We start from the raw sequence: 57,671 nt of genomic DNA, 5'->3' as shown, positions 1-57,671 counted from the left end.
AATGGCGCAAACGCGTAAAATACGATCTGCTCAACTTGGAAACCGCGAGTGGCAAGTCTACCGACAGTGCGAAGACCAAACAGGTGGAAACACTAAAGAAACGCTATGTCAATTTGATCTCACAGGCCAAGAAAACAAATGCAAACGATGCCTTTCAGGTGGTCATGCAAGCATTGACAGATGCTGTTGACCCGCATACCTCTTATTTTAATCCATCCTTTGCACAGGCATTCAATGAAGGAATGGCCAATACGTTTGAAGGAATTGGCGCTCGGCTCATGATAGACAATGAAGCCATAAGTATCAATGAAATTATCCCTGGTGGACCAATATTCAAAGACAAAAGCATTCATGTCAACGACAAAATCATTGCGGTAGCCCAAGGAAAAGATGGTGAATTTGAAGATATTATTGGCTGGAGACTCGATGCTGCTGTAGCAAAAATCAAAGGGCCAAAAGGAACCATTGTTCGCCTTAAAATTATACCTGCTGGTCAGCCCATGAACTCTCATCCGCGCATTGTATCTTTAGTACGTGAGAAAATCGTCGTTGAAGAAGAATCTGCGAAGAAAGAGATCATGAACGTCAAAGGTGCCGATGGAAAAATGTACAAAGTGGGTATCATCAATATTCCGAAGTTCTACATGGATTTTGACGCTTACAGAAGACGCGATCCAAACTATAAGAGCACAACAAGGGACGTTAGGTTAATCTTAGATACCTTGAAACAAGAAAAAGTAGATGCTGTGGTCATCGACTTGCGATTCAATGGTGGTGGATCCTTACCGGAAGCTATTGATTTAACAGGTTTATTTATCGATAAAGGTCCTGTTGTACAAGTAAGAGACACAAAAAATAACATCGATGTCGAAGAAGATAAAAACGCAGGCGTATCCTGGGATGGTCCATTGGGCATCATGATCAACCGTTTCTCGGCTTCGGCTTCTGAAATCTTTGCCGGTGCTATCCAAGATTATGGCAGAGGTATCATTTTAGGCTCTCAAAGTTATGGTAAAGGAACCGTGCAATCGGCAATTGATATGTCACGTGTTATCAGTCCGACCAGCCGCCTGTTGTTAAAAGCGTCAGGAGAAAAAGATCCGGATACCCCAGAAGGTGCACCGCAATATGGACAGATCAACATCACATTGGGTAAATTCTACCGTGTAAATGGCAGCAGCACGCAACATAAAGGTGTTACACCTGATATCGTATTCCCGTCTCAATTCTCTGCAGAGAAATTTGGCGAGAGCTCCGAAAAATCAGCACTTCCTTGGGATCAAATCAAATCGAGCAACTTCAAGAAAGTAGCAGATTTAAGTGCTGTTGACAAAAAATTAGAAACACTGCATGAGGCACGCATTAAAAACTCGCTTGAATATAAATATCTGAAAGAGGATATCGAAGAAGCTCAAAAAGATGAGGATGTGAAAATTTCATTGGAGCTAAACAAATTCAAGAAAGAGAAAGATGACAACCTCAAGAAAAATAGAGACCGCATCAACGCTTTGTTGAAATTGCAGGGCAAACCGGCTTGGGAAGAAGGAAAATCCCAACCTAAAATTGACCTGGACTTTGTGAAAGATGAAAGTGCCAAAGTGATGACCGACTATATCATCAACTTTGGAACAAAAAAACCGTTGTAATTTCAACGTTTCAAAAGCTAGAAAATGAAAGGCAACCGTAACTGCGGTTGCCTTTTTTTTTCTGAAAGTGTCTGATCTTATTGGCCAGAAAGAACCTTCAGTTCGCTTTTATCGCTGTTCGTGCCTTACGAAGTCATGAAGGTTTTATGACCCTCATCACAATAGGGAGAGTTTAACATTAAATTCACGTTTTCTTTGTAACTTATTGCTACATTCATTGTTTTAGTAATATACCGGTACTGCTTGAAGTCCGAATGATCCCCTTAGCTCATACGCTAAAGATTTGGCAGGACAGAATGCACCAACCAGGTTATAGAAGTTAAACGTATAAAAAAGAACATCATGAAACGTATCCTCCTGTTAACTGACTTTTCAGAAAATGCTCTTCTGGCAGCACAACAAGTAGCCCTATGCACAGAAGCCTGGAAAACGCAAAAGGTTATTATCTACCATACGTACAACAGTGTTACCCTTGTCGATAACGAACCGATTGTTGTTGTCAATGATGAGGTAAAAGAGGCCAAAGAGAAAGAACTGACAGCATGGTTTGACCAAATTAGATTATTGTTCCCTCCACAAGTGGAACTTACACATCAGATGGAAGATGTTGATCTGCCATTGGGAGTCAACGACATGTGCAAATCGCACGACATTGACCTTGTCGCATTGGGTATCACCGGACAAACAGGTTTTGCTAAGATCCTGGTCGGAAGTAATGCTATTACACTGATGGACATCTGCATTAAGCCCATGCTTATCGTTTCCCATAAGGTAAATCCTGCCATCCCCAAAAATGTGTTGGCGACAACCGATCTGAAGGAGGTAGACAGAAAGCTGGATTTATTCAATTTAGATCAGGTGTTAGATACGTTCAATGCACAATTGTATGTGTTGAATGTTGCTAAAAAAGAAGGTTCAGCCGCAGACTTGGCACAGGAATTAAAGCACCTCCATGAACGCCTAGATAAATATCATCCGATTTACGACTACATCAGCCATGATGATATTGCACTAGGTATTGAAGAATATGCCAAAGAGAAACATATTGATCTCATACTTTCATTCCATAAAGAGCAAGGACTATTAGCGAGCCTATTCAAAACAAGCATTTCTAAAAAAATAGCCTGGAATGGCGCGGCCAACTTACTGGTTATTCCCATGGATAGATCGTAGAAATCTGTACTTTGTACATATCCACAGCGATGGACTCGTCGTCCAATAGAAACAAATTATACGACAAAAACGCCGCAATTTAGAATACATTGCGGCGTTTTTGTCGTATCGTTGTTCCTCCGGGAAATCTCTTCCCGAGAAATCTCTTATTTCTTGTCAACCGAATGTTTACCCGGCCCAATAAGGATAAGTCCTAAAAACACAAAGCAAAGCTCAATCGCATGTGATGCACCAGCGATACCATCTCCTTTAGAAAGATGCATTAATCCAGCGATGACCATCGTAAATGCAAGCAATAATGCCGCTGGTCGGAAAAAGAGCCCCAGCAGTAAAAATAGCCCTCCAACAGTTTCGGTAGCAGCTGCCATAAAGCCCCAAAAAGTAGGCATAAAATGAATACCAATATTACCCATTGATTTTCCGACACCTGCCCAGAGCTCAGGACCGCCCTGCAATTTGGGCAGACCATGCATGATCATCATCACCCCAAGTCCAACACGCAAGACCAAAAGTCCCGTATCCCTATATTTACCCAATGAATTCCAAATTGCCATAAAAAACGTTTAATTTATTAAAACTTGAATTACCGATCTCCCTAAATTAATGAAATTATTTAAATTGAACAGCTCACCGTACTTACCATAATAAATAAAGCTATTGCATTTATAATACTTAATGCGTAATTTGATGACGATAGACCCGATTATAATGCTTTGGAACGGCTAAGACAGCGTAAAGGACCTTAGCCACGGATTATGGATCAACAAATAACTAAAGGATGAAAAACCTACTCTTGTTAACAGACTTTTCGGACAATGCCTATGCTGCTGCTCGATATGCCGCACAATTAGCTCCACTTTGGGGCATTGAAAAGGTTGTCCTATACCACACGTACGAAGTAATCCCTACCGTAGGTACTGAACCTGTTGTCATCAGCAATTCAGAAATCTTGGAAGAAAAGCAAAAGGACCTCAATACCTGGCAACAGGAACTGATGTTGCTTTTTCCTGAGGGCATTGCCTGGAAATCAGTTCTTGAAGAATATGAACTTAGCTATGGTGTAAACCGTACCTGTGCTGAGGAGGACATTGACCTTGTTATCGTCGGAACTGCAGGTAAAAGCGGCCTAAAGAAACTGCTTCTTGGAAGCAATACCCTCAAGCTAATCGAAAATTGTCACACACCATTACTGGTGGTCCCCGCACGGGCAGAATTTCGGGTACCCAAAAAGATGTTGATCGCCACCAATCTCAAAGAGGTAAAACTAAAATTAAACCGTCTTTTGGTGAATGCGTCCGAAGTATTACGGAAAAGTGAGGTCTATGTCGTCCATGTGACTAAAGAAGATCCTGCAAATAAGGCGGTAAATGCCGAAATAAAAACCATGCAGGATTTACTTGCTCCTTATCATCCCATCTATAGTTATATCCTCAACGCAGACATTGCTGCAGGGATCAACCAATACATCAACGAAAATCATATCGACATGATGGTCACTTTCCATCGGGACAAGGGCTTATTAAGTCGAATTTTCAATACGAGCATTGCGCAAAAGATGGCCTGGAAGAGTCAGGCTGCCATGATGGTCATCCCTGTACATTCGGGATAATCAATAAACGGGATAATCAATAAATAAAACAACGAGATTCTGTTCAGCTTCCCCTACAAATAGGTTAACTGAACAGAATCAGCTGTAGTCTGCAATTTTACTTTTCGCCCAAATACCAGGGCGTGATTATCATCAATATGCCCGGCAGGATAGCCAAATGCTACCGGAAAATCATATTCTTTAACTATATCCCACACAATTTCCTCCACACGCTGCCCAAAAGCAGGATCATTGTCTTTCATCGCAGAAAAGCCACCTACAATTAGACCATTCAATTTTTTTAATTTCCCCGCGCGTTTCAACGCCCTTAGCATTCTGTCTACGGAGTAATAGGCTTCACCGACATCTTCAATAAATAGAATTTTATTCTTGTAATTGACATCCGAATTAGAAGCAAGTACAGATAGTAAGATTGCTAAATTTCCGCCGACCAATTTTCCTTCGCCTTTACCCGCACGATTGGGGAATAACGTTTGCTCGTAGTCAAAATCCATAGTATGGCCAAACAATGCATTTTTTAACGTTTCCAACGATGCTTTTGTGCCCGTTTCAAAAGACTTTGGCATCTGTCCATGTATTGTTGCAATTTTATAGTTCCGTTGAATATGACTATGCAATACGGTTATATCGCTAAAACCCACCAACCATTTGGGATCTTTTTCAAAGCTCGAAAAATCTATCTGATCGACAATACGAACACAACCGTAACCTCCGCGCGCAGCAAAAACCGCTTTAATCGACGGATCATCCAATGCCCACTGCAGATCGGCAGCGCGTAAATTGTCATCTCCGGCAAACTGATGGAACGATGTCCCAACAGTCTTCCCAACCACAACTTCCAGCCCCCAGTTCTCCAATGTTTTTATGCCAACATCAATAGAGCCTCGTATAAAACTCGCAGGACAAACAATAGCTACTTTATCGCCTTCTTTCAGAAAATCAGGTATTTTGGACATCTTTTTTATCGCTAATGATCAAACAAAACCTTCATGGCTTCGAAGACAGCAACAGCTATGCAAGCGAACTGAAGAATCTTTCTGGCCAATAACATCAAACACTTTCAAAAAAAAGGACCGCTACATTGCAAAGTCCGATTAGAAATATACTTGATATATGGTGCTTATATGTACAAATAAACGTAAATTTATCTAAGTTTTCTACCGCTATGTTGAATAATATTTCTACGATAACAAGCTGTTAAATGGAAGCGCATTTTAATCAAGTTGAAATAATCGTAGAAATAAGTCAAAACAAGAATTCAAGAATAAATTGTTCGATATGACACGCATTTATATTGCATATAAACAGCAATTTATCTAAGTTTGCCAAAGAAAACAAGTACACACTTTAATATACTTTCAAGCATTGAGTATTCTAGATAAAAAACGTTATACCATCACATCGGCATTACCTTATGCCAATGGTCCTTTACATATTGGACACCTCGCCGGAGCTTATATCCCAGGGGATATCTTTGTCCGCTATTTGCGTCTGAATCAAAAAGATGTAGTCTATGTATGTGGTTCAGATGAGCATGGTGCGGCGATTACCATCCGTGCAAAAAAAGAGGGCATCACCCCGCAACAAATCATTGACAAATACAATAAACAAATCAAAGAAAGCTTTGAGGAATTTGGTATCTCTTTCGATATCTATCACCGTACGTCGGAGCCCATACATCACCAGTTATCCCAGGATTTCTTCTTGAACCTTTACAACAAAGGCGAATTTGTGGAGAAATTTTCCGAGCAGTACTACGATGAGGAATACCATCAGTTTTTGGCCGACCGTTACATTACGGGAACTTGTCCAAATTGTAAGTCCGAAGGCGCCTATGGTGACCAATGTGAAAAGTGTGGGACATCACTTAGCCCAACAGATTTGATCAACCCGATTTCAACGTTAAGCGGAAAAACGCCAGTTTTGAAAGAAACGAAACATTGGTATCTACCTTTGGATAAATACCAGCCTTGGCTTGAAAAATGGCTGATCGAAGGAAAGAAAAATATCCTGAAGTCCAACGTTTTTGGCCAATGTCAATCTTGGCTTAAATCCGGTTTACAGCCGCGTTCAATGACAAGAGATCTGGATTGGGGCGTCGATGTACCTTTGGCTGAAGCAGCGGGTAAAAAACTATATGTTTGGTTAGATGCACCTATCGGGTATATCTCAGCAACAAAACAGTGGGCTTTAGACCATGGTAAAAACTGGGAAGACTATTGGAAAACCCATGAAAACCCCGCAGACGATTCTACGCTGATCCATTTTATTGGAAAAGATAATATTGTTTTCCACTGTATTATTTTCCCAGCGATTCTTCATGCACACGGCGACTATATTTTACCAGAAAATATTCCCGCCAACGAATTCCTGAACCTGGAGGGCGATAAGCTGTCCACGTCCAGAAACCATGCGGTTTGGTTACATGAATACCTACAGGAATTTCCTGATAAGCAGGATGAATTGCGCTATGTATTGACAGCCATATTACCGGAAACTTCGGATGCCGAGTTTACCTGGAAAGATTTCCAAGCTCGGATCAACAATGAGCTCGTTGCTATTTTTGGAAACTTTGTCAACCGTGTCTTGGTACTTTCCCACAAATATTTTGATGGCAAGGTATTGAAAGGTTCGCCACTAACAGCTGTAGATCAAGCGGTATTGGATGAACTGAAATCATACCCTGCTTCGATCAAATCTTCTTTGGAGCAATTCCGTTTCCGTGAGGCTTTGGCAGAATTTATGAATGTCGCTCGTCTCGGCAACAAATATCTTGCAGATGAAGAACCATGGAAAATCATCAAAACAGATGAGGAACGTGTCAAAACAATCTTACATGTAGCTGCTCAGATCGTGGCCAATCTTGCTGTTCTTGCACAGCCGTTCTTGCCAAAAACAGCGATCAAATTATTTGAAATGCTTAATTTTCCACAAGGGAACTGGAACGACGCAGGTTCAGATGCTTTGATCCAAGCTGGACACCAATTGGGTGAAGTGCAATTGTTATTCGACAAAATAACCGATGAACAAGTCGACTTCCAATTGAATAAGCTTGCCGAAGCAAAAGCAAAAAACCTAGCCGATAATGCCAAGGTTGCTCCAGCAAAAGAAAATATTAGCTTCGATGATTTTGTTAAAATGGATATCCGTGTCGGAACCATTACAGCCGCTGAAAAAGTTGCCAAAACCAAGAAGTTGTTAAAATTGACAATAGACACTGGCTTAGATACACGCACGGTCGTTTCGGGTATCGCAGAGTTCTTCAGTCCTGAGGAAATCGTAGGCCGTCAGGTATCCATCTTAGTCAATCTTGAGCCTCGTGAAATAAAAGGAATTATGTCACAAGGAATGATCCTGATGGCAGAAGACGCTGATGGTCGATTGGATTTTGTCAAACCAGATACAGCAATTAAAGTCGGAAGTACGGTACGTTAATTTAAAACGTACATTCCTTTTATATTAAACGGGACTATCAAACTTTCTTGGATAGTCCCGTTTTTATGCCATTTTATGCATCGCGCCCTCAACAGCATTTCAGCTATTCATTCTCGAAGGGTTTGACCAGACTTTTAGCCCCTTCACTTTTTTCTGTTATTACTTTCGCTAGAACAGTATACTCTGCAAACGCTTCTTAAACGCCTTCTCATCCATATAGTCATAGACGGTATATTTCAGCTTCTTTATGATCTCCGTTCTGGATTCCGCAACCACCTTTTTCTTTTTGGTCAGCACATTGGAAAATGCTGTATTGGTAATCTCCACCTTTGTGGCAAACATATTGACATTCATGCTCGGTATAGATATCCCCATTACCAGCCCAGGGAGCCCATGGATAAGCTCAGGCCCACCAGAGATTGGTATTTGTCCCGCAAAAAAGGCTACTACATAGACAGAATCTTGAATAATTCCATTGGCTCTCCGACAATCATATCCCGCAATATTTCGGTATTCATCCGTATATTTCCATTTAACCGCAGGCAATGAATCTTTAAGCAAGAGCTGATCATCTCCAAAGGGGAGCAATTTTAAGAATTCCTGATTCTGGAAATTAATGTACGTTTTTGAATCCGGAAGAATAGAATTATAGTGAGTCACATGACGATAATTTGCAGGATAATCTTCCTGCACCGTTTCAAACAGGGTTTCATTATCGTAAAATTTCAGAATATGGTGGGTCACCACCTCTGCAGGCCCATTCTTTACCGCATTGTCGACCATCAGCTTATCCCAGGTATCTAAATCGGGTTTGCTGAGATAATTACGTTTTAAGAAATTCTGCACATGAAACTTCCGTTCATAAGTCACCGTTCCGCTGCTCGGAAAATACGCATGTTGTGCATGGGCTGCTCCTGAGCTCAGCAATAATACCCAGACCATCAACTTGATATACTTACTCATTTGGCATCTCCTTTCATCTGTAAATAATTTAATTTTTCCATCGGCCAGATGGAGCTTACCATGATTAAATTCATGGAAATCATTGAAAACAAAATCGTTAATTTAATCATGGACGGTTCATTGTTGTAAAATTGTAGATTACTTTTAGCATTCCATAACGACGCAGTACATCGTTGCTGGTCTGGATAAATGAAGTTCCATTTTGATAACGGTACACCCCATTATTTTTGTTTAAAATATCGTTGACAAATACCTGTACTTCCAAAGACTTATCTTTCAATAATTTTTTGGAAACATAGCCATTCATATTAATGATATTAATGGATTGCAATGTTTTCGTCGCTGCCTGATAATTCTGGTTTGTCGACAGGGAAATTTTGAAGTCTTTTGGTAAATAATACGTAATCTCCGAGAACGTCCTAAATTTAAAAGTCATGCGATTTAACTCAGGTTGCAAATAGGAATTCATCTGCTCCACACCAGGGCTCATGGAGATGTAAAAATCCATTTTATTTGCCTTGTACCGACTGAAGCCAAGGCTCGGCGCCACACTCCATGTTTGATTTCTATTGAGCTCAGGATCTTCGTTGTAAGTAGATAAATAGCTAAACTGGCTGTTGTACTGCGCGTTCATACCCAAGTTCATTTTTAATCCCCATTTTTTCTTCAATACAAAACTGTATCCTCCACCGCCATACATACGCCAATTGTCTTTATCAATATTCACGTAGGAAATTTGCTGCGTACCTTTATCTAGATCATAGCGTACGCTATTGTTGATACTTTTCTTTCCTTGATCTGCACTCACATAAAAATAGATACTCTGATCCTTTAACTGCTTGTAGTTATTGAAATTAACTGAATAGGAGTTATCAAAGCCCGCTTTCAGATCTGGATTATCCAAATACTCAACGAGTGGCTGGGAATTTTGTTTCAACGGCTCTATTTGTGTCAACGAAGGCTGACTCGTGCGGCCGCTGTAGCGGAAGCTTACATTTTTGCTTTTCGAGATTTTGTAGTTGATGGAAAGATTTGGAGCAACAGATGTCTGGTTCCGCTGCAGTATTGTATTCAGGTTGTTATAGGTTCTCTTGACCTGCTCAAAATCAACTCGATTGCTCAAATTTACTGTTAATGTATTCGACTTGTAATTCAAGGAGGCGTTGACACCATTTTTTAAACTGTTAAAATCAAAATCGTTGAGCAGGTTTTGGTCCAATACCGTATATTTTCCTGTAGCCGGATCTTTATCAAATGACTGATTGAGTGTTTCCGATTTATTTTGATTGAATGCATAGCCTATTGCAGCGGTCAGCCTTTTAGAAAGCGGCTCCGAATAGGTTACTGAAGCACCGTAGGTATTGTTCGCCAGCTTATCATTTTTATATTGATCGATCAAGGTTGTATCTCCGGAACTTTGGAAGAAGTTTTCCGAAAAATACTGTGTTTTGTTGCGATTTTGATCTGCATTCGCATTGACATTGAAAGTAATGGAACGGCGGTCCTTTTTGAAACGACGTGTAAGCATCGCATTTATATTAAATCGATCCTGATCGTTATTTAAATCTGTCCTGGATGAAGTCCGTGTAATCAATGTGCCATCCAATTTACGTTGATCTGCTTCGGAATTGGATAAATTGTCACGGCTAGATTTGGTAAAGCCCATGGTGACAGTAAGGTCAGCAAGCGAATCAAGCTTATAGTCATACCGTAGATTTGCAATATTTGCCTGTGTTTCAGTTTCAGATGTGGTCACATTGTTATCCACCTGCGCACGCTCAGGAAGGTTATTCTGTGCGTTGTATGTACTTGTATTGTTGACATTGATCTGATTCCGCTTGAAGTTGACATTGATCTTATGCTTATCATCTTTGGACTTATCCGAATAGCTTGCTCCCATGTTGACAGCCTTAGGTACGCCACCACCATAGTATTTACCGTCCCATCCCCCATCAGAACCATCACCGCCAGAGGAAATCATAATGCCTCCGCCCTCCATCATCTGCACATTGCTACTTCCGCCCACACCATATTTTTGGCTATCTTCAAACCCCAATCCGACCATTCCATCATTGGCCAGAATACCATAAGCAGCAATTTTCTGCGAGCCCTTAAACTTATTGAGCATGACTTTTCCGCCATAATATTTATCGGTACCAGCTCCCGCAACAGCCTGACCAAACATCCCCTTTTTCTTATCTTCTTTGAGCTTGATATCAATTGTCTGTGTACGTTCTCCGTCATCCACGCCGGTACGTACGGCAAGATCCGATTTCTTTTCATAGACCTGTACTTTGCTGACCATATCTGACCGAATATTCTTAGTGATTAGCGTTGGGTCATCGCCAAAAAACTCTTCACCATCAAGCAACACCTTTTTCACTTCCTTCCCCTGCGCGATGATCTTGCCTGATCCATCCATTGTAATACCCGGTAATACCTTTAGCAGGTCTTCCACTTTAGCATCCTTCTCTACTTTAAAACTACCTGCATCATATTCTATCGTATCGCCTTTGATCACCACCGGAATTTTACCATTTACCTGAACCTCTTCCAGCAGTAGAGCTGCCTTGGATAGCTTTACAATACCAATATCTAAGTCTTGGGCAGCCACATGGATATCCTTTACCAAGTCAGCATACTGTGGATAGGAAACCACCATTTTATAGGTACCTGTGTCTAGATTAGCAATTTGGAATGTTCCATTTTCCTTCGTCCGGCCAAATTTAACCAAAATCGAATCTTTGGGACTGAGCAGCGCGATTGAAGCTTGATGTAGTTTTGCAAGATCTTTGATATCTGCCACCGATCCCACAAGTTTATGTTGTGCATAGGACTTGGAACCCAGGACAGAAAATAAAAGAAACAAAACTAGGGAATAGGTTAGTTTCATAAATTTTCGTTTATATATTGTCGGGGTAAATATATACATGTTGCTACGGAAAATTCGTAAAATAATGTTAAATAATTATGCAATTAATAAAATAGACTTGTATCGTTCAAACAAAATACATTAATTCGCTCTATGCCAATTATTTACTACACAAAAAAAGAGGCGTAACTTATTTGTTACGCCTCCAGTATAAATAGAAAAATATATTTTATTTCCTTTAATCTACATTCAGGTTCAATTCTTTTTCCTTATTGATTAAATGGGCAATACTGGTATCGTTTAAAATCTGCAACATGGCATTTCTCACCTCTACGAAGGTATCGCGTATGCCACAGGCATGCTCCTGTGTACACTCTTCGCACGAACGGTAGAAGTTTAAGCTCACGCAGGGCAGCAAGGCTATGGGCCCATCGATCAGGCGCATCACCTGGGATAAGAAAACATCTTCAGGAGCCTTATTGAGGCTGTAACCGCCACCAGCTCCTTTTTTGCTATAAAGAATTCCGGCATTTCGCATTTCAAGCAGAATTTGTTCCAAGAATTTTTTTGGAATATTCTCCTCCTGCGCAATCTTCACGATTTGCATAGGCTCATTACCGTAATTACGACCAAGCACCATCAGTGCCTTTATTGCATATTTTGTCTTTTTGGAAAGCATAGTTTGTTTACCCCCTGTTGAATTGCAAATTTACGTTTTTTATTCAATAGAATAAAACCTGCCAGATTTAGCAGGTACCAACAGTCTCCTTATTGACCCAATACCGCTGTGATCGGTTTGCCGATACTACCATTGGGCTCGGTAATGTGCAATAACGACGAAATTGTCGGTGCAATATCCACAATATGTACCTCCGTATTAGATACACCGGGTTTAATTCCCCAACCCATAAAGACCAAAGGAATATGGGAATCATAGCCAGACCAGGTACCATGTGTTGTACCAGTCGAGCGCGGCGTACCGTCATACCATTGCGGTTCACAAACAATCTGAATTGCACCACTACGTTTAAAGTTGTAACCATTGATCATTTTTTCGCGAATAGGCGCCGGAATCATCAGACTTTCGCCTTTTTCCATATCAGCCACATATGCGACACCTTCTGTATGGCGAAGCTCACGAATGATAGTCTCTTTTATTTTATCGCGATCCAAATTCAACGAATCAATCAATTGATTGTTTAAATGTACCTGATAGTTCATCATGCTTTTCACTAGCTTCTCTTGTCCAAATTTCTCTTTAAGGGTTTTGTTAAGTCCTGTGATAATCTGACGGGAATAGAAATAACCGCCATTTCCTTTCATGTCCATAAAGAACCGAGAGTTATAAGAAGCCCCATGATCTGCAGTCAGGAAGAAGGTATAGTTTCCTTTACCCACGGTCTTGTCCAAATAGTTGAAGAAATCGGCAAGTTGTTTATCAAGCTGCAGGTAGATATCTTCAATCTCCACTGCTGTCAATGAATAGCGGTGTCCGACGTAATCTGTTGCTGAAAGGCTCACACAAAGGAAGTCGGTATTTTTAGTTGGGTTATTTCCCATCTGCTCATTTTTGATTGCTTCCATTGCCAGATCCAAGGTAAACTGATTTCCCATTGGTGTGGTTTTGATCAGCTCATAGCCTTCGTCTTTCATTAGCTTAGAAGTTGCGCGCGGCAAAGTCGGTTTTTCTTCGCCAGGGTATTTACCTTCGTAGATATTATCATCTGCAATACTGTTGGCAGCATAGGTGCTGATATCATACATGGGCTTCCAGTCGCCTTTCAGGTATTTTTCGGCCAATTTTCTCTTGTTGAAGTCTACCACCCATTTTGGCAGTTTATCCATGTAGAAATTAGAGGTGATCCAATCACCTGATTTTGCTTCGAACCAATACGCTGCATCAGCAAAATGCCCCGCAGGCAGAATACCACCACGGTCTTTAATCGCGATACCGATCACTTTCGATTTAAAGTTAGAAGCGAGTTTCAATTGATCCGTTACAGTCGACGCAAGCAAATTACGTGGGGACTGCTGCCCTTCCTTGGCGGTAGTCCCTACACCGACAACATTATCGTCCTGCGTACAGTACATATTCTTTCCCGTCTGTTCTTCGATCCAGTCATTGCCCGCAATACCATGTATGGAGGGAACTGAGCCTGTATATACCGAACTGTGCCCAATGGCCGTGTATGTCGGAATATAATTAATCAATGTATTTTCACAGGAAAATCCTTCTTTCAAAAGTCGTTTGAAACCATCATTTCCATATCGATCCGCAAAACGATATAAATAATCCCAACGCATTTGGTCCACCATCAGGCCGACAACCAATTTTGGTCTTTCCGGTTGCTGCGCCATGGACGAAAGCGCTGCTATTCCAAGGACGACACTTAAAAAAAATCTTTTAATCATAATCGTATTAAGTATTAAAATATTAGTTTTTTATTTCTTACAAAGTATCCCATCAGGCCTTAAAAAAAGGAACAATAAAGCGCAACTTATGGGCAGCCCAGTTACCCTGATAAAGATACTTCACTTCGCTAAAGTAGGGTTTAATCTTTTAAATGTGCTTTTAAAAATTGACCTGTATAAGAATCTTTACAATGGATAAGTTCTTCCGGAAGACCCGCAAAGACTAGCTTTCCGCCTTTATTTCCACCTTCTGGACCAATATCGATCACCCAATCTGCCGATTTGATCATATCCATATTGTGCTCGATCACCAATATACTGTTCCCTAGGGCAATCAGTGCATCGAATGATTTCAATAGCTTTTTAATATCCTGAAAGTGTAAGCCTGTTGTTGGCTCATCAAAGATAAAGAGTGTCTTCTTACTGTTATTACCCTTAATCAGGAAAGAGGCCAGTTTAATGCGCTGTGCTTCACCGCCAGACAAGGTACTCGAAGATTGTCCGAGCTTCACGTAGCCCAGCCCAACGTCCTGTAAAGGCTGTAACTTAGCCAATATCTTCGGCTGGTCTGCAAAAAATGTGATCGCTTCATCCACACTCAGCTCAAGCACATCCGCTACTGACTTATTTTTGTAATGTACATCAAGTACAAATTGCTTAAATCTCTTTCCTCCACAGGCTTCACATGGCAAAATTATATCGGCCATAAATTGCATTTCAATTTTAACTTCACCTTCACCCTGACAGATATCACAACGTCCGCCTTCCACATTAAATGAAAAGGCTGCCGGCTTCAATCCTGCCGCTTTGGCCGGCGCCTGGCTGGCATATAAAGCCCTGATCTCATCCCAGGCTTTCACGTAAGTCACCGGATTCGACCGTGAAGAGCGACCGATTGGATTTTGGTCCACCATTTCAATTTGTTCTACCTCTGTGATATCTCCTTCAATCGCATCATAAACACCTGTTTGTTCACCCGAATAATTACCGATCGATTTTTGCAAAGCCGGATAGAGAATACGTTTGACCAAAGAAGTCTTTCCGGATCCCGAAACCCCGGTGACCACGGTGAACGTATTTAAGGGAAACTGAACGTCAATCCCCTTCAGATTATTCTCATGTGCTCCTTTAATGGTTACGCTATTGGTCCATGGACGGCGTTTTTGGGGTACCTCAATCTGGCTTTTGCCACTGAGGTATTGACCCGTAAGACTTTTTGTGTCTTTCAGAATCTGCTGATATGTACCCGCAAAGACCATCTCGCCGCCATTGATTCCCGCTTCCGGTCCGATATCGATCAGGTAATCGGCAGCTTCCATCATTTCCTGCTCATGCTCGACCACTACAACCGTATTGCCAACATCGCGGAGAGATTTCAGCACAGAAATCAGGCGCTGTGTATCACGTGGATGGAGCCCGATACTTGGTTCGTCCAACACATAGATAGAACCTACGAGCGAACTCCCTAATGAAGTAGCCAGGTTGATCCGCTGCGACTCACCGCCTGAAAGGGTATTCGACAGCCGGTTCAGCGTCAGATAACTTAATCCAACATCGCACAAAAATTGCAACCTGTTATTAATTTCAGCAAGAAGTCTTTTGGCAATGACCAACTCATTACCGACCAGCGGTAACGTTTTAAAAAACGCCAAGGCTTCTTCAAGTGGCATCAATACGATATCGGTGATAGACTTGCCCCCAACTTTCACATAGGTAGCATCTTTTCGCAATCGGGTACCGCGGCAATCCGGGCAATCTGTCTTCCCACGGTAGCGCGATAACATCACACGGTATTGAATTTTATAGGTTTGGGCTTCAAGTTCTTCGAAGAACTGGGTAAGGCCTTCAAAATATTGATTTCCCGTCCACAGTAGCTCTTTCTGCGCCGCAGTCAGGTCCATGTATGCACGATGTATCGGGAAATCAAATTTCAGTGAACTTTTGACAAGTCTCTGTAGCCACTCGCCCATTTTCTCTCCTCGCCAAGGTGCAATCGCGCCATCGTAAACCGATCGGCTCTTGTCTGGTATAACAAGATCGGGATCAATACCAATGATCTTCCCGTAACCTTCACATCGGCGACAGGCACCATAAGGATTATTGAAACTGAAGAAATTTGGTGTAGGTTCTTCAAAGGTTATGCCATCAAGTTCAAATTTATGGGAGAAATGATGTCGCTGACCATTTTCCTCCATATAGAGCTCGCCTTTACCCTCAAAAAAACCTGTTTGGACCGAGTCAGAAAGTCGATTGACGGTATCATCGTCCTGTTCAATGCGAACCCGGTCGACAACTATAAGTACTTCTCCATCCTGCAAATCTTTATTGGCGATCGCCTTATCGTCAACGATAGCTTCAATTTTCTGCATGTTATCCTGATAGACGACCCGTACAAAACCTTTCTGTAACAAGAGCGACAGTTCTTCCTTAAGTTTTCGTCCGTGAGAAGACACTAGCGGAGCAAGAAGTGTCACCGTTGTCCCCTCTTCCAAATTCAACGCAAAATCCACCACTGAACTCACACTGTCTTTGGTCACCTCGCGGCCGGATATCGGAGAAATTGTCTTGCCGATCCGGGCATACAACAATTTCAGATAATCATAGATCTCAGTGGATGTCCCCACCGTCGAACGGGGGTTGGACGTAATGACCCGTTGTTCTATGGCAATCGCTGGAGCAATACCTTTGATGTAATCCACCTCCGGTTTATTCATCCGCCCCATAAACTGTCTTGCGTACGAAGAAAGACTCTCGACATAACGTCGCTGTCCTTCGGCATAGAGCGTATCAAAAGCTAAGGATGATTTTCCTGAGCCCGACATTCCAGTGATAACAACCAACTTATTTTTAGGGATATCAACGTCAATATTCTTTAAGTTATTAACTCTTGCACCCTTTATCTGAATATATTCTTTTGGAGTATGCTCCACCTGTTTACTCATAATAATCCTTATCTCACACAAAGTTACGTATTCTTGGCTGATTATATTCCTGCGAATTAAAAAGCTATTTGGTTTTCTATCACCTGAATTTCAAAAAACGTTTATGATCTCGCATGCAGCAATAGCAATGATAACGAATTCTTTCTGTCCATTAGCCGCCCTCGGTGAGTTCATTGGCCCCTGCATGATAACAAATAGGTCTAAAAGTAACAGATCCACAAATGTTTGCTAAGGCAGCGCTTTGAATTATCAATAACGAAAAAAGCCATCGAATCAGATTCGATGGCTTTTTTATATAGCGTTTAACTATTGACTATTGAAATTTCTTCGCGTTTACTTTACGCTCGTTTTCAGTCAAATAGATTTTACGTAGACGCATTGATTGCGGTGTCACCTCAATATACTCGTCAGCTTGAATATACTCCATACATTCTTCCAAGGAGAATTTGATTGCTGGTGCAATACGTACGTTGTCGTCAGAACCAGAAGCACGCATATTTGTCAACTGTTTTCCTTTGGTAACGTTGATCGTTAAATCATTGTCACGGATGTGTTCACCTAGGATTTGTCCTTCATATACATCCACACCTGGATCTACGAAGAAACGACCACGGTCTTGTAACTTATCGATGGAGTATGCTGTTGTTGAACCCGTATCCAAAGAGATCAATACACCTGCCAAACGACCAGGAATTGTACCTTTCCAAGGCTCGTAACCTTTCAAACGGTGCGCCATAACAGCTTCACCCGCTGTTGCTGTCAACACGTTGTTACGTAAACCGATAATACCACGAGAAGGAATAGAGAACTCAAGATGTTGCATATCTCCTCTAGCTTCCATAATCAACAACTCACCTTTACGTTGTGTAACCAACTCAATTACTTTTCCTGACACATCAGAAGGTACGTCAACAACAAGTTCTTCGATAGGTTCACATTTTTGACCATCGATTTCTTTGATGATAACTTGTGGCTGGCCTACCTGCAACTCATAACCTTCGCGACGCATTGTTTCGATCAATACGGACAAGTGAAGGATACCACGTCCGTATACCAACCAAGCATCTGGAGACTCTGTAGGAACGACACGTAGTGCTAAGTTTTTCTCCAACTCTTTTTGTAAACGATCGTAGATGTTACGTGATGTTACCAATTTACCTTCTTTACCGAAGAAAGGAGAGTTATTGATGGTAAACAACATGTTCATTGTTGGTTCATCAATGCTGATAACTTCCAATTGCTCTGGATTTTCGAAATCTGCAATGGTATCACCGATATCGAAACCTTCGATACCTACTACAGCACAGATATCACCTGCATGTACTTCAGATACTTTGATACGGCCCAAACCTTCAAATACCTGTAGCTCTTTAACTCTTGATTTTACAACTTTTCCGTCGCGTTTCACCAAAGAAACAGGTTGGTTTTCTTTGATTGTACCACGAGCAACACGACCGATAGCGATACGTCCTACGAACGTCGAATAATCCAATGATGTTACCTGCATTTGCAAAGTACCTTCAGATACTTCTGGTGCAGGGATATATTTGATGATGGCTTCCAACAAGTCCGTGAAGTCTTCAGTACGATTTTTCCAATCTGTAGACATCCATCCTTGTTTTGAAGAACCGTACAATACTGGGAAGTCCAATTGCTCTTCAGTAGCACCTAAGTTGAAGAATAGGTCAAAAACATGTTCGTATACTTCTTCAGGACGACAGTTTTCTTTATCGACTTTATTGACAACGACGATAGGTTTGATACCTAATCCCAAAGCTTTACCTGTAACGAAACGTGTTTGAGGCATTGGTCCTTCGAAAGCATCGACCAATAGCACTACTCCATCAGCCATCTTCAATACACGCTCTACTTCACCACCGAAATCGGCGTGACCTGGGGTATCGATGATGTTGATTTTAACACCTTTATATGTTACTGATACGTTCTTAGATACAATAGTGATCCCGCGCTCACGCTCTAAATCATTATTGTCTAGGATTAATTCACCAGCATTTTCATTTTCTCTGAATTGATTGGTAAAATATAAAATTTTGTCTACAAGCGTAGTTTTACCGTGGTCGACGTGAGCGATGATCGCAATGTTTCTAATGTTTTGCATTGAGCAAGAATATTTTTATAAAATTTTAGGGTGCAAAGATAAACATTTTGCACCACAAAATTTATAACTATGTGTATTTTATTTAATTACACCTAATTCTTTACCAACTTTGGTAAAGGCGGCGATTGCTTTATCCAGGTGAGCAGCTTCGTGTCCTGCCGAAATCTGCACACGGATACGAGCTTTTCCCTGAGGTACAACAGGATAGTAAAAACCGATGACATAAATTCCCTCGTCCAGCATCTTGGCTGCAAACTCCTGTGCCAATTTCGCATCATAAAGCATCACAGGCACGATTGGGTGGAAACCTGGTTTGATATCAAATCCAGCAGCCGTCATTTTTTCACGGAAGTATTTTGTGTTTGTTTCCAGTTTGTCTCGCAATTCAGTTGTCTCGCTGAGCATGTCCAATACCGCTACAGAAGCTCCTGCAATTGCTGGTGCCAGGGTATTAGAAAATAGGTATGGACGTGAACGCTGACGTAACAAATCGATGATTTCTTTTTTACCGGAAGTGAAACCACCAGAAGCACCGCCTAAGGCTTTGCCCAAAGTGCCCGTAATAATGTCTACACGATCGATAACATTGAAAAGCTCGTGTGTACCACGTCCCGTTGCACCGATAAATCCAGTACAGTGCGACTCATCGATCATCACTAGCGCCTGGTATTTGTCTGCTAGATCACAGATCTGATCCAATGGAGCTACAGATCCATCCATCGAAAATGCGCCATCTGTAACAATGATTTTATGTCTAGCACCAGATGCAGCCTGCAATTGTGCTTCCAAATCAGCCATATCTGCATTTTTATAACGGAAACGTTGTGCTTTACACAAACGAACACCGTCAATGATAGAGGCGTGATTCAATTCGTCAGAAATGATGGCATCTTCAGCACCAAATAAGGGTTCAAACACACCACCATTCGCGTCGAATGCTGCCGCATATAAAATAGTATCTTCTGTTCCGAGGAACTTTGAAATTTTTGCTTCTAATTCTTTATGCACATCTTGGGTACCACAGATGAAACGTACGGATGACATTCCATAACCATGTGTATCAATCGCTTTCTTAGCTGCTTCGATTACTTTGGGGTGCGAAGACAGACCCAAATAATTGTTAGCACAAAAATTGACAACTTCCTGTCCTGTACTCACTTTGATGTCTGCTCCTTGAGGCGTAACGATTACACGCTCTTGTTTATACAATCCCGCTTCTTTGATTGCTTCCAATTCCTTTTCTAAAACTGGTTGTAATGTATTGTACATAATTCGATTTTATTTTTTTATACAATATTACAGTTTTTCATTGAGATAATGTGTTTTTCAATGGCTAATGAAGCGATCAATAGCATAATTTTTTCGCAATGCTATTGATGGTTTTCATTGGAATAAGTTGCTTTACCTTGCGAGAAAAGGGCACTTTTCCTCTTGCTTTGATAGCGACCAACAGGGAGACATCTTCGGGCTGCAAGCAGGGTGAATGTAAAAATAGAGCGATAGGGTGGCCAATGTGAATTACTCATAACGAAGCGCGTCGACGGGATCCAGTTTAGACGCTTTTGAGGCGGGGTAATAGCCCGATAGCATACCAACGAGTCCACATACCGCAAAACCTAAAATTATCGCTCCCCAAGGTATAATAAAGGATGTGCCGAGCTGTAGCGCCAGGATATTACCGATCAGGATACCAATAAAGATTCCGGCCACACCTCCGATCATACAGATCACGATGGCTTCCATCAAAAATTGTTTCCGTATAACACTCGGTGTTGCACCGATCGCCTTGCGTATGCCGATCTCCCGGGTACGTTCAGTAACCGAGACTAGCATAATGTTCATCAATCCGATTGAAGCTCCCACAAGGGTTATAAAAGCAATCACCACGGCTCCCAAAGTAACCATAGCCATATTTTGCATCAGCATCTGGGCAACCGCATCGGATTTGGTGATTTCAAAATCATTGGACTGCCGTGATGTCAATCCGCGGATATTCCGAAAGACGATGGTAGCTTCGCCGATTGCGGCTTCCAATCGCATCGGATCATTGGAAGAAACAGTTATCACATAGGAGGGCTCGGTACCCTGCATCACTGCCCGGGCCTTGATCAGTGGAATAAAGCAGGCCCTATCCCCGCCCATCCCGGCAGAAGAACCTTTACTTTTTAAGACTCCTATCACCAAATAGCGGATATTGTTAACCGTAATAAACTGCCCTATTGGATCAATAATTTCGTTGAATAGCATTTTACTCACTTCACTACCGATGATGATCACGCCACTACCTGTTTCAACCTCCCGCGTAGAAAAATTACGGCCTTCGCTAACAACATACCCTGATGTCTGCAGATAATTTTCATCTGTCCCGATCAGGCCGATATTGGGGTTTGTTTTTTTGGATTGATATTTTGCGGTCGTATTCCAGCTTACATTGGCACTGATCGATGTCAGCGCATTAAAGTGAAAATCCTGCCTGAATCTTGCAGATTGTGCATAGGTAATATTAGCAAAGACTTTTGAGCGAGTTCCTTCATTACCGATCCGGACATTTAATCCCCGGTTGCGTATGTTGAAGGAATTTGATCCCATGGATGAAAAGGAATCTGTTAGCGAGTTTTTCATGGCATCGATCGAGGTCAATACTCCTATTAATGCCATCATCCCTATGGCAATGATCAGTGCTGTTAAAAATGTCCGCAGCTTATTCCCTACAATGGACTGTAGTGCAAGCTTGACATTTTCAACATAAGACATTTTTACGGCCATAGAGCTGGTATTTATAATTTGTAGGGATGAAAATACTGTAATTCCAGCACAAAACCAAAAAGGCAATTTACTTCCAAGAAATAAATTGCCTTTTGGATGGAATCTGACCTATCCATGCAAGCGGATTATGTTGATTTTGCGGCCATTTCCTGCCTTAATTAATTCTTTTCCATGTCTCGGTGCGTCCAAGCAAGCTCACACCAACATAGCCTCTTATATCAAGCTTATCTCCTTTTAAGGTCATCTTGCAGCTATACGTTTTGCCCGATTTCGGATCGTAGATCTTGCCGTCAACATAGGTATTGCCATCTTTATCAAAATTGGTCAAGATTTCGAGTCCTTGCACATTTCTGCCCTGCAATGCTTTATCTGGGTTTTTTATATCTTTCTTGGGCTGACCGGCTTCATTATTTGGAAATTTCAGCCAATAGAGCTTACCAAAAAACTTATCGCCTTTCTTGTAAATTTCAACACGACCTTCGCCGCTTGGGTTTTCCCACTTTCCGATGATGGGATCGGTCTGCGCAAATAATGCCACTGTAGTAAGCAGCATTATGAATGACATCATAATTTTCTTCATGGATCTATTATTTTATGAACTTAATTCTTTCAATTTTCCCTACTATTGGTGATCCGATCGCTTATTTAAACGACGTAAGTACGTCGTTCAATTCTTTTCCACCATCGGCAATCGTCATACATAACACGCATAATCGTTAATGACTATACTGCTATAGCATGTGTAGCTTCCGAATAAATATACAAAATATTTACTATGCTTGCATATATTTTTTATTCCGGTATTGCTATTTATCAAACAGCTCCCGCTTACTAATACCAGTTAACGGTCCATCCATCCATCCATCCATCCATCCATCCATCCATCCATCCATCCATCCATCCATCCATCCATCCATCCATCCATCCATCCATATACCTCAAAGATTTAAAAGCGATAATTTAAACAAAGTTTGGCATTGGGTTTGTACGACAATTATTATATTATTACTTTATTTACTCGTTATAAATTAGCACATATTATGAAATTTATTATTAGTCTTTTAGTTACTGGCCTGGTAGTCGCAATTGCTTGCTGGGTTGTCCCTGGTGCGGAAGTTGCTGGTTTCGGCTGGGCGATCGTTACAGGACTTGTCATTGGATTTGTCAACGCCACTGTGGGATCGATTTTAAGGTTATTTACTTTCCCATTGAATTGGATTACCTTGGGTCTAGTTTCCTTTATTATTACCGTATTAATGGTCTTGTTGACCGATTCACTTCTCGGCTCCAAATTTGATGTACATGGATTTTGGACCGCAGCGCTGTTTGCCATTGTCGTTGCCATATTGGAAATGATTATTGGCAGTATGTCAAAAGATTAAGAGTACATTCATTACATAGCATAAGGGGCTATCCAAAAAATTGGATAGCCCTTTTTCACATTCCTCCATTGAAATAACCTATCAGTTGAAATATATTTTTTACCGGTCCGATTCCTCTAAAATAGTCGTCTTTATGGATGAGTTTATCCCCATTCCCTCGCTTTTTACGGCAGAATTCGGTAAATTTAATTCTCATAAAGAACCGCTGATATATGTGCGAACACAACCACGAGCATAGCCATGCCACACCGGAGCATGGTCTTACAACAAAGGAACAGCCTTGGTGGATCACCCAACGTAAGCTCCTCATGGCTCTCACCATCTTACTTACTTTACTCCTATTGAAATATGCGTTTAAGATCAGCCTTCCCTTTGGCATCAGCTTGACCTTAAATAGCGTTGCCTACCTTCTCGCGGGAATCCCCGTTATTCAAATGGCATTTCGCAAGGCAAGCCGTGGTGATATTTTTAATGAATTTTTTTTAATGACCGTTGCAACCTTGGGTGCTTTCGCCATTGGAGAATTTGAAGAGGGTGTCGCGGTAATGGTATTCTACCAAATCGGAGAGTGGTTTCAGGATACTGCCGTCGATAACGCCAAGAAATCAATTAAATCGCTATTGGATATCCGTCCCGATAAAGTAACGGTGCTGCGCAACGGGCAACAGCAGCAGGTAAATCCAAAAACCGTCACAATCGGTGAAATTATCCTTGTAAAAGCAGGAGAAAAAGTGGCGCTGGATGGTAAATTGAAAACGGAGAAAGCCGCATTTAATACCGCAGCATTGACTGGAGAGAGTAAACCCGATACAAAATATAAGGACGAAGCTGTTTTTGCAGGCATGATTAATCTGGAAACGGTTGTTGAGATCGAGGTAACCAATACATTTGAGGATAGCAAATTGAGCAAAATTCTCGAAATGGTCCAGGATGCTACCGCACGGAAGTCCAAAACACAATTGTTTATTGCCAGATTTGCCAAAATATATGTTCCTATTATTTTCGGCCTCGCGCTTTTGGTTCTTATTTTACCCCTGTTTTTTGTTCAGGACTATAGTTTTAAAGAATGGTTCTACCGGAGTTTGGTCTTCTTGGTGATCAGCTGTCCCTGTGCCCTGGTTGTTTCGATTCCCTTGGGGTATTTTGGTGGTATAGGTTTAGCCTCCCGAAATGGCATACTATTTAAGGGCGGGAACTTCCTCGATGCCATCACCGCTGTCGATACCATTGTCATGGATAAAACGGGGACACTTACAGCGGGTGTATTTGAAGTAACGGAAGTTTTTGCTGTCCATGGAGATCCAACGGAATTACTGAGTTACGCTAAGGCTGTCGAGGCACATTCAACACATCCCATCGCAAAGGCGATCGCAAGTTATCATCCCGGCAGGCCCGCATTGCAAGCTGAGAAAACCCAGGAAATAGCAGGCCACGGACTCCTCGCCACTGTTAATGGAAAACGTACACTCGCAGGCAACAGCAAGTTACTGGACAAATTCAATATCAGCTATCCTGCAGAGCTAAGGCAAGTGGCCTACTCCATTGTATTGCTTGCCATCGAAGATCAATATGCGGGTTATATCACTGTGGCGGATCGGATTAAGCCCGATGCCAAGGAAGTGATCCAAACCATGCGTGCTCAAGGTCTATATACCGTCATGCTATCTGGGGATAAAACAGCGGTAGTAAATGAAGTTGCCAAAGAACTTGGGCTAGACAAAGCTTATGGGGACCTCCTTCCGGAAGATAAGGTAAATCATGTACAACAACTGATCGATCAAGGTCGCCGTGTTGCCTTTGCCGGTGATGGCGTAAATGACGCACCGGTAGTAGCCTTGGCGCAGGTCGGCATCGCCATGGGTGGACTCGGAGCCGATGCAACCATCGAAACGGCTGATGTGGTGATCCAGAACGATGAACCCCACAAGATCCTGTCTGCCATCAAAATCGGTAAAATTACCCGAAGCATTGTCTGGCAGAACGTCATTCTCGCGATGGGGATCAAAATCATTGTCTTGATTCTTGGTGCCGGTGGTGTTGCAACACTCTGGGAAGCCGTCATCGCCGATGTTGGGGTAGCGCTTTTGGCTATTTTAAATGCCATTCGAATCCAGCAGAAAAAAGTCTAACTAAAAGCAGGGCTGTCCAAAAGTTGAACAGCCCCGTTTCTTCTATTTCATCCCCGATCTAATTTAGATCACAAAGAGCAATTTTAATCCCGCCAAGCTTTGTACGCATTGATCAATCCATTTGTCGAAGAATCATGACTTGTAACCGGATTGGCGTCGCTTAATTCCGGGAGGATTTGATTGGCCAATTGTTTACCGAGCTCGACACCCCATTGATCAAAACTATAAATATTCCAGATCACACCCTGGACAAAAATCTTATGCTCATACAATGCGATAAGTCGTCCTAAAGTGCGTGGCGTCATTTTTTTGAACAGGATGGAATTCGTTGGGCGATTACCTTCAAAAACTTTATAGGCTTTCAGTGCTTCAATTTCCGGGTCCGACTTTCCGGCTTTCTTAAATTCAGCAACCACTTCGGCTTCCGTTTTGCCATTCATCAAAGCCTCAGTCTGCGCAAAAAAGTTAGACAACAGCAATTGGTGGTGGTTTCCGATCGGATTAAGACTATTGGCAGGTGCAATGAAATCACAAGGAATCAACTTGGTGCCCTGGTGAATCAACTGATAGAAGGCGTGCTGCCCGTTCGTACCAGGTTCACCCCAGATAATCGGTCCAGTCTGATAATCCACCTGTTGACCATTGCGATCAATATACTTACCGTTACTTTCCATATCCCCTTGTTGGAAATAAGCGGCAAAACGGTGTAGGTATTGATCGTAAGGAAGAATTGCGTGACTTTCCGCTTGGAAAAAATTATTGTACCATACACCAAGCAAAGCCAATATCACGGGAATATTGGATTCAAAGGAGGTTTCCTTAAAATGAACATCCGCTTCATAGGCACCTTTCAACAGTTCCTCGAAATTATCGAAGCCTATTGCCAAACTGATTGAAAGACCTATTGCAGACCACAGGGAATAACGTCCGCCCACCCAGTCCCAAAACTCAAACATATTCTGGGTATCTATTCCAAAGGCACGTACTGCTTCTGTATTGGTGCTCAATGCAGCAAAATGCTTAGCGACATCTTCCTGAAGGGCACCACTGGCCAGAAACCAATCTTTAGCGGTATGGGCATTGGCCATCGTTTCCTGTGTTGTGAAAGTTTTTGATGCAATCAAAAACAACGTTGTTTCAGGATCCACAGCTTTCAATGTTTCAGCAATGTGTGTACCGTCTACATTGGAAACAAAATGGACATTTAACCGCGTCTTATAAGCTTTTAATGCTTCTGTTACCATCACAGGGCCGAGATCTGAACCTCCAATACCGATATTAACTACATCGGTAATTTCTTTTCCTGTATATCCTTTCCACTGGCCAGATAGAATCTCTTCGGTGAAAGTTCTCATGTGTGCCAACACTCGTTTAACATCAGGCATGACGTCCTTTCCATCCACATATACGGGTTGGCCGGATTGGTTTCTCAAAGCGGTGTGTAACACCGGTCTGTTTTCGGTCACGTTGATCCGCTCGCCCGAGAACATAGCCGCTATCGCTTCTTCAAGACCACATTCTTTAGCCAGCTGTACCAAGAGCGCTTTTGTCTCTGCAGTAATCCGATTTTTGGAGTAATCCAAAAGTATATCTTCAAAAGCGATCGAGAACTTCTCAAAACGTGCGGGATCTGCGGCGAAAAGTGTGCGTAAATCATTTTTTTCGCTATTGTTAGATAGCCCTGATAAAGAACCAAAATGCTGTGCTAGATTCGTATAGGCCGCAGTCTTTGTAAAATTAATTTTTGGGAACATACTGTTTTTACTGAAATTAGTTGTTTTAAACATCAATAAGAGCCTTCTGTATTTCATTGTTACACATCGTGTAGATCCTTAAATGAAGGTTTATTCTGTTGACAATACCAAAACTAAAAAAAAAAGGTCAAATTATCTCTATTTGACCATCTATTAGGACGCGAAGTTATTAAGCTAGAAGCGCGAATTTATTAATTAAAATTTCTACTTTAGCGGATATGACAAAAGAACAAATTCAAGACTTGAGGGATCGTGTTACTTCCCTGAGGAGGCATCTTTGACATCGATGCACGCAAAGAAGAAATAGAAAGAGATCAAGCTATTACGCTTGAAGCAAGCTTTTGGGATGATTCCAAAGCTGCAGAAAAAATACTCTTGGCCATAAAAAACCAAAAGGTATGGACAGACCACTTCGACGAAGTTGCAGCGGCGGTTGAAGACGCCTATGTTATGTATGAATTCTTCCAATCTGGCGACGCGAGTGAAAAAGAAGTGGACGATCAATATAGAGTAGCTTTAGAGAAAGTCGAGGAGCTCGAGTTCAAAAACATGCTTAGTGCCGAAGAGGATCAGCTGGATGCAATCTTACAGATTACAGCTGGTGCCGGAGGAACTGAAAGCTGTGACTGGGCTGCCATGCTGATGCGGATGTATATTATGTGGGGCGAGAAAAATGGGTATAGGGTGACCGAACAAGATTCGCAGGAAGGTGATGTTGCAGGTATCAAGAGTGTAACGTTACAGATATCCGGAGATTTTGCTTATGGCTATCTGAAGGGCGAAAATGGTGTACACAGGCTCGTTCGGATTTCTCCATTTGATTCCAATGCAAAACGCCATACCTCGTTTGCTTCTGTTTATGTCTATCCTTTGATTGATGATAATATTGAGATTGATGTTAAGGATTCAGAAATCGAATGGGATACTTTCCGCTCGGGTGGTGCAGGAGGTCAGAATGTCAATAAAGTGGAAACAGCTGTTCGATTACACCACAAACCTACTGGCATTATTATTAAAAATCAGGAATCCAGATCGCAATTACAAAACAAAGAAAATGCGATGCGCTTATTGAAATCACAGTTATATGAGATTGAAATGCGTAAACGCCAGGAAGCTACCGCTGCTATTGAAGGAAACAAAAAGAAAATCGAATGGGGATCCCAAATTCGAAATTATGTCCTCCATCCTTACAAGTTAATTAAAGATTTACGGACCAATTACGAAACCTCCAATACACAAGCTGTCCTGGACGGTGATCTAAATGATTTTCTAAAAAATTATCTAATGGAATTTGGTGGATAAAGACTATTCCGAAACTTGATGATATTGAAGACGTCCCCCTTTGGAGGCGTCTTTTTTTTGTACTATCCTTTGCCCCCTTTCCTACACAGTTTGTCACAAAAACTGTCAATTTCTTTTAACAATCTGCATGCAAATGTTAAAAAACCTTAAAAGTCTATTGAATCGATCGTCGTTATATTTTGGCATAATTCTGTTACAATAAAATCACAAAACACTACAAATCAACAGATTAATTACATATTATTTGTATCAAGAACGTTACAATTAGAAGGGATTGCTTATTTTTGGCACGAAATAAAGGCATGTCTTTTGCGTTTATGGAATCGTAATATTTTCATTACAAAAGATACCGACAGCGGTATCTCTTTAAACACTGAACGAAAGAATGTATATCTAAAATAGAACGGTTATGAATTACATGAAAGACAACTCGATCGTATCCAAGCAGATGGCCAAACAATGGAAGCCTGCGGTATATGATGTAAATGCAGGAGAAAAGCGATCTGATCACACAGTGAGCAAAAACGAGGAAAGCAACTTTGGACCAAAAGAATATGGTATTTTTGGAGCCACTTTTTTTATACTATTTGCGTCAGTTTTTGGCGTATACATGCTTCAACCAGATTTTGACGCATTACGTTTCCAACGTTTAGACAGCATCGGCGGAACATTTTTAATTGCGTTGGGAATATTTCTTGCTGTTGTTGCTATCAGCTTTTTGATTTTTTTGATTGTACTGCATCGTAAATATAAACCCATTGCTTCAGTATCGGACGATGAGCTACCGACTTGTACGATTATCGTTCCAGCTTATAACGAAGGACAATTAGTTTATGATACCTTACATAGTTTGGCTAGCAGCGATTATCCGGAGAAGAAATTGCAGATTATTGCAATCGACGACGGTAGTAAAGATAATACCTTTGCTTGGATACAACGTGCCAAAATGGAATTGGGCGATCGTGTTGAAATTTATCAGCAGCCCAAGAATATGGGTAAGAGACATGCCTTGTACCGTGGATTTAAGTTAGGTACGGGAGAGATTTTCATCACGGTTGATAGTGACTCTATTGTTAAAAAGGATACCATACGTAATATGGCCAGTCCATTTGTAACAAACAAGGAATGTGGGGCAGTTGCGGGTAATGTGCGTGTATTGAATACTAAAAAAGCGATTATACCGCGTATGTTGAATGTGAGCTTCGTATTCAGTTTTGAGTTTGTGCGTTCTGCACAAAGTATGTTGGGTACTGTCATGTGTACACCAGGAGCATTATCTGGCTATCGTAAAGAGGCTGTCATGAACTGTTTGGAAGATTGGATTAACCAGACTTTTATGGGACAACCGTCTGATATCGGTGAAGATCGCGCGATGACCAATATGATCCTGAAACAGGGGTATCATGTTCTATTTCAATCCAACGCATACGTTTATACCGACACACCTGTACGTTACAAAAATCTGTACAAGATGTTTATCCGTTGGGAACGAAGCAACGTGCGTGAAAACATTGCGATGAGTCAATTTGCATTTAAGAATTTCCGTCAGGGACCTAAATGGGGAGCACGTATCTTATTGCTTATGCAATGGAAAAAAGTGTTATTGTCTTATCCGATGATGTTACTGATGTTATGGACCGTATTTCATTATCCACTGATGTTCTTAAGCTCAACATTGGTCGGTATCTTAATATTTTCCAGCGTCCAGGCCTATTTCTTTGCTTCCAAAAACTCGGATGCCAAAGAAGCTTTCTGGGCTTATAGTTACAGTATATTTTATGCTTTCAGCTTATTCTGGATTACACCGTATGCGATAGCGACCGCTGGACGCAGAGGTTGGTTGACAAGAGGTTAAATTTAAAGCAAAGAACGTATATTTACAGCTATATATGAGAGATTTTAAGGTAAAAAAAATTGCCATCATTGGTCAAGGATATGTCGGATTGCCGTTAGCAATAGCATTTTCCGATTATTTCCCCGTGATTGGATTTGATATTAATGAAACACGTATTGATGAACTTAGGCGCGGTGTTGACCGTACACTGGAAGCTGATAAAAAAGAACTGGAACGTGCAAGAGAGCTATTTATCACATCAAACCAAAGTAAGGGATATGATGCGAGTAATTCTACCGCAGACATTGCTGATGCAAACGTATACATAGTCACTGTACCAACTCCGATAGATCGCTATAATTCACCAGACTTGTCACCATTGTTGGAGGCATCTAAAATGATTGGCGGATTATTAAATCCGGGCGATTTGGTTATTTATGAATCTACCGTCTATCCTGGTTGTACTGAAGAAGAGTGTATACCTGTTTTGGAAAGTTGCTCGGGATTAAAATTTAACCAAGATTTTTTTGTTGGTTATTCACCAGAACGTATTAATCCAGGCGATAAAGTAAATTCACTTCAAAAGGTCATGAAAGTGACTTCTGGAAGTACACCTGAGGCAGGATTGGTGGTAGATGGACTTTATAAGAATATTATTGAAGCCGGGACACATTTGGCGCCCTCAATCAAAGTTGCCGAAGCTGCCAAGGTGATCGAAAATGCGCAGCGCGATGTAAATATCTCCTTTATGAATGAGCTCGCGCTAATCTTCGACCGTGTAGGAATAGATACACAGGATGTGTTAGATGCTGCGGGCACAAAATATAATTTTCTACGTTTTAAACCAGGACTAGTGGGCGGTCATTGTATTTCTGTAGACCCCTACTACCTCGCTCAAAAAGCAACTCAACTAGGTTATCACCCACATGTTATTTTATCTGGAAGAGAAGTAAATGATCAGATCGCCTCCTTCATCGCATCAAAAGTGGTGAAATTGATGATTCAGAAAAACATCAAATTTGAAGGGGCAAAAGCGTTAGTATTGGGCATCACCTTCAAAGAAAACTGTCCTGATATGAGAAATAGTAAAGTTATAGATATGATTCAGGATCTTCAAGAATTTGGTCTAAAAGTCGACATTTATGATCCATGGGTCAATAGAGATGAAGTGAAATCACATTTTAATTTAAAACTATTATCGGATCTTCCCGAATCTGCAGATTATGACAGTGTTATTCTGGCTGTGGGACACCGAGAGTTCTTACATTTAGATCTCAATAATTTAAAAAAGAACCCATCCGTTGTTTTTGATATTAAGGGCATACTCGACAGAAAATTTGTAGATGCCCGCTTATAAAGATCCGTTCTAATTGTCTTTTTTCAAATCCTGATCTCCTTGTCAAAAATTTAAGCAGATCAGGATTTTTAGTATCTGGCATTTTGTGCAATCGTTTGATAAAAAAACATTACTATATTTCTGTTTTTAATATTAACTCAACACCACAATTATAATTTAACCTAATTAAACTAGGGATGTTACACAAATTGCGGTAATCATGAAACAGTTAGATGACACAGAACTATTCGCATGGATTCAAGCAAATGACCGTCATGCTTTTTATTCTTAAAAAGTATACACGACCTTTCGGCTTATAGCCAACTTACGCTACCAGTTTCGACGTCATAGTTCGCTCCGACAATTTTAATTTTACCCTCTTCTTCCAATTTCCGGAGCGTTGAACTCTGTTTGCGAATGTCACGGATTGCATGTTTAATATTCTGTTGATTTAGTTTTTCAAGCAGTACACTATTTTTAGAAGAACGTTCTTCCCCCTGCTCGATCACTTCATTGATGATCGGGTCGAAATGATTAATCAAATGATTTAGGTTATCCATTCCCATACCCTCGATCTGCGCCGCATCCAATCCTCCTTTTAATGCCCCACATTTGGTATGCCCCAAAACGACAACAAGTTTAGAACCGGCCACATTGCAACCAAACTCCATCGATCCCAAAATATCCTGATTGACAAAATTTCCGGCAATCCGGATACTGAAGATATCACCCAATCCCTGATCAAATATAAGCTCAGCTGAAGTACGGCTATCGATGCAGCTTAGCACCACGGCGAATGGCCACTGCCCTTCACGTGTAGCGTTCACCTGTTCGAGAAGATCGCGGTTAGCTTTCAGGTTATTAACAAAGCGCTGGTTTCCTTCTTTCAGGAAGTCCAATGCCTTTTGTGGGGTAATTGTTGATTGTGTTTCGTACGTATGTGCCTTCATAAAATTATATTATTTGGAATAGTAAAGGTAAAATTAATACGTTACATTTTAATTACCAAGAAGACAAAATACCTGTAAGTGGTTTATAGTTTCACCCAACGCTTACGCAAGAGTTGTTTTCCAGCCCTCAACGTAAAACCGAATTAATATTCCTTAATCTTGCCTTATTTAACCACAGTGACTTCTTTCTTTTAGTAATAGTCCATCCAAGCTTTAATTCTTCCGACAAACATTTTAAGATAGTTTTCTGTCAAAAATATATTGGACCAATCAAATCTTTGCGCCTGTACGCCAAGATAAAAAATAAAAATAGCAGCGCCAGCTTTCGGTATTAACCTGAGCTCTTTTTCAGATAAAGAAATGCTGCTCTGGTATCCTCGTAGGAAGCTTTGAATTTTTAATTCGTACTGCTCTTTATCTGATTCTATGAAAAACAGCTGTTTGCAGAAATATCCAACGTCTAAAATTTGCCATCCATTTCCACAAAAGTCAAAGTCAAAAATGGTAATCTCATGCTCGTCTGTAACAGCCATATTATCATACCAGATATCCATATGTATAATTCCGGTTTTCGTATGATCAAAATCTGAATTTTGAAAATTTCTGCCAAACTCCTTGATGAGTTCCATTTCTGGCAACTTGTCTGAGAAGAATTGTTGTAAATACGCATAAGGTAATTCTATAAGCGACTTCTTATTGTAAGACACACGGTTAATGTTCTTGTTTTCGGTATGGTTATGGATATTTGCCATTAGAGAACCTATCCGAAAGCACGTTTCGATGTCCATAAATCGAATTTTCTCCCCTTGAGCAAAGGAAAAAAGTACAACGTATCTGATTCCTTCAGGCGCATTTATTTCTTGAATGAACCCTCCATCTTTATCTTCAATTGGAAAAGAAACACTTAAATTATTCTTCTTCAATGATTTCAAAAGTTCAAGTTCTTCAATAATTTCGGATTTTGACCGCCAATTATGACTATAAACGCGCAAAACGTATTTCGTTTCGCTGTTGGAAAGAAAATACGTATGGTTCATTCCTGTTCTGAATAAGGAACATTGGTATTTGTCGTCTAGGCCATATCTATTTATCACAAAATCGCCTAATTGTTTGGCAGAAAGAGTAGAAGCTATAACAGGAAATGTTGTCATTTTTTTTCTGGAAGTTCGTATTGGTTTTGTAGATACTCAAAGATAAAAAAAGCTTGCAATATGAATTGCAAGCTTTTTTAAGTTTTTAATCTTTCGATCTGTAGCCCGTAGGGGAATAACACTCTTCGGGCAATAATCTCTTTATCAGTGTTTTACAAACTTTCGTTTTCCCAACTCACTGAATCCCTCACTGGTTTGACATACGTTTTAGCTGCAAGTGCTTAATATAAAAATAAGGTTTTTTTTGCTGTCAAAAATAGAATTTAGATTGTAAAAAATGATTTATCTCTGATCCCGTATTCAAAATAGTTGTGTATCAGACTTGTTTCCAAATTTTTCTTTTAAATACCTTACAGATATTAATTAATTCTTAAACACTACTATTCAAAATACTTCAATGCCTTATTCTCTTTGAAGTCATATAGTGTCAGTTTTCTAATAGTGTAATACAAAATCCAATATTCACGCATCGCTGCTATATAATTACTAGTGGTAACATCTTTTTTTGATTGTGCAACATTCAAATCATTGATAGTTGCCGAACCTTTAAGAAATCTATTTTTCTGTAACTCATAATTTTGTACAGCAATATTTTGCGACTCTTTAGCTATGTCCATCTGCTGTCGATGCAAACTCCATTTAGCGGTATACAAAGTAACTTCATGCTCTAAAGCCAATTTATCTTGCTCCATTTCACTCTCAACCATTGCAAGATTACTCTCGGCTCTTTGTCTTTGGGTCTTGGAATAACCCCAATCCAATATAGGCAATGAAAAACCAACAGCTACTTGTTGCTGGTTTTCAAGCCCCCTTAACAAATGGGTTAATCTAGAAGCTGTGTTGGTAATCCCAAAGTTAGCCTGTACACTAAAACGTAAACCGGTCGATGCTTTGGTTTCATCCACATTCTGTTCCGCTTCAAGGCGTTTCAATCTAAATTGAATTACGTTATGACTATTCTCTTTTGCGAATCTCAGTACGTCATGATATTCGATCGCAAAAAAATCTGCAATTATCCTATCATCGATGTTAATTTTATCGTTCAATAATAAATAACGTGAAAATTGTTGTTGTTCCAGCACAAAATCTAGACTATCCTGTGCGAGCTGTTTTTTGGACTCCAAAGAATTCAACCGGAGCTGCAAGATTTCATTGCGATCTACAGTACCCAAATTGAATCTATCTTGAGTAATGCGATATAAAGTATCTGTATTTGCTAGGTTTTGTCGCGTTAATGTTAGTCGTGCCTTTGCGGCTAACATGTTAAAGAAATATTGGACAGTTGTGCCAGCAATAGTCTCCATATCTGTGAGGAACTGCCGCTTCGCTGCTTCAAGACGGATTGGCTCAATCTTCTTCCGCCATTTGAAAGGGTTATATCCAATATTATCCTGAATATATTGGATAGAAAATGGAGTCGAAGCATATGTTACTTGCCGGTTTGCGCCGAAAACATCTATCCGACTCAAATTAGTACTTGCAGCAATTGTCCCTCCAATAAAACCTAAATTCTGCCGAAGCCCTAAGTTCAAAGAACTGAAAGATTGATTTTGACTAACAAAAATGTCTTCACCTGTAGGAATAGTTACCTTCGATATTGCTCTAGAATAATTGGGGATATTGCCATCTAAATATAAAGAAGGTAAGAACGAAGCCTTAAAATTACGATAAAGCCAGGAACTTGCCTGCATACGGTTTTGGGCTGCCTTAAAGGCATAGGAATTCTCCTGAGCAAGACGAATCGCTTTGTCAAGGCTCAGAATATTATCCTGAGCAAAACATGTAGATAGAATGAGAGGAATAAAAACAATTACTGTATAGATTAATCTCGTTTTCATGGTGTTATATTTCTTTACTTTTATATACTCCCCAATACACAATTGGAACAAAAAACAAACTGACAAATAGTCCGATAATCATACCCCCCATTAGTGCTAAAGCTAATGGTTTTTGCAACTCTGACCCCAAGTCACTCATAAACAATGTGGGGATTAATGCACCTATACTAGTCAAGCTAATCATCACTATCGATCGAAGCCGACGATGTCCTCCCTCAAAAATAGCCTTCATTAAAGGATAGCCCTGACGACGTAATTGATTGATCGAATCAATTTTCAATATTGAATCATTAATAATCAAGCCACTCATTACAATAATACCAATCATTGACATGAGATTCAAACTAGAATTTCCCAGATACAAAAACATCAACGCACCACTAATAGCAATGGGAAGTTCTACTAAAATGAATAATGGTTGGATAAGAGATTCAAATTGGGCGGCTAATATAAAATAAAGAAGTAATATAGAAATCATCAATACAATAGACATTTCTTTTAGAAGCTTTTTATTGTCAAAATAAGCACCATCGTAGACAACTTTCCATTGATCCTTGTATTTGGTCAAAAAACTTTCAATCAGCCGAATATCAAATTCTGGATCTTTTGATTCCACAGGAATAGGATAATATATCCCAGATTTTCCCGCAAAAATTGAACTATAATCAAAACTTTTAGAAAAATTCACTAAAGCGGATAAACGTATGGGAATTCCATAGATGTTTTCGACAAAGTTATCTCTTAATAGTGAAAAAATATGTTCTGGCTTACCTATATTAAGTACAACAGGAATTTGTTTTTGCGAAACTTGGAACTTAGAAATCATTGGGTATTCTACGGCATTTTTAATTTTACTAATTACATCATTAGCTCGTACATTATGAAGTATCAGTGCTGAATAATCAAGTTCTATATCAATTTTTTGGATCTTACTTATAGGATTAATTTGTATACCTGGTAAATGAGAAGCTAATTGATCAACGAGTTTTGAAATTGAATCTAGCGGGGGAAGTTTACTATCTTTGATATTGCTAAGGCGTAAAATAAGTGGTGCATTATCATCAAAAAAAACTTCATCAAATGCATTTTTTGCAGGAGAAATAGATACTAATGCTAATGGATAACGACTACGGATTAAAGTTGTTACTTTATCCGAAATGAAAGTACGGGGATCAGCTCGATGGGTTTTTAAATAAAATCGACTTTGCGAAACTCTCAAATCATCCATTATAGGTAAAAGATACTGCTGTTCTCCACTCCAGATGTTTAAATTTTCTATTCCATCACCTAGCATAGAGGATATCTCTAAACTTCTTTCGCTAACTTCATTAGCATCAATATGTTCATTCCAGTCAATGGTAATTTCGCAGTCATAGCGTGTGATATCAGGCAACCTAGTTTTGTCTAAATATAAGTAAAAAAAAACACCACAGACTCCTATAATGAAAACAACCATACTTACGATGATAGGGAAACGAAAGGACAATTTAAGTAAACGATCATACCAAGCAGTCACATCTAGAAGTATTGGCAGTTCTACATGTGTCTGCTTAATTATTTTTTTTCTATTTAGAAGTACAAACAGGGATGGTAATAATAAAATGGATACAATCAAGGATGACACCACTCCAATAACGATAGATAGTGCCTGATCATAAAACAAAGCTCCAGCTATGCCTCCCAAAAAAATGAGTGGTATAAATACAGCACAATTAGTAAGAACGGAAGTGACTAGTGGTTTTAAAATTTCATTAGTTCCGCCAATTGCGGCATTCTCGACACTTTCACCATCGTTCTGATGGTTCGAAATTGTATCCATAACTACGATCGAGCTGTCAATGATCATTGTTAGCCCCAGAATAAGGCCTCCTAAAGAGATAATATTAATAGAAACATCAAAGATAAAAAAGCCAATTTGACTGATTATCAAAGAAATGGGGACCGTGAAACCTATTAACAAAGCCAGCTTAAGCTTTCTTATAAAAATCAGCATAAAGAAAAAGGCCAAAAATCCACCTAAAAGTAGATCCTGCTGAAGATTTCCAATTGAATAATCAAGAAATTTGGACTGATCTTGGGTAATCTCAAACTCTATTTCTGGATAATCTTTTTTTAGCTCCTTTTGTAATCTATCAAAATTATTTTTTAAATCGTCTACTCTAGCCGCAGGCTGCATTATAATCATTAAATTGATTGCCTGCCTACCATTTGCATGGTAATAACCACGTGTTTCTGATTGTACTAATCTCACATCGGCAAGGTCAGATAGTATAAAAATACGATCGCCAATGAGTATTGGTGTTTGACGGATTGATTTTAGATCCTGTATCCCCTCTTTAAATCTAAGATAATATCTAAAAGCCCCATCCTTGACAAGGATATTTCCTAAATTAACGTTGTTTTCATTAAACGCATTAATAAGTATATCAGTTTTAATACCTAATGACTGAAGATAACCAGCTTTTGGGATCAACTCCACCTGCCCGCCTATGACACCAGTAATGTCCACCATAGCTATCTCCGGAATCTGTTCGAATCTTCTCTTGATGACTTCATTTGCAAAAGTTCCTAGTTCAGCCATACCATGAATTTGCTTTGCATTTTTCTTTGGAAGAATATTGACTCTAAAAATGGGAATATCTGATATACTCATCTTTGCAACAATAGGCCGTGCAAAGTCTCTCGGCATGCTGTGCATCGCCATATCCACTCGCTCATTTACTTGAATAAATGCCATATCAAGGTCTTCACTTCGATCAAAAAGTAGACGAACAATTGCTCTTCCGTCTGTGGTACTGCTTTCAATATTATCAAGCCCCTTAATTTGAACTAATCCTGATCTCAAGGGGGTAGTAATACGTGCTTCAATCTCTTTAGCTGACATACCTTTTGACTCGATCTTAACAATGACACGTGGAATGTCAACATCAGGCAGTAAGGATATAGGCAATTTAAAATAGGCAACAAGCCCTAATAAAAGTAGAGCAAAAAAGCTCGTTAATACCGCTATCGGACGGTAAACCAAAAACTTAATCATACAATGACGTCTTTTGTCACTTTTCTTTTCTCTTTTGCCAATAAGCATATTGGCAAAAACAAATAAACTCCTAACAACGAAAAAATCAATCCTGCAATCGTTCCAGCAGATAAAGAAAACCAAAAACCCTTTTCCTCACCATTTAGCATAAATGGCAGCAAACTTAATAACGCTGCTGATGTTGTCACCAATATTGGCATAGCTTTCGCATTATAAGCTTTTACAAAATTCACTATCATTGAATTATTTTTTCTTTTTCTCAATAAATTAAAATCATTAATTATATAAAGGGCTGCATTTGTAACAATACCCGCAAGCATGAGTAATGCAGCGTACCCCCCTTGATCAAAACGTAACCCCAAATAACTAAAGGCCAGAAAAACTCCAATAAAGGAGAATGGAATCATTATTATCACAGCAATAGGTTGTTTTAGGGACTCCAATAAAATTGCACATATCATATAGATAATAAGAAGAACAATAGGAATCAGCCAAAGACTTTTATCCCCAACTTTGCTGTCTATATTTTGTATCGTATCTTCGATTGTATATCCATACGGAAGAATTGGAGTAATTCCTTTCACAACGCGGCCTGCTATAATCTTGTTAAGTTCGTAATCTCCAATAAATTGATAATTTATATGTAATAAATATTCTTGATTTTCACGGATAATCTGTGATCCAACACGTACTTTTTCTCTCTGGCTGATTCCCCCCATGCGGATAACTGTTGAATCATTTACTTGTAATGGTTCATTCATAATGGACCATACGTCTGCTATTTGGTCCTCTTTATGGTAAGCAGTAACATTGACAGAGGCTCCATCCCTGTATGTTTTGCCAATGTGATCCATATTTTCGGTTCTTTGCATTAAAATACGTGAGAGATTCCAACGAGGTATTTCTTGAAACGTAAGGTATTCTGGTTTATCAATACGAATAACATGTTCAAATGTTGATGATCTCCTAGCTTCTTTTCGCGAACTTATCAGGACATCACTTATTCGTTGATTTCTCAATAAACTATCACGCACTATACTTGCAATACTTTGAAGTTGTTGATAATTATATCCCTTGATCAGAATAGCTGAATCAAACCTATCCATGTTTAGTGAATTATTAAATCCTCTGCCAATACCATACACTATAAAATTGGCCGCCCCTGCTAATACTGATAAACTTTCCAATTCATTCTTCAACCTATACGCAATGGATGAAGGTGATTGTTTTTTAAATAGTATATGAATATGGGCTTCCGATCCGCTGACAATAGAAGTAGTAAAAGTTTCAAGTGAATTTTTATAAAGTGCAACAACTTCTTCAAAGTCCTTACAAATTTCATCCAAATGAGTAATTGTTGCACCTATGGGCAGGTCTATCTTAACATACAGTTGCAACTGGGTTTCAATATCTGTATTGCCAAACTTACTCACGGTTGTGCTATTAGCAACATAATAATTTAAAGCGCCCCCCAAATATTTATTGAGTGGTTCTCTTAATTGCGAATTATAAAAATCACTGCCTAAGGTTGCATTGTACCAAGCCGACAAAATACCTTTATTCTCTGATTTTACTTTTTCAGGTAGAAGAAATAATGGAATTCCAAAGGATAGAATAAAAATTATTACAAAAATCAATCTAAAACGCAACATAAAATATAATTGGCGCTCATATATTGAGGAAAATTTAACAAGTCTTTTTTTTCTTTTTAATATGGATTTGGTCTTTTTTAACCGAATGGGCATCATTGATAAAAGTGCAGGTATAAAAAAATAAGCAATGGGTAAAGATATAAGCAAGTTAATAATAATTGCCAAAGCGAAATCTATTAGATTAAGTTTCATGTTTTCTTCCAAGAAAAAAATAACCGATAGGGCACCAAAGGCAGTTACTGTTGCTGCAAGAATAGCTCTAAAAATGCTATTTCGTCCAGTATGTCTTATGTCCTCAACAATTACTATAACATTATCTGTAATTAGTCCTATAGCTATTGTAATCCCTGCTAAGGAATACAAATGAACATCAATACCTAACAGATAATATCCAATAAAAGATATACTTACGTTTGCTATGATTGACAAAATTACAATAATCATATATCGCAAATTCCAAGTAATCGTTAGAACAAACAGTAAAAGTATGCCTATAGATATCGTAGTCCTTAATAAAATCTTTTCAAGTTCATCTTTGATATGATTTGTGGGATCAAGTTGCAATTCCAAAACATACTCCGAGGGCAACAATTCTTTTATTTGTGTGATATGTTCTTTGATTTCACTTGCAAGTCGAATCGTATTGACATTTGCATCTGCCCAAAAGGTAAAACTGACGAGATCCTGACCATTGATTCTGTAATAGGAATTAACTGAAGGCTGAAGTGTCGTTACAATAGCCACATCTTCTAATCGAAACATCCGACCGCTATGCTTAGCTACAATTGTTTTCCGCAAATCTTCTTCACTAATAATGTTGTTAGAAAGGGAAACAGCAAAAATTCCATCCACAAAAGAAATTACACCTATTTCGTGATTATTAAGAACTTCCTTTAGATTCGTTTGTAACTCGGAAATTGAGACATGCGCAGCCTGCATCTTCCTAGGATTGGAATATATTGCTACTTCGGATGGAGGATCGCCTGAAACATCAAATTTATAAATACCTTTAATATCGGCTATCACTGGCCGTACAAGTTTTTCCACCATCTCAGTAATTTCCCTCTTTGAAGCTGGTCCACGTACGCTATAGCTCAATAGAGCTTGGGTATCATTGCCTTTATGTGGACGATTTAGATAGACATTTGGGAAAGTGGCTCCTTCAGGAAGTTTGGGATAAAGCTGTCTAATAATCATAGCTGCTTCAAAACGAAAAAGTTCAGGATCAGTATATTTATCGAGTTCTATATGAATGACAACTCCCCCCTGTCCTGTACTGGATGTGAGTCTTACAATACCTGTTAAGGTTGAAATCGAAGATTCTATAGGAGTCGTGAGCGACGATTCCATTACTTCTATCGAAGAGTTCTCCAAATGCGTAGTTATAACCAAAGAATTGTAGGTGCTATTTGGAAACATCTGAACTGAAAGAAAGGGAATGGTTATAATACCAACAATTGAGAATAACAAAAAAACAATTAGTATACTGAAGGGTGAAAAAACGTTTTTTACCATTATCTTATGATCTCAAAACTCAATTAATCATTATCTACTTGGATATTCTTACCATGAGCTAGGTTGAAATTTCCTTTAATAATAACTTCGTCACCTTCTTCCAAACCAGAGCTGATTGCAAAATGAGTACTGTTTTCGTGCGCAATTTTTACATAATTCCATTTCGCTTTACCATCTTGATGGGTAAATACAATCTTACGATCTTGTCGATCAAGAACTGCCTCCTTAGGCAAGCTTATAATTTTACTGAAACTTTGTTTTGCAGAAATTTTTACATTCATACCGTCCAATAATATACCATCGTTTTGTATCCGAGCACAAACTGTAACCATCCCAGAGCCATCAACAATAGGGTTTATGCTAGTAACTTGTCCACTATAGGTTTTCCCTATTAAACTAAAAGGCGTAACACTAATACTATTCCCTTTTCTAACGGAGTTCAATTCTTGTTCTAGAACTTTAAACTCAACAATTAAACTTTGGGAGCCAAGTAGGGTACATACTGCATTAGAGTTTGTCAAGTTATGTGCACGCATTTTAAGGTTTGCAATGTACCCTGCAAAAGGAGCCCGGAGTATTAATTTATTTAATTCCAAAATATTCTTTTCAATCATCAAATCCACAGAAGTCAATCCGCTTCTCAAACGTGCAATCCTTTTAATTTCCATATTTAATTTAGAAGTATCCTGTAACCGATATCCTAATCTCAAAAGTTGATCTTCATAGTCTAATTGAGCTTTTTGCTTATCTACGTTTAGTTGAGATGATAACAATTTTCGTTCTGTATCATCCAATTTTGCGATAACCTGCCCCTTTGTGACATATTGTCCTTCAGACACCTCTAGCTCACTAATTACTCCTGAGGTCTCAAAATGAAGGTCACTTTTTTCAAGCGCTAGGAGCTTACCATTAGCTATTAATTCACTTTGGAATATGTTACTATTTACAACTATTGTTGATACCGAAGAAGGTGGCTCTGAAAAATGGCCAATTTGAACTGATTTTTTGTTTTCATTTATAGCATTACTCCTTGTGCAAGAAGTCAAAATACAAGACTTAAAAAAAAGCGAAGCAACGCATATATACCGTAATAAGGATAATAATGACAATTTAATATTAAACATAACTAACAGTGAAAATTACATGTTACATCCATTTATAGAAATTTAATTGTGGTACTAACGGCTTTATTTTTTTAAATCATATAATATGATAACAGGATTATCACCTTCATTAATATTAATCAACATTTCATTTTTTTTGCCAGTATTTTTTTCATATTTTAAATATCTATTTTTTAAATCCAATGAACTAGTGTGACTATAAAATTGTCCCCTGTCTGTCATACCTTTTATAGGCGCTAAAAAGACAAAAGATTTAGCATCGTCGTCATAGAAAACACCCCAATATGTTTCACCTGAATTCCTATTGTAAAACATGAATGCATTTTGTGCTTTGTGCCTAAATGTTGTAATCAACCAGTTAGGTGATTCAATTATAGGCTTATCTATAAAGGCATATGGAGAATTTTGTCCGTCATATTTATTTGAGAAATCATCGTAATTAAGACCACATTCAAAATTTTCGGGTAACGTCATGCCTGGGGCATCAAAAGTGTATTTTGAATAAAAATTATTATTTTTAAATTCATATATATGATAAGAAAACATTGGGTTGTATAAGATGGATTTATTACTAGAGCGATATAGTGCATCACGTGTAAATGTAATTTCACCACACTGGTACGAATCATAAAGATTTCCTCTTGCTAAAGCCTTCCAAGTTTTGTTCACAATTAAAAGTTTATAATTCTCAATAGCTTTATTGTGATGATTTGTTCTAGTATCAGTGTTGACTATATATGTACTATCACTAGCTATAAGAAAGTCATTAAAACGAAAACCAACAGCTGTCTCTTCTAAATATTCTCCTTCTATAGAATAAATTAAAATCTTACTGTTTTTATCATCCAAAACCAGAATTCTATCTTCATGAATAATAAAGTTAATTGGATTAATAAACTCATGTGGCCCTTTACCATATTTTCCAATTTTTCGAATAAACTTACCTGTATTAGAAAAAACCAGGAGTGATTTATTTAAATTATCTAGTATATAAATATGATCTTTATAAATTGACATTTTTTCAATTCCAGAAATTAGAGATTCTCGACTTGTCTCAAGTGAAATATACTTCACACTTTCTACAATATTATTTAGATCTAGAATTCTACTAGATTCATTAAGATTTGATAGCTTTATTTTTGTCGGTGATGAATTATCATCCATTTTAATAAATGAAAGAGAATCTGCTTGAGCGTTTTCGAAACTTTGAAACTTACGATCTGAAGGTTTGTCGGAGCTATAACATGAATTGAGAGTGATAAATAAAAAGAAGAGACATGAATATAAAGTCATGCTCCGATTATAAAGTGCTAGATAGACTGGCATATAAATTTAATGTGTTAATATGTATTTATTAAAATTGTTAAACAATAAATTGATGCTGTCTTAATGACCAGACAGCATCATTTCAACTTTCGTTTTTAAGTTGAAGTCCCTGCCCCTTCACAACCACTAAGGCAGAAATTCCACCCGTCATCGCATCTAGTCATTTTTCCTGTAAATTCAAGCTCACTTGTGGTCTCTACTGCACCAGCAACCCAGCCGTAATAGATTATCCCACCTTTTACCCAGTAAGTAGTAGTTTTCCTATAGGTACAATCCGTGTTAGTATACGCTTTTTTCCAAAGCAAGCCACCCCCGCTTGTACCTGTGCCTTCGCCGCCTGACCCATCTCCACCAGAACTCCCGCCATTGCTATTGGTCTGCGCAGTCAATTGAGTTCCGAGTGAATTATTGTGCATGCCGTAATCAATTAGTGCATACTGCAAATTAAAAAATAGACCTAGGGTTAGCGCGGTGACACCTAATCCCTTTAAAACATTGCTTTTTTTCATTGTTTTTGATTTTGTTTAAAAAATTTGATTATTATTATTAACTGAATTACTCTCTTCTCGATTTTTTAATATTTCTCTCATATCTCTTTTCAATGTATCTGAATTCTTCCATACTCTTACCCTTTGGATAGAATAAACAAAGAGGATGAAACCGTAGACCGACAGTAGAAGGTATTTATATCGTGATTTAAACTTCCATAAACATATTATCAGATACGTTAAACCAAAACAGACAGCAATCAGTGATATATATACGTACCTATCTGCGGTAATCGTGAAACGACCAATAGGTATGATATGTAGCGCAACAGCCAGATGTAGCAAAAAGAAAGAACTCCAAAATATTAAAATCCTATTACGAAAATTGACATATACTAATAGTAACAAAACTCCATTGATTGCTGGGTAAATCCAGAACCTGATAGGTAATTTCTCTCCGATCTGAATAGGAAATGGATAAATATATGATAGTTTAATAGGAATAAGACATTTAGTCAGGTACTCAATGACAGCGTAGTTAGCGAATACTATCCGTTGATAAAAGGGATATTGTGCTTTATGACTTAGTACACCTTCATCGTAAGCCTGCTGGGAAAGCATAGTAACATATCCTAATATAATAGCCAAAACAAAAAAAGGGATTTTTTCAAAATAAACTTGCTTATTTCGAAAATCTCTCTGATAAAGATAATCAATAAGAACTAAGCAGACAGGTAATGTAACGGCCTGCTCTTTAGCGCCGAACGATAATAGAAATAGAACTATAACAAGTACAAAACTTAGCCAGCTTTTATTATTGAGGTAATTCAAATAACTTAAGAGACCTGCTAAATAAAAGAATGCATATATGGCAACTTTTGACGCCGCAATCCACGCAACTGACTCAACAGCAACAGGATGCACAACAAATAGGACTGCAGTTACTAACGAAATAAGATGTGTAGTATCTACGGATAATTTAAGGACAGTCGAAAGTCTTTTAATGAATAAATATACTAGGATGGCATTAAATATGTGAAAAAATACACTACCTGCGTGAAAAGCAAAAGCATTATATCCAAAAATATAGTAAAGTGTGGAATAATATAGTTGATTTACCGGCGCATATTGTCCACGATAAAATTCAGAAATAATCCTATATAAATTAGAATAAGTCACCCCTTCCGCTGTGTAACTATTTATTGCAACCCATTGATCGTCCCATAGGGTCTGGAAATCGTGGCCAAATGCGGTAAAATAGGAACAGATTCCCAAAAAACAAATAAGTAGATAAGCGAACCTATCGGACTGAATAAACTTTATTAAAGCAGCTTTTGACATTTTTAATGATGATTTTATTAATTTTAAATTTCTATTTTATCTTCTTGATCTCTAAAAACCACATATCTATTGATCGAATAATTCCAAATGGATACTATTCCAATGGAAATCAATTTTGACAAATAAAAATTTATCACCATGTAATTATATAAAACAAACAAGCTAGAGAAGCTCAAAACGAATCCTACAAAGGAGACCGCTAGAAAAAAAACAAACTGAGCGGCACTTACCATATCTCTTTCTTTAAAAGTCCAATACTTATTTAGGAGATAATTACTACAGACTGCACATAAAAATCCTATAATATGAGCTATGTAAACATTAAAACCCAAAACCTCTTTAAAAAGTAATGTTAACCCCATGTCTATAAACAATCCAGCCCCTCCAGCTATCGCAAATTTTAGCATTTTAGAAAATTCCGATCTATTCATTTTTTTTTGTTATTGAATGAATGATAAAATAATTTGTATTTAGATCTTCTGATAGTCCAAAGGTATTGATAGCTATACCTGGCTCTGTAGTAAATAGTTCTTTAGTCTTTAGTGAATCCATTTTCAAAGAGGAACTAGTAAGGTTGTCAAACCTACGCATCGCCAATAGGTAAATTGTATCAGATCTTATACAGATATATTTTTCGATATCTCTCCAATGTTCTATTCTTTGGTAGGAAATATTTTTCTCTTTATAAAAATTTTCTTCCAAAATAGGCCAAGGCTCGAATGGATTCCCTGAAGAAGTATGAATAATCTTAACAGGACCTCCTTGAAAATCATCTCTAATTTTCTTGGTTAACCACTTCTGGCGATAACCTACAGGAGTGGAGATCGCATAAGACAAAGCAACAGAATTCAATATAAGTAATACTATTGCTGCGACAACCCCAATAAATTTGACAGCACTTAAATATTTATCTGAAATTAATCGTTTTAGCATCATTAGGCGAGAAAAAGCAAGCATAACGGTAAAAGGAACAAACCATACCAAGGGAAATAGAAAACGTAATTCTTTGTGTGGAATCAATGAATGTATCAGAATAAAAGGTAAGGTGCACCATACAATGGGGGATTTTGGATATCCAATGCATATAACGATATAACTCAGGACAATTAATGAGCCAATTGGTACCAATGGTTGCTCTACCAAATAAGCAGGAATAGTCCACCACGGAGATACTCCATAGTTTGACGAAACATCATCAAGAATATTAACTTTGAAATAATTCCAAAAAGTTACGACACACTCTCCATAAAATAAAAAATCCAAAGCCAGACCGATCTGAATAACTATGAAAATAGGAATAATAACTTCAGCCAACTTCGTTAAAGAATACTTTCGTATAACAATCAGCCAGGCAATAATTCCTATTACCATAATTCCTGTTTGAAACCGACAAAGAAATGAGAGACCGATAAATAATCCTGCTAGATAAAAATTTCGCCTTTTATAACCGTTCTGGGTTAATAAAAAGGATAAACCAAACATAAACAATATTCCGGACCATGTCTCAGAAGAGAATCGCACACTTACAAAAGGAATAAACCAGATAAAAAATGATAAACACGCATATACGAAGTGATTATTTAACGGCAGCATATATTTCGACCGTTTATAAAATACATATATTCCAACAATGGCTAGAAAAGCAGTTACCAAGCGGAGGATAAAAGATAGAATATAAGGGTCGCTAATGCCTAAAATGTTGAAAAAACCAAAAAGGAGATAACAAACCCAAACTTGAAAACTTGGACGTATCATGCTGTGGAACTCCCATGCGAGGTTATTCTTATTATTCCAACCCAATTTTAGACCTGAAAACTCTATAAGTTGGTAATGTTCATCTGCATGATAATACCCAATATTATACCAAGCGGAAATAATATAAACTATGGCTGCAATAATAAGTAATATTGATACTTTCATTGTATTGAATAGGTTATAATCATTAGAAAGGTTCAAATTTAGTGTATGATTAATAAAAATTTATTCAATTATACAATTTTAAAAATAAAAACACAAAATTATACACATAATAAATTTTTGTTCTTAACATCGCGCAAGGATAAAAATCCGCTCCACCTGTCTTATTTCGCGTGAAGCAGGTAAATATCACTTAAAATAAGATTATTGTTTTATTTAGGTAATAATAATCTTATTCAGTCAGAGGCGTCCTAAATAAGTTAAAAAATGGCGGTGGATAAATATAGCAGGGATTAAAAATGTGTACACCCATAATAGGACGATACAGTACTGGATTTTGTTGTGACACTTTACAACGAGGAACGTCCCCACATGAGTCTCGGAAACCTTACTCCTGAGCTAGTTCATGAACAAAATCGAAAACCCGACAGACTATGGAGGAATTATTATCAAAAAAATAGTAACATTGTAAACGCATTTCAGGATTACGACGCAGTTGTAAATCTATTGCAGGACGATCATTAAAAATGTGTAAACCCATAACAGGACGATACAATGGAGCAAGCAGAAGTTGGGCAGAGCCCTACTTTTCTTGCCCCATGCCCTGCAAATGGGGTTTAGAGTATCCTCCGGGGATACTCTATAGCCTCTACAATATCGTAAAGCTCATTTTTGGTATACTGAGTAGTATACTTTAAATCATATTCGATTCCTTAACAATAGGCCAGATAACTATATAAAAATATGAGGAGTTAATAAGAGGACTGCATAAAAAACTCCTGCCTGTCATTGGGAGACTAAAGCAGGAGTTTCATTATAAAAACCTAAATATGAAAAAATTCATTAAAGAAGATGAAACGCCTTGGCGTCCTTTCTCTCTTTAATATACAAAAAAGTTGAAAACCTCAGACAGATTTGCCGAATATAACTTCTTACACTAAACAGGCCATATCCATCTTTTTATTAAGAAAATATTTTTTCGCTAAATTAGAGTTATGGCATTATATTACTTTAATCCCAGAAGAGCTTTCGATTTCGATCCACATCCATTTAAACTGGGAACTATCATGGGGCTTAAAAGGGGCTATGAAGACAATCATTTCCTACTGAAGATATACGGTATGAAAGAGAAATCTTTTGATGATTACTATAGGTACCATCTAAAATATTATCTATCGGCTGGAGACCGAACAGAGAAGGAGTTCTTTTCCCACCTTTGGTACATCGTTTCTACCAGGATAGATTACTTCAATCACCAGAACCCATTTTCCAAGAAACATCCACTTTACGTTTCCAATATCAAAAAGCTGAGCGGATTTCTGGATTTCCTATCACCAAAGGACAGGTGGAATGTTCGCCCAAATGATATTCTTCTCAAGGAAAAAGATGAACTGATCGCAAAACTACAGGAGGAGAATAAAAAGCTATCCGATTTCACGATAATGCGCAAGATCGAAATATACGATGATTATCATACCACAGTGATCGACCTATTTCAACAGATGCAAAAATTAAAGCTTCCTAACGGCGCTCCCTTGTTACGAAAGGATATGCTCAGTCCCTATTATAAAATTGTGTCCAATTATTTTAGCAATAACAAAAAGAAGATCAGTATAGATACTGCTAAAAATTATTTTGTAGGTAAAGATAATTCACAGAAGGAAGTAAAAATTCCAGAAGATCGGCAACTATTCGTCATCGTTCCTAAAAAGAAGGATTGATCCCATCCTGTTTGATCCCTGAACATGACCATCGCGCCGAGTTGGTCATCCAAACTTCATCGCCAGATCCCAACTTTGTAGCAGTGGCCCCGCGTATAACCGGGGTACATATTGTTCACAAAATTGGTATACCATGCTATTAGACATCCTGACAAAAGAAGACCTGTCGCAGTTCAAGAAAGAACTGCTCGAAGAAATCAGACAGATCCTAACAAACGAAAAAACTGACGCCGAAAGGGAATGCTTCCGCAGCCGTGAGGTAAGAAAGAAACTGAAAATATCTCCGGGTACGATACAAAACCTGCGGATCACAGGCACGCTCCCATTCAAGAAAATCGGCGGTAGCATTTATTATCGCGCCAACGATGTGGATAAGATGATGGAAGGAGGAGAAGGTAATGGATAACAATACACAAGACCATGACTTTGAAGTTTACTTTGAGCACATCGCAAAAGATAATAGACTGCTGCCATCACATATCGAACTGGTTATGGCACTTTTTTATTTTCATAAGCAACCCGGCTTTCATGATTTTTTCTATACCAGCCGCAGGAAACTGATGCATTTTTCGCGGATCCGTTCAATCGCTACCTATCATAAATGCCTTTCCGAACTCGTCTTATATGGCTATCTGGAGTACATCCCCTCCTGGCACCCTACCAGGGCCAGCAGATTTAGGTTTATCGCTAACAATAATTCTGACAGCAATGGCTAGATCTAATGAAAACACAAGACGCGTCCGCTTCTCTATGGAAGTGAATCGCAGACTTGAACATCTTTCCCCTAAACTCGGCAGGACAAAACTTCTATTCCTGATAAAGATGTTTAATTATTTCAATAGAATCAAAAAGGATACTGCCGATCTGAACGACGGGGTGCTGAAAAATGAACTTTACAGTGGCGTATACTTTCCTTTCTCCAAAAGCAGGAATCCGGTCTCCCTGAGTTCCTATGTACCCCTTGATAGGAGAGCTAACCGCTCCATAATTAAAATAATTTGTAAAAACAGACAGGTTTATCCGGAAAAATTTGTAGACCAAAGCTTTTTTGAAGAGTTTAGTAGGAAATTTTTGAAAAAAGTAATTATAGCTTTCCGATACAAATCTGAAAAATCTGTATTTTTACTTAAATTAGTTTGAAAAATTCGCATAAATACACTTTGTTAGTTTGAAAAATTTGTGCTGACATGTTGATTACTATAATTAATCTCAAAAGTTTGTAAAGATCATGGACAAGGATATCCCATTACACCTACAGGAGATACTGTTTTCTTCCAGCGATTCCAACATAAGCAGAGCCATTGGCAAGCTTGTCAAAGAAGGAAAACTGAAGAAGATTGCACCGAAGATATATACCCCAAATTTGGAGGAAGCTCCGGAGGCTATCGTGCTTCGGAATAGGTTCAAGATCATCGGGCATCTATATCCAGGTGTTTTGCTCAGTCACCGCTCCGCCCTTGAATTTAAACCTACTGATACTGGTGATATCTTTCTAACTTATTCCTATGATAGAAAGGTCAAACTCCCGGGCCTTACGTTGAACTTAATGCAGGGACAAGGGCCACTCCCAGGAGATTTACTTTTTTCCGATGGACTCTATGTCTCAGGACAGGACCGTGCATTATTGGAGAATCTTCAGGAATCCCGTAAAGTTGGAGGGGAGTCCAAAACATGGACAATTCCTCAGATAGAAGAAAAATTGGATCAGATCGTACGGGTTAAAGGCGAACAGGGACTAAATGAATTGCGGGACCGTGCAAGTGAAATCAGTACCAGGCTGGGTATGGATAGGGAGTTCGATAAGCTGAACCGGATGGTCGGCGCAATGCTGTCGACTAAGCCCTCGGGTATCCTGAAATCCCCGGTGGCCATTGCCCGGGCATTTGGGCATCCGTATGATCCGGCACGGTTGGACCTCTTCGAAAAGCTCTTTGTGGAATTGCAGCAGCGTGAGTTTGCGGATATATATGACGCAAACCAAACAACCAGGGCCTTCCGCAATTTTGCCTTCTACGAAGCCTACTTCTCTAACTTTATCGAGGGTACCCGTTTTGAGGTAGAAGAGGCTCTGAAGATCATTGATAGCGGAAAACCCTTGCCCGCAAGGGGAGAAGATTCTCACGATATACTGGGAACTTACCAAATGGTCAGTAATCGTGAGGAAATGCAGGTTGTCCCCAAGAATTCTGATGAGCTCATTCATATCCTTCGCTATCGGCATAAGACCATGCTAACTGCCAGACCTGACAAAAATCCGGGCGAGTTCAAGGACCGCAACAACCGGGCTGGTGATACTGAATTTGTCGACCATGAGCTTGTTGGAGGTACATTGGTACAGGGGTTTGATTTCTACAGAGCATTAAGGCACCCTTTTGCCAAAGCTGCATTCATGATGTTTATGATCAGCGAGGTACATCCCTTTTTGGATGGAAATGGGAGATTGGCGAGAGTGATGATGAATGCTGAGCTGACCAGCCAGGGACAGACCAAGATCATTATACCAACCGTTTTCCGGGACGATTACCTTGGCGCACTCAGACAATTGACACGCAGGCAGGAACCTGATACCTTTATCCGAATGTTGCAAAGAGCACAGTTGTTCAGCGAAACGATTAAGGGAGAAGATCTCTCCGCTATGCACCATGTGCTTGAAGCGAGTAACGCTTTCAAAGAAGACGACGGGTATATTCTTCGAATTGCTACCCCAGACCGAAAGCCATGGGAACAGGATGACGATGGACAGGACAGGGGTAGTAGTCTCAGACGTTAATTTCTCAAATAAGTCTTGAGAAAATTAGTTGAATAGATGATACAAAATACCACATTTTAGCATTTTGCAAATCCTATTTTGCGCTATCCCCAGATTTGGAAAGAAAGACCGAGTTGCGAAGGTTGTTCTCCCTTTACCCTGCAATGCCCCAATTGAGGCATTGCAGAGTAAAGGCAAGATGGTTTTCGGGGTCCCCGAAAACACAACTTGCGCGTATTAAAACACTTCATTTTTTTGTACTCAGAACGAATCTCAGTTCCAAACAGCGTGATTCGATAGCAGGAGGGCAAGCCTAATAGCATAAAAGCAATATTGCCCAATAGCTTATCTTCCTAGTACCCTATTCGAAAGTTTGTTTATTATGTTCCTTGTTAAGATTCTTTAACTGTTGCTGGCATATCAGATGGGTCTAGAACATCGCTCAGCTGAACAGCATGGATAGCTTCCGTATAGTAATCCACTCGGATAGGGCCCGTCAATTTTCTGGCTGGTAGTGATAATACCTCCTGTAGGATTGATCAGGCTTATCCGGTACTAGGTACAGGCATGTCGGTTCATTGAGCAATTGGCGATAAATAAACTATTATATCTAAATTTCTAAATTCTTACTACAAATATGTAATATGAAAGCGATGTATGAAAACATCGCTTTCTTCCTGAATTAAGCAATATTTCTTCGACTATGATTTGCCTTTATTAGAGTAAGCACCTTAGGTGGCCCATAGCGCTGCGATTTTAGCATGACCTGTTGGCGCAGTTTTATTCTCGATCGTTCTTTCCAGTTTTTCCATGTCTATTGCGACCCTATTGTCCAATAACTTCGCATAATGCTGCGTAGTCTTAATGTCCGTATGTCCAAGCATCTTGGAAACAGTTTCGATAGGTACACTATTTGCCAATGTAACAGAAGTGGCGAACGTATGACGTGATTTGTGAAAAGTGAGTTCTTTTGTTATCTCACACACATCCGCTATTTCTTTAAGATAGCTGTTCATTTTCTGATTGCTGAGAACTGGAAGAACCATATCCTTGGCTATGCACGGCGGATAATCACGATACCTTTCAATGATTTCAAGAGCTTTGGGAAGTAGTGGAATATTTGACGACGTTTCGGTTTTTTCTCTGCTGGTGAAGATCCAGAGTTTTCCATCCACTCCTTCAGAAATATCAATCCATTTTAGTTTCTTTACATCTGCATAGGAAAGTCCAGTGTAACAACAAAAGACAAAGATATCGCGGACATGTGCAAGTCTTGGTATTTTGAAGTTCTTTTCTTCTATCCTCCGAAGTTCCGCATCTGTCAGAAATTCCTTCTCTTTAGCTTTGACCTTGATCTTATAAAAGGCAAATGGATCGTCCGTTATCCATCTGTGCGCGATACATACCTTGATGATCTTGCGAAGGTGCTTCATGTATTTTGCTGCCGACACGGCTGAACAGCCTATCGTGGCACGAAGAAAGAATTCGTAGCCTGTGACAAAAGCATGGTCAATCTTTTTTGTGTCGATATCTGCTAGTCTAAATTCTTTCTCAAGGTATTCACAAACATGCAATAAAGAGGTTTTATATCCTTTGAGTGTATTGGGCTTGAATCCATTGCCGAGCAATGCTTCCATCTGCATATTATGCTCCCTGAAGACATCTAAGAAATTTTTACATTTAGTATCCTTTCCCTGATACTTAAGTTTGATCGATTCCGCTGTGATTTTCTCTGCGGCAGCCGTCATAGCGGTATGGATCGTACTTATTTTAGTTACGAGGGTATCAAGATAGCTGTTCAGGGTCTTGACAGCTTCTGTTGTGCCTTTCACACGGTTGGCTTTAGAATTCCATTTGGACGGATAGCATTCTCGTCCAGTGGAAACTTCTTTTGGGATACCATCTACGGTAATCCGCATGTAGATCGACTTGGGGCCGCTAACATAATTTTTTGGTTTCTTCAGATAGAAAAGCAAGGAATAATTTGTACTCATGACAACATCATTTAAGTGAAACAAACCGAGCCGCCTTTGCGGCGAGCTCTGCATCACCACTGAAAAACAAATTTCAGCGATGCAAAATTAGCCTTGCAACTAAAACAGATCAAGATGTTTGATTTTTAAACATATTGATTATAAGAATGTTATTGTCATTTCAGTGAGTGAGTAAATGAGCGAAAATGACTCACTGAATGACTCACTTTTTTCTTTGGATTTATTATAGGTTTTGTAGATACTGAAAAACAAAAAAGCCTGCAAATGTTTAATTTGCAGGCTTTTGTACGTTTTGACTTTTAGATCTGTAGCCCGTAGGGGAATCGAACCCCTGTTTCAAGAATGAAAATCTTGCGTCCTAACCCCTAGACGAACGGGCCGTTTTCTGTTTCGGTGTGCAAATATAGAAATATTTATAAATCTGTCAAAATTTTTATCTTTTTTTTATTCATTTTTTTTGAAATAGATCATAAAACCCTCTAAAATAGCTATATTTAAAGTCATTGAAAAAGTAACCAACATGACTAATTTAAAAAAAATCAAAAAACCGCTACTCTATGCCGGACTAGGCTTGGCTTTGTTAAGCCAGGAAGCCTATGCTCAGAAATCGAGTGCAATCGCAGATCAACTGCAGCTCACCTGGAAGGTCAAAGACGGAGAGAATATCCGTAAAAATCCGGTTTCTACCCTAATTTTAAAAAACAAGGGGAAAAGTGCTGTTCAACTCAACGACTGGAGCCTTTGGTTTAATTTTATCCGATCTATCGATCCCGATAAGGTCGACAAACGTTTTGCGATAGACCACCGAAACGGGGATCTCTTTCAGGTTAGCTTTAAGAAAAATAACTTTTCATTAAATGCGCAAGATACGATCCACATTGATTTTATCACAACCGGACTGGTCAATTATACGGATGGGCCAATTGGTCTATACCTAAAAAATAATAAAACTGGGCTTGCAACAAATATTTCGGATTATTCTGCTGTTAAAATCGCTCCCCAGTCGGACGCTGAAAAAACAGATTACTTTGCTTATAAATACGATCAAAACAAGCTTGTGGAGGGGACAGCAGCACAACATGTCATTCCTTTACCAAGTAATATCAGCATCAATAATAACGAGAAATTCAATCTATCGACAGGTACAAAACTTTTTGTCGATAAGGATTTTGCGAGCGAATCGGACTTTCTGACAAACTTTTTTTCAGCATATTCAGGTATTAAGCTAACGGCTTCATCTAGCCCTCAGGGTGGCATCGAGATTGTCAAAGCAAATAACTTAAAGCCGGAATCCTATCACTTGACGATTGGTACAAAAGGTATACGAATAGAAGCTTCCGATAAAGCCGGTGCATTTTATGCCATACAATCTTTAAAATCGTTGATCAATCACAATCAATGGAATAAAGCCACAAAATCAATCGCTTTACCATACGGTAACATTGAAGATAGTCCACGTTATGGCTACCGTGGATTTATGCTGGATGCTGCCCGTAATTTCCATAGCAAAGCCGAGGTTTTAAGAATATTGGATCTCATGGCTTCTTACAAGTTGAACAAATTCCATTTCCACTTCATTGACGACGAAGGTTGGCGATTGGAAATTCCTTCGCTACCTGAATTAACGGCTATCGGAGCCAATCGTTCGGCTAATTTTGAGGATGGAAAAGCGATACAGTCTGCTTATGGTTCTGGAGCGACCACCAAATCGCATCAATTCTACAGTGTTGCTGACTATATTGAAATTTTAAAATATGCACAGGCAAGACATATCGATGTCATACCCGAAGTAGAAACTCCTGGTCATGCGCGTGCAGCGATTAAAGCAATGCGGGCGCGTTTTGCCCATTATTCAAAACTTGGCGATAAACAGAAGGCAGAGGAGTTCTTGCTGGACGATGCAGAGGACAAGTCCGTTTACAACTCTGCACAAAACTGGAATGACAATGTCATGAACCCTGCCCTACCTTCAACCTATCACTTCCTGAGCAAGGTGATCGATGAAATCAAAGCAATACATGATCAAGCTGGAGTTCCGTTGAAAATTATCGATCTGGGCGGCGACGAAACGCCAAGTGGTGTTTGGGAGAAATCGCCCAAGGTGTTGGCCTTTATGAAGGAGAATAATATCGCCAATGTACTCGATGTATGGCCACTGTATATTGCCAAAATTAATAGCCTTGTTCAAGAAAAAGGATTGACGATGTCGGGATGGGAAGAAATGGGTATGCGCAATAAAGGAAAAGGCATGGTTGTAAATGCCGATCTGGGAAAATCCGGCATCCATTTGAATGTATGGAACAATCTCCCTGGCCAAGGACAGGAAGACCTCGCTTATCGATTGGCAAATGCTGGTTATAAAGTTGTTTACACGAGTGCGGCAAACAACTACCTCGATATGTCTTGGGACCGTGACTTTGCAGATCCAGGACACAGCTGGGTAGGCACGGTTAATCTGAATAGAACCTATTCGTTCTCTCCTGAAAATTTCTTCATCAATCTACGGAAGGATGATACTGGAAAAGATCTTAAACCAGAGGCTTACACCAATAAAGAACAGCTTACAGCCGAAGGGAAGAAAAATCTCCTTGGTATTAAAGGTGCTTTATGGGCAGAAAAGGTATCCACTGACCAGCGTCTTGAGGAAATGATATTTCCACGATTAATAGCGATTGCCGATCGCGCTTGGGCACCTGAACAGGCCTGGGAAAAAGGGGATTCTTTCGACGAAGCTACTTACCGCAAATCGTATACCGCCTTTATCAAAAAATTAGGTGAGGATGAATTGAGAAAACTGGATAGGGTAAATGGGGGCTATACCTATCGACTTCCAAAAATTGGGATCAAGAAAGAGGGTAACCAGCTTCTTATCAACACCGATTATCCTGGGTTTAAAGTCTATTATAGCGATAATGGAAGTACGCCAACATTGAAATCAAAACTGGTGAGTGGTCCGATACCTTTCCAGAACGGAAAAAAATACTTATTTAAAGTATTTGATGCCAAAGGACGGTCAGGTGATGTGATCAGCTATTAATTCATCGGGATTCATCATGGTGAACGCTATTGGTGTCGATAACGCAAAAAAAAGCTGCCTAAAATAACATCAGTCGATCCAGCGTCCACTAGATGAAAGGATACTTAAGCTGATAAAAGAAAATAGCATAAAAATAGAGGCTGTCTCAAAAAGGCAG

General features: G+C 39.2%; 38 protein-coding genes and 1 tRNA gene (1 of these 39 running past the window's edge). 14 read left to right on the top strand and 25 right to left on the bottom strand.

The window, feature by feature from the left end:
* A protein-coding gene (locus tag B2O97_RS19675) for a carboxy terminal-processing peptidase (RefSeq protein WP_115049346.1) crosses the window boundary here: on the top strand, nucleotides 1-1,646 show its 3' portion. 481 nt of this gene lie to the left of the window's left edge; only the last 1,646 of its 2,127 coding nucleotides appear in the window; its start codon lies beyond the left edge, outside the window; it ends in the stop codon at nucleotides 1,644-1,646.
* 342 nt (nucleotides 1,647-1,988) lie between these two features.
* Nucleotides 1,989-2,819 carry a universal stress protein gene (locus B2O97_RS19670; protein ID WP_286767951.1) on the top strand — a complete coding sequence of 277 codons (831 nt, stop codon included), beginning with the start codon at nucleotides 1,989-1,991 and terminating at the stop codon, nucleotides 2,817-2,819.
* Nucleotides 2,820-2,965: 146 nt separating this feature from the next.
* Here B2O97_RS19670 and B2O97_RS19665 read toward each other — a convergent pair whose 3' ends face one another.
* Nucleotides 2,966-3,373, bottom strand: a complete 408-nt coding sequence (locus B2O97_RS19665; RefSeq protein WP_112375279.1) for a DoxX family protein — start codon at nucleotides 3,371-3,373, stop codon at nucleotides 2,966-2,968.
* Between the two features lie 224 nt (nucleotides 3,374-3,597).
* Here B2O97_RS19665 and B2O97_RS19660 point away from each other — a divergent pair, with 224 nt between their 5' ends.
* Nucleotides 3,598-4,428 carry a universal stress protein gene (locus B2O97_RS19660; protein WP_075990521.1) on the top strand — a complete coding sequence of 277 codons (831 nt, stop codon included), beginning with the start codon at nucleotides 3,598-3,600 and terminating at the stop codon, nucleotides 4,426-4,428.
* 53 nt (nucleotides 4,429-4,481) lie between these two features.
* Here B2O97_RS19660 and B2O97_RS19655 read toward each other — a convergent pair whose 3' ends face one another.
* Entirely contained in the window at nucleotides 4,482-5,384 is a 903-nt protein-coding gene (locus B2O97_RS19655) for a S66 peptidase family protein (RefSeq protein WP_286735559.1), read from the bottom strand.
* 409 nt (nucleotides 5,385-5,793) lie between these two features.
* On the opposite strand from B2O97_RS19655, the gene metG reads away from it, so the two are divergent.
* Nucleotides 5,794-7,863: a methionine--tRNA ligase gene (metG, locus tag B2O97_RS19650; protein WP_286767950.1), complete on the top strand. Its 2,070-nt coding sequence runs from the start codon at nucleotides 5,794-5,796 to the stop codon at nucleotides 7,861-7,863.
* Nucleotides 7,864-8,031: 168 nt separating this feature from the next.
* Here metG and B2O97_RS19645 read toward each other — a convergent pair whose 3' ends face one another.
* From B2O97_RS19645 to B2O97_RS19605, 9 genes are all read right to left on the bottom strand, one after another.
* A complete protein-coding gene (locus tag B2O97_RS19645) occupies nucleotides 8,032-8,826 on the bottom strand; it encodes a GLPGLI family protein (protein WP_286767949.1) in 795 nt (264 codons plus the stop codon).
* A 106-nt stretch (nucleotides 8,827-8,932) separates the two neighbouring features.
* Complete coding sequence (locus B2O97_RS19640) at nucleotides 8,933-11,719, bottom strand: outer membrane beta-barrel protein (RefSeq protein WP_286767948.1); 2,787 nt, start codon at nucleotides 11,717-11,719, stop codon at nucleotides 8,933-8,935.
* Between the two features lie 217 nt (nucleotides 11,720-11,936).
* Nucleotides 11,937-12,377: an RrF2 family transcriptional regulator gene (locus tag B2O97_RS19635; protein ID WP_046673766.1), complete on the bottom strand. Its 441-nt coding sequence runs from the start codon at nucleotides 12,375-12,377 to the stop codon at nucleotides 11,937-11,939.
* An 89-nt stretch (nucleotides 12,378-12,466) separates the two neighbouring features.
* Nucleotides 12,467-14,110, bottom strand: coding sequence for an alkaline phosphatase PafA (gene pafA, locus B2O97_RS19630; RefSeq protein ID WP_112375273.1), 1,644 nt, complete (start codon nucleotides 14,108-14,110; stop codon nucleotides 12,467-12,469).
* 140 nt (nucleotides 14,111-14,250) lie between these two features.
* Complete coding sequence (gene uvrA / locus B2O97_RS19625; RefSeq protein WP_286767947.1) at nucleotides 14,251-17,052, bottom strand: excinuclease ABC subunit UvrA; 2,802 nt, start codon at nucleotides 17,050-17,052, stop codon at nucleotides 14,251-14,253.
* Between the two features lie 313 nt (nucleotides 17,053-17,365).
* Entirely contained in the window at nucleotides 17,366-19,171 is a 1,806-nt protein-coding gene (typA, locus tag B2O97_RS19620; protein WP_070565863.1) for a translational GTPase TypA, read from the bottom strand.
* A gap of 78 nt (nucleotides 19,172-19,249) precedes the next feature.
* Nucleotides 19,250-20,440: a glycine C-acetyltransferase gene (kbl, locus tag B2O97_RS19615; protein WP_286767946.1), complete on the bottom strand. Its 1,191-nt coding sequence runs from the start codon at nucleotides 20,438-20,440 to the stop codon at nucleotides 19,250-19,252.
* A gap of 249 nt (nucleotides 20,441-20,689) precedes the next feature.
* Nucleotides 20,690-21,937: an ABC transporter permease gene (locus B2O97_RS19610; protein ID WP_112375269.1), complete on the bottom strand. Its 1,248-nt coding sequence runs from the start codon at nucleotides 21,935-21,937 to the stop codon at nucleotides 20,690-20,692.
* 154 nt (nucleotides 21,938-22,091) lie between these two features.
* Entirely contained in the window at nucleotides 22,092-22,517 is a 426-nt protein-coding gene (locus tag B2O97_RS19605; RefSeq protein WP_070565860.1) for a DUF2147 domain-containing protein, read from the bottom strand.
* A gap of 460 nt (nucleotides 22,518-22,977) precedes the next feature.
* Between B2O97_RS19605 and B2O97_RS19600 the strand changes: the two genes are divergently transcribed.
* Both B2O97_RS19600 and B2O97_RS19595 read left to right on the top strand, forming a co-directional pair.
* The gene (locus B2O97_RS19600; RefSeq protein WP_112375452.1) at nucleotides 22,978-23,319 is read left to right on the top strand and encodes a phage holin family protein; all 342 of its coding nucleotides are present in this window, start codon (nucleotides 22,978-22,980) and stop codon (nucleotides 23,317-23,319) included.
* A 212-nt stretch (nucleotides 23,320-23,531) separates the two neighbouring features.
* Nucleotides 23,532-25,448: a heavy metal translocating P-type ATPase gene (locus tag B2O97_RS19595; RefSeq protein ID WP_286767945.1), complete on the top strand. Its 1,917-nt coding sequence runs from the start codon at nucleotides 23,532-23,534 to the stop codon at nucleotides 25,446-25,448.
* A gap of 83 nt (nucleotides 25,449-25,531) precedes the next feature.
* On the opposite strand, the gene pgi is transcribed toward B2O97_RS19595, so the two are convergent.
* Nucleotides 25,532-27,202, bottom strand: a complete 1,671-nt coding sequence (gene pgi, locus B2O97_RS19590; RefSeq protein ID WP_070565858.1) for a glucose-6-phosphate isomerase — start codon at nucleotides 27,200-27,202, stop codon at nucleotides 25,532-25,534.
* 218 nt (nucleotides 27,203-27,420) lie between these two features.
* On the opposite strand from pgi, the gene prfB reads away from it, so the two are divergent.
* From prfB to B2O97_RS19575, 3 genes are all read left to right on the top strand, one after another.
* A protein-coding gene (gene prfB / locus B2O97_RS19585; protein WP_112375267.1) for a peptide chain release factor 2 occupies nucleotides 27,421-28,504 on the top strand; the annotation gives its coding sequence in 2 pieces (ribosomal slippage) (nucleotides 27,421-27,480 and nucleotides 27,482-28,504; 1,083 coding nt in all).
* A 409-nt stretch (nucleotides 28,505-28,913) separates the two neighbouring features.
* Nucleotides 28,914-30,359 carry a glycosyltransferase gene (locus B2O97_RS19580; protein WP_201303443.1) on the top strand — a complete coding sequence of 482 codons (1,446 nt, stop codon included), beginning with the start codon at nucleotides 28,914-28,916 and terminating at the stop codon, nucleotides 30,357-30,359.
* Between the two features lie 34 nt (nucleotides 30,360-30,393).
* On the top strand, nucleotides 30,394-31,695 hold the full coding sequence (locus B2O97_RS19575; RefSeq protein WP_286767944.1) for a nucleotide sugar dehydrogenase: 1,302 nt from the start codon (nucleotides 30,394-30,396) through the stop codon (nucleotides 31,693-31,695).
* A gap of 293 nt (nucleotides 31,696-31,988) precedes the next feature.
* On the opposite strand, the gene B2O97_RS19570 is transcribed toward B2O97_RS19575, so the two are convergent.
* The 11 genes from B2O97_RS19570 to B2O97_RS19520 form a co-directional block, all read right to left on the bottom strand.
* A complete protein-coding gene (locus tag B2O97_RS19570) occupies nucleotides 31,989-32,624 on the bottom strand; it encodes a carbonic anhydrase family protein (RefSeq protein WP_070565856.1) in 636 nt (211 codons plus the stop codon).
* Between the two features lie 191 nt (nucleotides 32,625-32,815).
* On the bottom strand, nucleotides 32,816-33,661 hold the full coding sequence (locus tag B2O97_RS19565; protein WP_286768012.1) for a phosphotransferase: 846 nt from the start codon (nucleotides 33,659-33,661) through the stop codon (nucleotides 32,816-32,818).
* A gap of 494 nt (nucleotides 33,662-34,155) precedes the next feature.
* Nucleotides 34,156-35,613 carry a TolC family protein gene (locus B2O97_RS19560; protein WP_147281979.1) on the bottom strand — a complete coding sequence of 486 codons (1,458 nt, stop codon included), beginning with the start codon at nucleotides 35,611-35,613 and terminating at the stop codon, nucleotides 34,156-34,158.
* Nucleotides 35,614-35,617: 4 nt separating this feature from the next.
* The gene (locus B2O97_RS19555) at nucleotides 35,618-38,650 is read right to left on the bottom strand and encodes an efflux RND transporter permease subunit (protein WP_167450431.1); all 3,033 of its coding nucleotides are present in this window, start codon (nucleotides 38,648-38,650) and stop codon (nucleotides 35,618-35,620) included.
* On the bottom strand, nucleotides 38,647-41,817 hold the full coding sequence (locus B2O97_RS19550) for an efflux RND transporter permease subunit (RefSeq protein WP_115045959.1): 3,171 nt from the start codon (nucleotides 41,815-41,817) through the stop codon (nucleotides 38,647-38,649). Before B2O97_RS19550 ends, B2O97_RS19555 begins: the two co-directional genes overlap by 4 nt.
* 23 nt (nucleotides 41,818-41,840) lie before the next feature.
* Entirely contained in the window at nucleotides 41,841-42,941 is a 1,101-nt protein-coding gene (locus B2O97_RS19545; protein WP_115045961.1) for an efflux RND transporter periplasmic adaptor subunit, read from the bottom strand.
* 63 nt (nucleotides 42,942-43,004) lie between these two features.
* Nucleotides 43,005-44,105, bottom strand: a complete 1,101-nt coding sequence (locus B2O97_RS19540) for a 6-bladed beta-propeller (protein WP_167450432.1) — start codon at nucleotides 44,103-44,105, stop codon at nucleotides 43,005-43,007.
* A gap of 257 nt (nucleotides 44,106-44,362) precedes the next feature.
* Nucleotides 44,363-44,776 (bottom strand): hypothetical protein, encoded by a 414-nt coding sequence (locus B2O97_RS19535; RefSeq protein WP_115045964.1) that lies wholly within the window; start codon nucleotides 44,774-44,776, stop codon nucleotides 44,363-44,365.
* A 15-nt stretch (nucleotides 44,777-44,791) separates the two neighbouring features.
* Complete coding sequence (locus B2O97_RS19530) at nucleotides 44,792-46,096, bottom strand: hypothetical protein (protein ID WP_115045966.1); 1,305 nt, start codon at nucleotides 46,094-46,096, stop codon at nucleotides 44,792-44,794.
* 23 nt (nucleotides 46,097-46,119) lie between these two features.
* Entirely contained in the window at nucleotides 46,120-46,527 is a 408-nt protein-coding gene (locus B2O97_RS19525; protein ID WP_115045968.1) for a GtrA family protein, read from the bottom strand.
* Nucleotides 46,520-48,016 carry a hypothetical protein gene (locus B2O97_RS19520; RefSeq protein WP_115045969.1) on the bottom strand — a complete coding sequence of 499 codons (1,497 nt, stop codon included), beginning with the start codon at nucleotides 48,014-48,016 and terminating at the stop codon, nucleotides 46,520-46,522. The genes B2O97_RS19525 and B2O97_RS19520 overlap by 8 nt, the downstream gene beginning before the upstream one ends.
* 992 nt (nucleotides 48,017-49,008) lie before the next feature.
* Between B2O97_RS19520 and B2O97_RS19515 the strand changes: the two genes are divergently transcribed.
* The 4 genes from B2O97_RS19515 to B2O97_RS19500 all read left to right on the top strand — a co-directional run bounded on the left by B2O97_RS19515 (nucleotide 49,009) and on the right by B2O97_RS19500 (nucleotide 52,504).
* Nucleotides 49,009-49,734, top strand: coding sequence for a TMF family protein (locus tag B2O97_RS19515; RefSeq protein ID WP_115045971.1), 726 nt, complete (start codon nucleotides 49,009-49,011; stop codon nucleotides 49,732-49,734).
* A gap of 133 nt (nucleotides 49,735-49,867) precedes the next feature.
* Nucleotides 49,868-50,140 carry a helix-turn-helix domain-containing protein gene (locus B2O97_RS19510; protein ID WP_115045973.1) on the top strand — a complete coding sequence of 91 codons (273 nt, stop codon included), beginning with the start codon at nucleotides 49,868-49,870 and terminating at the stop codon, nucleotides 50,138-50,140.
* The gene (locus tag B2O97_RS19505; protein ID WP_115045974.1) at nucleotides 50,133-50,450 is read left to right on the top strand and encodes a hypothetical protein; all 318 of its coding nucleotides are present in this window, start codon (nucleotides 50,133-50,135) and stop codon (nucleotides 50,448-50,450) included. Before B2O97_RS19510 ends, B2O97_RS19505 begins: the two co-directional genes overlap by 8 nt.
* A 512-nt stretch (nucleotides 50,451-50,962) precedes the next feature.
* Complete coding sequence (locus B2O97_RS19500; protein WP_070565846.1) at nucleotides 50,963-52,504, top strand: Fic family protein; 1,542 nt, start codon at nucleotides 50,963-50,965, stop codon at nucleotides 52,502-52,504.
* Between the two features lie 710 nt (nucleotides 52,505-53,214).
* On the opposite strand, the gene B2O97_RS19495 is transcribed toward B2O97_RS19500, so the two are convergent.
* The gene (locus B2O97_RS19495) at nucleotides 53,215-54,477 is read right to left on the bottom strand and encodes a site-specific integrase (RefSeq protein WP_115049348.1); all 1,263 of its coding nucleotides are present in this window, start codon (nucleotides 54,475-54,477) and stop codon (nucleotides 53,215-53,217) included.
* A gap of 308 nt (nucleotides 54,478-54,785) precedes the next feature.
* Nucleotides 54,786-54,857: transfer RNA gene (locus B2O97_RS19490), tRNA-Glu, on the bottom strand.
* Between the two features lie 140 nt (nucleotides 54,858-54,997).
* On the opposite strand from B2O97_RS19490, the gene B2O97_RS19485 reads away from it, so the two are divergent.
* The gene (locus B2O97_RS19485; protein ID WP_115045977.1) at nucleotides 54,998-57,514 is read left to right on the top strand and encodes a family 20 glycosylhydrolase; all 2,517 of its coding nucleotides are present in this window, start codon (nucleotides 54,998-55,000) and stop codon (nucleotides 57,512-57,514) included.
* Nucleotides 57,515-57,671: the final 157 nt, after the last annotated feature.

Origin of the sequence: Sphingobacterium sp. UBA865 (genome assembly GCF_002295765.1) — a bacterium.
Lineage (GTDB): Bacteria > Bacteroidota > Bacteroidia > Sphingobacteriales > Sphingobacteriaceae > Sphingobacterium > Sphingobacterium multivorum.
This window is presented reverse-complemented; position numbering and strand designations above follow the sequence as displayed.

Coding starts and splice junctions, on each gene's coding strand:
- B2O97_RS19670 (WP_286767951.1), top strand. CDS start 1,989: ATGAAACGTATCCTCCTGTTAACTGACTTTTCAGAAAATGCTCTTCTG.
- B2O97_RS19665 (WP_112375279.1), bottom strand. CDS start 3,373: ATGGCAATTTGGAATTCATTGGGTAAATATAGGGATACGGGACTTTTG.
- B2O97_RS19660 (WP_075990521.1), top strand. CDS start 3,598: ATGAAAAACCTACTCTTGTTAACAGACTTTTCGGACAATGCCTATGCT.
- B2O97_RS19655 (WP_286735559.1), bottom strand. CDS start 5,384: ATGTCCAAAATACCTGATTTTCTGAAAGAAGGCGATAAAGTAGCTATT.
- B2O97_RS19645 (WP_286767949.1), bottom strand. CDS start 8,826: ATGAGTAAGTATATCAAGTTGATGGTCTGGGTATTATTGCTGAGCTCA.
- B2O97_RS19640 (WP_286767948.1), bottom strand. CDS start 11,719: ATGAAACTAACCTATTCCCTAGTTTTGTTTCTTTTATTTTCTGTCCTG.
- B2O97_RS19635 (WP_046673766.1), bottom strand. CDS start 12,377: ATGCTTTCCAAAAAGACAAAATATGCAATAAAGGCACTGATGGTGCTT.
- pafA (WP_112375273.1), bottom strand. CDS start 14,110: ATGATTAAAAGATTTTTTTTAAGTGTCGTCCTTGGAATAGCAGCGCTT.
- uvrA (WP_286767947.1), bottom strand. CDS start 17,052: ATGAGTAAACAGGTGGAGCATACTCCAAAAGAATATATTCAGATAAAG.
- typA (WP_070565863.1), bottom strand. CDS start 19,171: ATGCAAAACATTAGAAACATTGCGATCATCGCTCACGTCGACCACGGT.
- kbl (WP_286767946.1), bottom strand. CDS start 20,440: ATGTACAATACATTACAACCAGTTTTAGAAAAGGAATTGGAAGCAATC.
- B2O97_RS19610 (WP_112375269.1), bottom strand. CDS start 21,937: ATGGCCGTAAAAATGTCTTATGTTGAAAATGTCAAGCTTGCACTACAG.
- B2O97_RS19605 (WP_070565860.1), bottom strand. CDS start 22,517: ATGAAGAAAATTATGATGTCATTCATAATGCTGCTTACTACAGTGGCA.
- B2O97_RS19600 (WP_112375452.1), top strand. CDS start 22,978: ATGAAATTTATTATTAGTCTTTTAGTTACTGGCCTGGTAGTCGCAATT.
- B2O97_RS19595 (WP_286767945.1), top strand. CDS start 23,532: ATGTGCGAACACAACCACGAGCATAGCCATGCCACACCGGAGCATGGT.
- pgi (WP_070565858.1), bottom strand. CDS start 27,202: ATGTTCCCAAAAATTAATTTTACAAAGACTGCGGCCTATACGAATCTA.
- B2O97_RS19580 (WP_201303443.1), top strand. CDS start 28,914: ATGAATTACATGAAAGACAACTCGATCGTATCCAAGCAGATGGCCAAA.
- B2O97_RS19575 (WP_286767944.1), top strand. CDS start 30,394: ATGAGAGATTTTAAGGTAAAAAAAATTGCCATCATTGGTCAAGGATAT.
- B2O97_RS19570 (WP_070565856.1), bottom strand. CDS start 32,624: ATGAAGGCACATACGTACGAAACACAATCAACAATTACCCCACAAAAG.
- B2O97_RS19565 (WP_286768012.1), bottom strand. CDS start 33,661: ATGAACCATACGTATTTTCTTTCCAACAGCGAAACGAAATACGTTTTG.
- B2O97_RS19560 (WP_147281979.1), bottom strand. CDS start 35,613: ATGAAAACGAGATTAATCTATACAGTAATTGTTTTTATTCCTCTCATT.
- B2O97_RS19555 (WP_167450431.1), bottom strand. CDS start 38,650: ATGATTAAGTTTTTGGTTTACCGTCCGATAGCGGTATTAACGAGCTTT.
- B2O97_RS19550 (WP_115045959.1), bottom strand. CDS start 41,817: ATGGTAAAAAACGTTTTTTCACCCTTCAGTATACTAATTGTTTTTTTG.
- B2O97_RS19545 (WP_115045961.1), bottom strand. CDS start 42,941: ATGTTTAATATTAAATTGTCATTATTATCCTTATTACGGTATATATGC.
- B2O97_RS19540 (WP_167450432.1), bottom strand. CDS start 44,105: ATGGATGATAATTCATCACCGACAAAAATAAAGCTATCAAATCTTAAT.
- B2O97_RS19535 (WP_115045964.1), bottom strand. CDS start 44,776: ATGAAAAAAAGCAATGTTTTAAAGGGATTAGGTGTCACCGCGCTAACC.
- B2O97_RS19530 (WP_115045966.1), bottom strand. CDS start 46,096: ATGTCAAAAGCTGCTTTAATAAAGTTTATTCAGTCCGATAGGTTCGCT.
- B2O97_RS19525 (WP_115045968.1), bottom strand. CDS start 46,527: ATGAATAGATCGGAATTTTCTAAAATGCTAAAATTTGCGATAGCTGGA.
- B2O97_RS19520 (WP_115045969.1), bottom strand. CDS start 48,016: ATGAAAGTATCAATATTACTTATTATTGCAGCCATAGTTTATATTATT.
- B2O97_RS19515 (WP_115045971.1), top strand. CDS start 49,009: ATGGCATTATATTACTTTAATCCCAGAAGAGCTTTCGATTTCGATCCA.
- B2O97_RS19510 (WP_115045973.1), top strand. CDS start 49,868: ATGCTATTAGACATCCTGACAAAAGAAGACCTGTCGCAGTTCAAGAAA.
- B2O97_RS19505 (WP_115045974.1), top strand. CDS start 50,133: ATGGATAACAATACACAAGACCATGACTTTGAAGTTTACTTTGAGCAC.
- B2O97_RS19500 (WP_070565846.1), top strand. CDS start 50,963: ATGGACAAGGATATCCCATTACACCTACAGGAGATACTGTTTTCTTCC.
- B2O97_RS19495 (WP_115049348.1), bottom strand. CDS start 54,477: ATGAGTACAAATTATTCCTTGCTTTTCTATCTGAAGAAACCAAAAAAT.
- B2O97_RS19485 (WP_115045977.1), top strand. CDS start 54,998: ATGACTAATTTAAAAAAAATCAAAAAACCGCTACTCTATGCCGGACTA.